This is a genomic window from Hyalangium versicolor, assembly GCF_020103695.1.
Taxonomy (GTDB): domain Bacteria; phylum Myxococcota; class Myxococcia; order Myxococcales; family Myxococcaceae; genus Hyalangium; species Hyalangium versicolor.
The window spans coordinates 57069-113178 of record NZ_JAHXBF010000029.1 but is presented as its reverse complement, the minus strand read 5'-3'; the positions used below and the strand labels follow the sequence as shown (position 1 = coordinate 113178).

The following is a 56110-nucleotide window of genomic DNA, read 5'->3' as shown; positions in this document are numbered from 1 at the left end:
CGCCGGGATGTTCTCCGGCTGGAACGGACCGTGGAAGCCCGTCTCCGAGTCCATGTACCGCAGGATCTGCGCCCCGCCGATGCCCACTCCGTCCACTCCCGCGTGCACCGCCGCCGCGATCTGCGGCAGCCGGAAGCCCGCCGAGAAGTACGTCAGCAACCCTCGCTCGTGCGCGCGGTGCACCAGCTCCACCGCCGTGGCATGCGAGATCTGCTCCACGATCGGCACGCTCGGGTAGGTGTCCGCGGAGCCGTCCCACGTCACCTTGTCGAAGCCGCCTTCCTTCACCAGCTCGATGCCCAGCAGCCCGATCTCGCGCCGGTCCGTCACCCGCCGCTCCTCGCCACCCCGATCATCCACGATGGGCGTGTTCAGGTTGAACGCCGCCGACAGGTACTGGTTGCGCGGGTTGCGCAGCACGTTGCTCCGCAGGCAACGCATGAACTCGATGATCTGCGACGCCGTCATGCGCTCCATGGCGAACTTGCACTCGGCCACCCCCTGCTGGAACATCGCGCTCGCCGCCGCCGCCATCGTGTGCACCACCTTCCACAGATCCAGGTGGAAGCGCCCGCTGTCGAAGAGCGGCCGGCCGATGAAGCTCGTCACCGGCGCTCGCGCCGCCACGTGCAGTCGCACCTTCGCCACGTTCAGCACCGACGGGATCCGGTAGGACTCGATCGCGCTGCGATCCTGGTTCGCGCGCTCCAGGTGCTCCACGTGGACGATCACCCCGCGCATGTAGTCCTCGCGCGTCGTCGTTCCCAGAACGTGGCCCTCGCCCGGATCCGTCACGGACATATGCGTCTGGATCGGGCCCTGTCCCGGCAGCGGCATGGGCTTGTACGGCAGCGCCAGCCGCGCGCCCTGGGTCAGCGCCTCGTAGGCCTGGTGGATGACGCGCCGCTCGTGCGCCGTGGCCTTGCGCCGCTCGCGCCTCAGCGTATCGATGAGCAGGCTCGCCGCCTCCACTCGCACCGCCGGATCCACCTCCAGCTCTCGCGTGTCCCCCGTGTCCTCCGCCACGTCGGCCAACCACTGCTGGCGCAGGTCCTGGAGATCCTCCTCGATCTCGATCACGCTCGAGGACTCGAGTCGCTGCAGTACGTCGCCCATCGCCTCGGCGAAGCCGGCCAGCTCGACGAACTCAGAGGACAGTTTCGCGAGCTCGGCGCGGATGAACGCGGAGCGCTCCGCCACGCTCTGGGGCTTGAAGAGAGGGATCGCCTCCGCCTTGCGGAAGGGCTCGTGGCGGGCCTTGGTGGCGTCCACGCGCACGATCTCGATCATCTCCATCATCTGTGCGAGCAGCAGCCGCTGGGTCTGGGTCCGGCTGTCACGCATCTCGCTCATCACCGTCATTTTCGAAGCTCCATTGCAGGATTTGTTTGGCCTGATGGAGGGGGGTGGTTCGTTTTGTGATCCTCGCCCGATCTCATTCCGATTCCTGGTCACAACGTCGCGATCGCGGCTCGACCCCGGAAAGACAACTTTCAGGGTGACGCGATGCTGCAGACCGCAACCGCAAGATGGGATTGGGAAGAGGGGAGTTCGATCGGAGCCACGGCCGGGGCCATTCCCGAGCCTTGTGTCTTCGTCCTGTTCGGAGCCTCGGGAGACCTGGCGCGGCGCAAGCTCCTGCCTGCGCTCTTCCAGCTCTTCCAGCGGGGTTTGCTGCCCCAGGGGTTCGCCCTGGTCGGCGCCTCGCTCGCGAAGCTGGACCGCGAGGCCTTCCAGGCAAGCGTCCGGGAGAGTCTGGAGCAGTCCATGGGCGAGCTGGATGGCTTGGCTTGGCAGGTGTTCGCTCGGCAGCTTGATCATGTGACGATGGATCTCTCCCGCGCTGATGACTACGTGCGGCTGGGCCAGCGCTTGAGCGAGATCGACCGGGAGCGAGGTACCCGGGGCAACCGCCTCTTCTACCTCTCGGTGGCGCCCAGCCTCTTCGGACCGGTGGTGGACCACCTTGGCGAAGCGGGCCTGGCCCGGGCTGGGCGCGGCAACTGGGTGCGCATCATCGTCGAGAAGCCCTTCGGCACCGATCTCGCCAGCGCGCGGGCGCTCAACGCGCGCCTGCACCGCTTCTTCGATGAGTCGAGCATCTATCGGATGGACCACTACTTGGGGAAGGAGATGGTCCAGAACCTGCTCGTGCTGCGCTTCGGCAACGGGCTCTTCGAGCCGCTGTGGAACCGCCAGCACATCGATCATGTGCAGATCACCAACGCGGAGACGCTGGGTGTGGAGGGCCGCGGCAGTTACTACGAGCAGTCGGGCGTGGTCCGGGACATGATCCAGGGGCACGTCTTCCAGGTACTCTCGCTGCTGGCCATGGAGGCGCCCGAGGATCTGTCCCCCGAGGCCGTGCGCACCTCCAAGGTGGAATTGCTGCAGACGGCGCGTGCCTTCTCGCCCGAGCGCATCCGGACCGAGTGCATCCGAGGCCAATACAGCGCCGGGCAATCGGGCGGCCAGCTCGTGCCCGGTTACCGGCAGGAGCCCGGAGTGGCGGCCGACTCCGGGGTGGAGACCTATGCGTTGCTCACCATGCGCTTTGACAGCATGCGCTGGGCGGGGGTGCCCTTCTACGTGCGCTCCGGAAAGAGGCTGAAGGAGCGGGTGACGGAGGTGGTGGTGCACTTCAAGCCAGGGCCCTTCCGCTTCCCGGGGGTGTCCGGGCCGGAGCAGTCGGCCGGCAATCGGCTGGTGATCCGCATCCAACCCGAGGAGGGGCTGGCGCTGCGCATCAACACCAAGGTGCCCGGGCAAGGACTGCGTGCTCGGGACGTGGACATGAGCTTCCTCTACGCCCAGGGCTTCGGCGAGCGCCTGCCCGAGGCCTACGAGCCGTTGCTGCTCGAAGGCTTGAGGGGGAACTCGACGCTCTACACCCGCCGCGACATGGTGGAGCGCAGCTGGGAGCTGGTCATGCCCGTGCTCGAGGCGTGGGGGGCATCGAAGGCCGAGCCCAACTACGCGGCGGGCTCATGGGGGCCGGCCGCGGCTCGCAGCTTGCTCGAGACCCAGGGGCGGACGTGGAACCGTGAGTGAGCAGGGAGCGCTCGCTCGAGAGAATGCAGAGCGGCCGGGCGGGCGGCGGCACCCGCCTGCCCATCACAAAAAACCATGAGCCCACTCTGCTCCGGCGAAACCGCTGGCCACCTGTGGCCGGCCTTCGCCGAGGAGCAGATCATGGCCTATCAAGCACCGAACGGAGCAGATGTTGCCGAGCCGCATCGCGAGTTCCTGGAGCACGACAAGCCTCACGAAGCTCCCCATGGCGAAGGCCGTGACATCCGCCGTGCCCCGACGGATCTCTCCTTCAAGCTCGAGCTCGCCTATGCCACCCACCGCATCTGCCGCGTCACCGAGGATGGCGTGTGCAAGGCGTGGGACGAGGTCAAGCTGCGCTCCTACAACGGGAAGCTGGGAGGTCCGCTCATCGAGGCCATTCCGGGGGACACCCTCAACATCGCCTTGATGAATCGGCTGCCTCCCGAGCCGGACGAGCACTCGCCGCATGTGATGCACGATCATCCCATGACCGAGCCCCACGGCTTCAACACGAGCAACCTCCACTTCCATGGGCTGCATGTGTCGCCCGCTGGGAACGCCGACAACGTGATGCTCGAGATCTCCCCCGGCCGGCACTTCCACTACGAGGTGAAGATTCCCAAGGATCATCCCGCGGGTACCTACTGGTACCACGCGCACAAGCACGGCTCGGCGGCGCTCCATATCGGGAGCGGCATGGCCGGGCCCCTCATCATCCGAGGAGACATCGATCGGGTGCCAGCCATCCGGGCCGCTCGAGAGCAGATCATCCTCTTCCAGCAGATCCCCTACAAGCTGGTGGACGATCCCACGATGCCGGGCCACCAGGCCAACATGGTGGAGAGCTACGATCTCTTCGGGCCCACCGTGTGGCCGACCCTCGGCCGGCGCTTCACCCTCAATGGAGTGGTCGAGCCTACCTACGAGATGTTCCCTGGCGAGGTGCAGCGCTGGCGCTTCATCCACGCGGGGCTCCGCGAGGGGCTCAAGCTCCGGTGGGTCCGGCGCGTGGGAGATCAGGAGATCGCCTTGCCTCAGTTCCAGATCGCGCACGACGGCATCACCACGGGGCGGATCGACACGGTGACGGAGACGGAGCTGTTCCCGGCGTACCGCGTGGACGTGATGGTGCGTGCCACGGAGCCGGATGGCCGCCCGCTGAAGCCGGGGACGTACTTCCTCGTGGACAACTCGGTCACCGGGCCCGCGCACACCCTGGCTCGGATCGTCGTGAAGGGCCCACCGAGGCGGATGTTCCTGCCGCGGCCTCAAGAGCTGGCGCCGCTGGCTCCGTTCAAGACCATCGAGGACGACGACATCACAGGGCACCAGGAGGCCGTCTTCAGCATCGATACCAGCGTGACACCGCCTCGCTTCCTCATCAACGGCAAGCCCTTCGATCCGCACCACGCACGGATCCTCTCCCTGGGCGCGGTAGAGGAGTGGACCGTGAGCTCCCTGAACTTCAACCACCCATTCCACATCCACGTGAACCCGTTCCAGCTCAAGACCGACGACGGGAAGATCCTCTGGAAGGACACACTCCTGGTGCCCGCGGGGAAGACCTTCAAGCTGCGCACGCGCTACGAGCGGTACATCGGGCAGTTCATGATGCACTGCCACATCGTCGAGCACGGGGATCTGGGCATGGCCGAGCTGATCGAGGTCGTGCCCGATGGGGGAGAGCACGAGCACGGTGGTGCGCACGGGGGCGGCGGTTCAGACCACCCGGAGCCTCATCACTGAGCGGACATGGGGGATATGGCAGGTGGCGCTGGAGGCGCCCTAACATCCGACACCACACCGGTCATCCTGGGGCCTGCCATGAGCGAAGCGAAGATCCCTGTCTCCGAGAAGCTCTCTCGCTACCTGGATACCGAGGGCCGGCTGAAGAACTGGCCCTCCCGGCGGTCGGACCAGCTTGACGCGCTGAGCTACCTGGCCGCTCGGCTCCCCTCGGACGTGGAGTGGAGCGAGCGGGAGCTCAACGATCTGCTGAAGTCCCTTCACACCTTCGGGGACTGGGCGCTGCTGCGACGCGACCTCTATGACGCGAGGCTCCTCGATCGATCGCCTGATGGCCGGCGGTACTGGAAGGTCCGTCCGCCGGCCTGACGGAGCGCTACGGGCAGTCCGCGCTGCAGGAGGCGTGTGTCTCCCAGACGTTGCATGTGGCGTCGCCGCACGAGGAGTTGAGGAACGTCTCCAGCACGGCCTTGCGGTGCGGGATGAACGTTCCCGTGAGTGCCGGAGAGATCTGGTGGCGCGGGCCGTCCGGGCCCGTCTCCGTCTGCTCGGAGATGTGGACGAAGCGCAGCGAGAAGGGCCAGATGAGGCCACCGCCCAGGTTGTGCCCCACGCTGAGCTGGTGGCAGCCCGCGCACGACAGCGCCATGGCCCGCTCCACCACCTGGTCCGGCGTCAACGTGCTGGGGATGGACGTGAGCGCCGTCTGGATGTTCGTCCGGAAGGGGCTCGCCCCCGAGCCGAACTGATTCACGTACTGGTTCTCCGTGGCGCTCTGCGCGTCGCTCTGACCGCTGTTCGTGCTGTCTGGGAACGCCATGTTGAAGAGGTTGATGTCATTGACGGCCAGGGCGGGCACCTGGGCGGGGAAGAGCGAGCTCTGGAACGTCGGAGCCAGTGCGTGCCCCGAGCCCGGATTGAACAGCGTGCCTCCCGGATTGGTCTTCACTGTCACGGGGATGAACCGCGTCACACAGGGAGCCACGCTGCAGTCCTTGCGGATCTTGAACTCGCGCAGCATCCAGTTGGGCTGCATGAACTGGTTGGTGCGCACCTGTCCCGTCTCGGTGGGGCGATTGCCCAGGTTGTCGACGTGGAGCACCGGCATGAAGCCCGGCAGGCCCGCGAAGTAGAAGCTGCGCAGTGCGTCCGCGCGCGCGCTGGCGCTGGGTTGCAGCGTCAGGTTGGCCCAGAAGTCGGCCACGGGGCGGCACCCTTCGAGCCCCAGGGCTGGCGTGGGGTTGGGCAGCATCGCCTCGAAGATGATGAGGTTGCGGCTGCCCGGGTTCGTGAAGCCCGAGCGCTTCGCGAAGGCGACGCGGTACTCGCCGCAGTTGGAGCCGTTGGCGGGCGCCAGATCGAAGCGGTTGAACAGGCCAATGGGGATGTACGCGTCCGGGTTGGTGGTGGGGCTGGTGTACGGATCCACCGTGGCCTGGTTGCCCTCGGTGCGAGGACACGAGAGGGGGAACCCGTTCATGTTGAGCACGCCCGGGCTGTTACAGTTGGGGCCCAGCCCCAGTCCCGGCGAGAGCCGCTCCGTGTCCCACCACTGCTGGAACACATCCAGCATCGTCGTGGCGGAGCCCGTGCTGGTGCCCAGGAGTTGTTTCATGACGTCCTGGAAGGGAAAGCGCGTGAGGATGACGTCGTCTGTCACCACCAGCGAGCGGCGCGGATCCACGGTGACGAGCAGCGCCGAAGGTCCCGTGCGCTCCGGGAGGGGAAGAGCACCAATGCCGCGGCGCTCCGGGTGCAGGTTCTCGCTCTGAGCCTCCGGCGCGGGGAGCGAGGGGGCGCGCTCCTCGGACTCGGTCGTGCTCGAGCCGCAGCCGCTCGCCAGGCTCAGCATCGTGGCCCCGAGCAGGGCCGCCCACTTCCTCTCAGTGAGACGATTCATCTGTCGCTCCTCCGCGGCCACGCTGGGTGCCCGCGTCATATGATTCTGAGGAAAATACGACAGATATGATAAAACAGTTAATACGGGATTCTACTGTGCTCTCGATGGCGCGCCGCGTCTACCGGCTACCGCTCCGCCATCGGCTGGTGGCTCACGATGCGCTCGGCCTGACGGCCCATCAGCTCCGAGTAGTGATCGTGGTGGGCCACGTATGAGCCGAGGCCCGCTGACACCGAGCGCAACTCCACGATGAAGTCCTTGAGCTCCGCTTGCGGCATATAGGCCGTGAGGATCTCCCAGCCGGGCAGATCCAGATCGGCATCGAAGCCCAGCAATTGTCCCCGGCGGCCCGTGACGAGCCGCTGCGCGCGAGGCATGGCATCGCGGGGCACGTGGATCTCCATCCGGAGGATGGGCTCCAGGAGCACCGGCTCCAGCTTGGGCAGGCTCTCCGCCATGGCCAGCCGTGCGGCGGTACGGAACGCCTGATCCGAGCTGTCCACCGAGTGGTAGGTGCCTCCGGTGAGGGCGACGGCCACGTCCACCACCGGGAACCCCAGTGGCCCTCTGCGCAGTCCGTCCAGGATGCCTTCCTCGACCGCAGGGATGTACTGCCGGGGCACGGCCCCGCCCACCACGGCGGAGGTGAAGGAGAATCCCTGTCCGCGCGGCAGCGGCCGCACGTCCACCACCACGTCACCGAACTGGCCATGTCCGCCGGACTGTCGCTTGTAGCGGGCGTGGTGGGTTCCGTGACGGCGCACGGTCTCCCGATAGGGAATGGGCACGGGATGCACCGCCACCGGGACCCGGAGGCGCGTGCTCAGGCGCTCGATGGCCTCTCGCAGGTGAAGCTCCCCCTGGCCTCCGAGCAGCAGCCGCTGCGTGTCCGGATCCTGATCCACGGACAGGGACGGATCCTCCTCGACCAGTCGAGCCAGCGCGCCGGGCAGCTTCACGTCATCCGTGCGTTTCTCCGCGGTGATGGCGACCTGGTGCACGGGAGGAGGTGCCACGGGCCAGATCTCCGTGCGTCGCGCGCCGTCCACCTCCACGTGATCCCCGGCGTGCGCCGAGTCCAACCGCCCGAGGATAGCCACCTCCCCCTCGTTGGCCGTGCTCACGGGCGTGTGCTTCGTCCCGTGCGGTTGGAACACGCCGGTCACTCGACCTCCACCGAGCGTGCCACCGTCCGCTACGGTGCCTCGCCACACGCGCACCAGCGATTGCTTCCCCACGTGGGGCAGGTGCCAGATCTTGAACGGCTGCACCCGTGAGGTCCCACTGACCGGGATCCCCAGCCGCGTGCGTGTCTCTTCGACCCCTGGCACTTCGTGGCGCAGCCCCTTGAGCAGCCGCAGCAGCCCCAGCCCTCGCTCGGCCGAGCCGATGAAGACAGGCACCAGCCGATCCTCTCGCAGCGCTCGTGCCATCTGCTCGTAGAGGACTCCGGGGGGCGGCACGATGTCCTCGATGAGCTGCTCCAACAACGCGTCATCCTGATCCGCCAGCCGCTCGAGCATCTGCCTTCGGGCTGCCTCCTCCACGGGGCGATCGCTCTCGGGCAGGGGGATGAGCGCGGCCTCCTTTTCCGCCGTCGTGCCCCATGCTCGCTCGCTCACGAGATCCACGATGCCCACCATCCGCTCGCCCTCGCGGATGGGGATCTCACGGAGCACCAGGGGGCGTGCGGAGACGACCTGCAGGGAGTCGAGGAGCGCCCTCAGCGACGCGCCGCTCTCGTCGAGCGCGTTCAGGAAGAGCAGGTGGGGAATCTGTCTCTTGTCGAGGAAGTGGAACAGCGGAGACAGGGCCGCCGCCCGCTCCGGTCCGGTGTCGCAGACCACGAGCGCCGCATCACAGATCATCAGGGCGTGTTTCGCCTCCTGGGCGAACTCGGGAGCGCCTGGACAGTCGATGAACGTCCAGCGCTCGCCCAGGAACTCAGTGGTCACCGCCGCCAATTCCGCCGTCATGGTCCGCCCGTTCGCGGCTCCATCCGCGCCCGGGGGCCTCAGGGCTCCGGCACCCGTGACGCGCAGCAGGGACTCCAACAAGGTCGTCTTTCCCACTCCCTGGGGACCGACGAGGGCGACGACACGCGGCGAGGCAGGATGCTTCATGGCGGACTCCTGCTGGAGGCGGGTATTCCCGCACGGAAGGTGGAGTGCCCCCGCGCGCTTGAGAAGCCGAGAGGGGGCGAATGGACGAGGGCCCTCTCTCATGCCTGCTGGGAGAGGACCCTCGAAGTGCCGCGACGCACCTACTCGGTCACCACATTGCTGCCCTCGTGCTCGGCCATCTTGAGCAGTTCCTGCCGGGACAGCTCGTCCATGGTGCGCTGCATCTCCATGCCCAGGTTCATCAGGTCATCGCGAGATGCCAGGCTCACCACGCGCGGGAAGAGCAGGTCCTCCTCCTCCTTCACGTGCGACTTCACGGACTGCATGAGCTTCATGGCGTCCTGCATCAAGCGCGGATCGTGGCGCTTGAGCTGAAGGATCTCGGCGATGAGCTGCTTGACCTCGGCATGTTCCTGGAGGGAGTGGTCCACCATGTCCTGGATGCCCATGCGCCGGGCGAAAGGATAGAAGTGCCGCTCTTCGATCTCCGCGTGCATCGTCAGCCGCTCCGAGATCTGGCCCAGCAGGGTGATGCGCTCCTCCTCATCGCACCGCTGAATGCGATCGAAGAGTTCGTCCACTTCCTGGTGCTGCTGCTTCAGCATTGCGAGCGCGTCCATGGGCTCGGCTCCTTTCGGATATTCGGGTGTACGCGCCAACGGTCCGCACGCACGCACATCCAGGCAAGGTACCGAGCATCCAAGCAGCGCGTCTCAGCCCTGCGTGCTGTCCTGGTCCCCCTCCGCCGTGTTCATCGGAGCACGTGGGCGGCCGGAATCCGAAGGACGGAGGCGGCGGATCGCTCGGAGCAGGAGCTCCTCATCCAGCGGGTTGACCAGGAAGCCTCGCGCTCCCAGTTGGTGGGCCCGCTCGAAGCCCTCGTCCTCCGAGGCTCCGTGGACTATCAACGCTCCGGCGATCCGCACCTCGCCCATGAGCAGCCCCTCCATGGCCTGCATGGGGGCGAGCACGACATCCGAGGGCGTCGTGTGCAGGACCTCCAGCGGGGTTGCCACCTTCGCGGTGTGGCCATGGCGGCTGAGGATCCGAGAGAGCAGGACGACCGTGACGGGCGGCCAGCCGTAGAGCATCAACGGCGCCTCGTCCGAAGGTTCGGGCGAGTAGGGGGTGGAGAACTTCTCGATGGAGTCGCGGATGCCGTACAGCTCGTTGAGCGCGCGGGATAGCGATGGGTCCGAAGCGAGGTGCGGCTCCACCCGAGGCTTTCCCGAGGCGGCGCGCACCGCGTCCAGCGCCTCGATCGAGGCCGGGGCGGGCAGCGCGACGTGGAGGATCTCCCGATCCTTCTTCTCCAGGCGGAGCGGGACGACATGGTACTGCCGGGCGATCCGCGCGGGGACGAGCCGGGCGAGCTGGCGATCCAGCCGCTCGCGATCCAGATCGATCGAGTCGATACCAAGCTGCTCGGAGAGTGCCTCGAGCAACTCGGACTCCGTGCAGACCTGCTCCCGGATGAGGGCTCGTCCGAGCGGGACTCGCTCCTCGTGGTGGTGCACCAGCCCCAGGCGGAGCTGGGCGCGGTTGAGCACCCCTCGTTCCAGGAGGATCTCCCCCAGCATTCGCTTCTGGCCAATCTCCATGATTGATCGGTAGATGGCACCTGTCGGCGGGTACGACGACGGGCGCACGGCAAGGGCCTCGGTTGGCTGCCCGCCCTGGGGGCGTTCAGCGCGCGGGGCGGTACTCGTGGATCCACACCACCTCGACTCCCCACGTGAAGAGCATCCAGTGCCGGGAGAGGCGGACGAAGTCCTCGGCCTCGATGGGGCGCGTGACGGTGATGATGCGCGTGCCAGGGCGGCAGGTCCGGAATCGCTCGATCAGCCGCGCCTTTGTCTCCGGAGTGAGCGCCAGCCAGTTGGTGAAGAGGTGGGTGGCGTCTCCCAGCTCCTCGCGCGTCATGTCTCCCACGGTGAGGGTGATGCCTGCGGCCTGGAGCCGAGGCGCGACGCGTGTCACGTGGTCCGCGATCAGCTCTACTCCGCGGGCCTCGGCTCCCAGCCAGCGGGCCGCGATCAGCACCCGCCCACGCCCCGCGCCTAGATCGATGAGCCGGCTCGTCCGGCCGACTCCGGCCCGATTGAAGACGTAGAGCGCCGTCATCAGCGGCGTCTCTCCATAGATGAGTTCTCGGAATCGCTGGCCCGTGGCCTTTAGCGCGCGGACCACCTCGAAGGTCCGCCGGGCCCGGTAAGGCGTGTGGATGAGCTCCTGCCACCAGATGGCCAGATATGGCCGAAGTAGCCGAGGCCGCCACAGCAGCAACAGTAGATCCGTGAAGCGGATGATGAGGGCGAAGACCCGGACCTGGAGCTGCAAGGCGAGCCGTTCGAAGAAGGGGAGATCGAACTCCTCCAGATCGTCGTCGCGCTTCGCTCCCGGTGCTGGAGAGGTGGGGTCGGTCATGCGAGGCGGAGGTTCACAGCGGGTGGACCGTACCACGCCATCGGCAAGGGCAGGCGAGCGGGCACTGAGCGGGCTCGAATCGTGTGCAGGTTCCGGCGCCTGCCTGGATGGAGAGTGCTATGGTCCTTGGCCGTGGCGCCGCATGAAGAGGACGAGGACTCGGAGCAGTTCGAGACCGCCAGCATCCCGGTACAACGGAAGGGCCCGGTTCGGGTCAAGCTGGTGTTCCTGACGGGGCCGGACGCCGGACGGAGTCATTCCCTGGAGGCGGGCAAGTTCCTGCTGGGCACCGCTCCTTCGTGCGATCTCGTCGTGAAGGATCGCGCCGTCTCGCGGCAGCACCTGCGGCTCGAGGTTCGCGAGGAGGGAGTGCTGGCGCGGGACATGGGCTCACGCAACGGCTCGTTCTGCGAGGGCATGCGCTTCACCGAGCTGGAGGTTCGTCCGGGCGCGGTGCTCAAGCTGGGCACCACCGAGCTGAAGATCGTCCCCGAGGACTCGCGCGAGCGCGTCATTCCTCCATCCGAGCGCACCAAGTTCGGCGCGCTGGTGGGCGACAGCCGGAAGATGCGCGAGGTCTTCACGGTGCTGGAGCGCCTGGCGGCCGGAGACGCGGATGTGCTGGTGCAGGGCGAGACGGGCACGGGCAAGGAGCTGTGCGCCGAGGGCATCCACCTGGCGAGCAAGCGCAGCAAGGGGCCGTTCGTCATCGTGGATCTGGCGGGCATTGCTCCCTCGTTGATCGAGTCGGAGCTGTTCGGCCACGTGAAGGGCGCTTTCACTGGTGCGCACACGGATCGGGCGGGTGCCTTCGAGCGGGCCAATGGGGGCACTGTCTTCCTGGACGAGGTGGGTGAGCTCCCGTCGGAGATCCAGCCTCGGCTGCTGCGCGTGTTGGAGCGGCGCCAGGTAAAGCGGGTGGGGGCCAACGACTACCGCACGGTGGATGTGCGGGTGGTGGCGGCCACGCACCGGGATCTGGAGGCCTCGGTGCAGGCGGGGAAGTTCCGCGAGGATCTGTTCCACCGGCTGGCGGTGCTGCGCGTGACGCTGCCTGCGTTGCGCGAGCGTCCCGAGGACATTCCCCTGCTGGTGGATACGGTGCTGCAGCGGACGGGCAAGCCGCCGAGCGCGTTGTCGGAACAGACGCGAGCCCTGTTGGCCCAGTATCCGTGGCCCGGCAACGTGCGCGAGCTGCGCAACGTGGTGGAGCGTGTGGTGAGCCTGGGGGAGGAGGCGCTGCCGGTGATCGCGGCTCCAGCCCCTGCTGCCGCTGACAAACCGCGTCCGGCTCAGGCTGCGAGTGCCCCCAGCGCTGCGGCCGAGCTGGAGCTGCCCTTCAAGGAAGCCAAGGAGCGGCTCATCGAGGGCTTCGAGCGCGACTATCTCAAGGGCCTGCTCGAGCGGTGCGAGGGCAATGTCTCACGCGCCTCGCGAGAGGCCGGAATCGATCGCGTCTATCTGCGCAAACTGTTGAAGAAGCACGGGCTCCACGGGCACGATGGTCCCTGAAGCCACTGGATTCAACTGACTTCCTGTAGCACGGCTTCCAGGTTGCGCCTGCTCGCGGAGACCTTCGCGAAGGCAAGCTCGAGCCGGTGGCTGATCATCTTCTTGTCAGCGCGCTCGGAAGACTCGAGCTCGCTGAGCGCTACCTCCAGCTCCTGTTCCGCGACGGTGAGGAGTTCCTTGGCTTCCTTGATGCGCTGCTGAAGCTCTGCGCTGATCTGGGAGGAAATGGGAGCCGTCCTTGGACCTTGGATGGGTCCCCATCGAGAGAGGCTGAGCCTATAGCCCAGCGCACCCATGAAGTCGAATCGGGACGAGCCGCGCCGCGTCAGCGATAGATCAATCCGGACAGTTGCCATGCCAGCCGGCGGCGGAAGGCGGGTACTTGTGACAGCGTGCCAAGCACCAGGTTGCGCACCGGCCGGAGCAGTCCCGGCACTGTCGCCAGCCGCGTCAACAACGAGGCGAATCGGACGACGTCGACGGCCACCGGGCGCCGGGCCGCTGCATACGCGTCGAGGCGTTCCTCTCCAGCTCCGGCCAGCACGGCGGCGAGCGCCTCTCCGAGCGCCGCTGCGTCCTTGAGGCCCAGGTTCATTCCCTGTCCTCCCGCGGGGCTGTGCACGTGCCCTGCGTCTCCGGCGAGCAGCACGGGCCCGGCTCGGAACTGGTCCGCAACCCGATGGTGGATGCGGAACCGCGAGCCCCATGTCACCTCCGTGACGCGTGCCTGTCCACGGCGCGGGCCGCGCGTGTCGAGCAGGGACTGCACGAAGGCCACCGTCGGGTGCTCCGGCGCCTCTTTGACGGCGGCCACGATCCGGACCGTCCCATCTGGCAGCGGAGCCCACACGAGCATGCCCGCATGGGAGAAATAGAGGATCACCTCATCTCGTGGCAGGTCGCCTTCCACGCGGACATCGGCGAGGGTGAAGGACTCTCCGGCATGCTTGTCCCTCCCGAACTCGATCCCGGCGAGGCGACGGATGGTGCTGTGCATGCCGTCGGCGGCCACCACGTACCGCGCATGGATGGACTCGCCGCTGTCGAGCGTGGCGATGGCGCCAGTGCTGTCCGCCTTCAGCCCGATCACGGAGTGAGGGCGCAACACTCGGCCGCCGCGGGCTTCGAGTTGCTGGAGCAGCACAGCCTCGGTGGTCGACTGCGGCACCATCAGTGCGTACGGATACCGGGTCGGAAGATCGTCGAACCGCACGGGGACGAGCGTGTGGTCCCGGTCGCGGATGGTGAACCGTGGCGCATGGATGCCCGCCGCCGCGAGCGGTGCCGCCGCCCCGATCGCCTCCAGGACTTCGAGCGTATGCGCGTGCACCACGGCGGCTCTCGAGGTGTTCGTGGCCTCTGGCTGAGCATCGATGATCGTCACGTCGGCCTTGTGCCCAGCGAGGGTGGCCGCGGTCGCCAGGCCGACAGGTCCTGCGCCGACAACGAGCACGTCGGTACGAGCGGGAATCATGCGGAATCCTCCAGTCAACAACTGTTGGCCAACGCTTGTTGGCATCAAGGTAGAAGCGAGACCGTGGAAAGTCAACGCTTGTTGGCATACGCTTGTTGGCATGGTGGAGGAGACACGGCCGCGCCGCTCGGATGCGACTCGGGCAGCAATCCTGCGGGCAGCGCGCGAACGGTTTGCCGCGGACGGGTACGAGCGGGCGACGATCCGCGCCATCGCCTCGGATGCCGGAATCGATCCCTCGATGGTGATGCGCTACTACGGCAACAAGGAGCGCCTCTTCGCCGCCGCCGCTGAGTTCGATCTGCGACTGCCTGATTTGAAGGGAGTGTCTCCAGAGCGGCTCGGCACGGCGGTCATCGAGCACTTCATCCAGCGATGGGAAGGGGACGAGACGCTGACAGCGCTGCTGCGAGCGGGCGTCACGAATCCGGCCGCCGCCGAGCGGATGCGGCAGATCTTCGCCGAGCAACTCGCCCCCGCTGTCCGGGCGGTGAGCCGGTCAGGCGAGGAAGCTGCCGTACGCGCTGGTCTGGCGGCCACGCAGGTGCTCGGGGTGGCGCTGTGCCGGTACGTGCTGTGCCTACCGCCTGTCGCGGCCATGGAGCGCGCTGCCCTGGTGGCCTGGGTCGGCCCGACGCTCCAGCGCTACCTCGTTGGCTCGATCGACTGACCCTGTCGGGGCCGCCTGGTACGAACCTGTATGCTTGTCGGACAGGTTGGTGACGGGTTCGGCCGACAGGGCTCCTCTGGTATGGATGTGTCCTCATGTGGATCTTCGGATACGGCTCGCTGATCTTCCGCCCCAGCTTCCCGTATGAGGAGCGCCGAGAGGCGTGGCTGCAGGGCTGGGCTCGCCGCTTCTGGCAGGCGTCGACGGACCACCGAGGGGTGCCGGAGGCTCCTGGCCGCGTGGTGACGCTGGTTCAAGAACCGGGTGCGCGATGCTGGGGCATGGCGTACCGGATTGCTCCCGAGCGTGTGGAGGAGGTGCTCGTCCACCTGGATTTCCGCGAGCAGGGCGGCTACGAGCGCCACCGGGTGCAGCTGGAGACGCGCGAACCTCCACCCCTGGATGCCGTCGTGTACCTGGCCGGTCCAGCCAACCCTCACTACGTGGGCCCCACGACGGTGGAGGAGATCGCGGCGGTGGTGCGCTCCGCCCACGGCCCCAGTGGCTCGAATCGGGAATACGTGCAGCGGCTGGCGGAGGCGCTCGCTCTGGCCGGCGAGCAGGACGCGCACGTGACGGAGCTGGTGCGGCTGCTGTAGGGGACAGCTACGCCTGGCTGCGGACAGGACGCTTGCTGCGCGGGATCAGCGCGGGCCTGCCGGTCCACAGCGCCCCGAGGACACCCGCGCCGACCACGGCGTGGAGCGCGCCAATCCACCGGACATCCTCCAGGAAGATCACCGCCACACCAGCCACGGTGATCACCGCGGCGACGACGGCGCACAGGATCCACGCCCAGCGCCTGCGCAGGAGCAGGAAGGAGGAGCCCAGCCCCGCGCCGGCTGCCAGCGTCAGGAAGGCGACCGACATGGCCCCGGACATCTCCGTGGCCACCAGCCCCATGATGGCCAGGTACAGCGTTCCGATGCCGAGCGTCGCCACCGCGAAGTCGAGGAAGGTCGCGCTGCGGCGGATGTGGAGGGGCTCGGACATGGGGCGCACACCCATCATACTGAATCCCGTCACCAGACCACCGGGAGACGTAGGGCGGGGTGCACGAAAAAAGTGAGCCCGACCAGGGTATCCTCCTGGCCGGGCTCGGGGTGCTGCCATTTCGTGAGACCTGCACGTTTAAGTCGGCCGCTCAGTTTGAGGCCTCGCGCTCTGCGATTGAGCTACCGCCTCGGAAGAGGAGAAAGAGGCGGGCTGGAATTGCACCAGCATCTCGAGGTTGGGTGCGAACGACGGTCGATCAGGCCTGCGACAGCGGATACTCAGTCTGGAGTGAGAGTCTGAACGTGGGGTGCCTCACGGGCTTCCACACCTGCCTCTACCGTCGTTGGGCTACCCCGCCGCGAGGATGAGTGGCGGGGGCAGGACTCGAACCTGCACTGTCAGTGGAGAAGGGACCGATCCGCATCAGTCTGAGTTTCAGTTTGAGCTTGCACTCCAAACCCTTCGGTCAGCGCGGGCGCTCACCGAACACGTAGCCGAACACAGCGTCTCCGGCTTTCATTTCTTCGACCTCGGCGTTGTTGGCTTCCTCCCGGGCGAATTTCACGGCCTGTTGAAGCTTCTCGACGCGCTCCAGCATGTCCTGGATGCGGGAGGCGGGCAAGGCACCGGAGTACTTCACGGTCTTCCAGTAGCCCACGACGATGTCCTCGTAATAGACGTCCACCTGGGCGGGGTGCTTGTCCGTGGCCTCGGCCTTGATGTGGTTGCGGGGGACCTTCTTCGTCTTCGCTGTCTGGACCGGCTCGGTGGCCCACAGGTTCTGGGCGTGATCCGGGACCCACGATTCACTGGGGTCCAGCTCGGGCAGCTTCTTCACGAAGGTCTGCATGTCGACGAGCTGCTTCTCGAGGAAGAGGAGGTACGTGGCGGGCACGTTCTTCAGGAGGACCCTGCCATCCACCACGACATCCGCCTTGGCCCGGCAGTTGGTGAGATCCTTGGTGGCGGTGACATCGAAGAGGCGGGAGAGGATCTCCTGCGTCTTCTTGAGCAGCTCCTCCGCGCGCACCTGAACGCGGGTGGACTCGGGCGGGAACTTCTCTCCCTCTTCGTCCTTGGGTTGGTAGGTGCGGGAGATGCCCGCCAGAAGTGCGGGCTTCTGCAGGGCGTGGTGCGCGTCGCTCAGCTCCTGGTGCGAGCGGCTCTTGATGCCCTTTTCGACGGCGATGATCTGGTTCAGCTTGGCCATGACGGTTCTTTCAGTTTTATGAGGTCTGGAAACCGGCGACGCGGAGCGTGCGGTGGACCTGACCGGCGCGGAGCGTACCGCAGCTCAGTGCGGCCCGTCATCGCCGGGCGGCCGGTCGAGCGTGCGCATCACCACGGAGCGGCACGCGCTGCAGATGACGCCCTTTCGTTCCCAGTGGATCTGCTCCTCCCACTCGCGCGGATCCTCTGGGCCCTGCTCGAGCTGTTGCATGAGCGTTGCGAGTTCGTCGCCCGTTCCGCGCCCTCCGCCATCCAGCACGTCCTGTTCACCTTGAAGGACGAGGGTGAAGCGGTAGTACAGCTCGCTCGGAGCGAGGCGCCGCCCACAGGCGGCACACGTCTTGGTTGAAGGTCCGGCCACGAGGCAGACACTAGCAATCTGGCCTGGACATCCGTCATTGCCTTCCGCAGGGCCCCACGCTTGGATGCGGCGCCGTGACGAAACCGCTCTGTCGTGCCTCCCTCTCCTTCGTCCTCTCCAGCCTCCTGCTGGCTTCGACCGTGGCCCGAGCGGAGTCTCCCATCCCGCAGGAGCCGGAGACTCCCGCCACGCAGCCAGCAGCAGAGCCGGTTCCTCCCACGGAGGTTCCGGTTCCGGCAGTGCCTGAGGCACCGGCTGCTCCTGTCGTCCCACCGACGCCGGCCGCTCCCTCCAGCACGCCTGCTGCACCCACCGAGGAGCAGCTCCCGGTACTCACCGCGCTCTACCCTCTCTGGGAGAACACCGCCCGGGTGCTGCAGCACCGGAGCCTGTATCTGGGCACCAGCAACGCGGAGTTCGGCCTCTTCGGCGTGGCCCAGCTCGGAACGCGGCCGCTGTCCTTCATCTTCCGCACACCCAACATCCACGCGAAGCTGCGGCTGCTGTCCCGCGAGCGGCTCGAGGTGGCTGCCCACGCGGAGGTGGTCGTCTTCCTGCCCGGATCCAGCGAAGCCTTCACGTCGAGCAACTACATCTCCCGCTTGGACACCCGGGACATCCTGCTCACGGTGGTGCCCGTGGGGGCCACGGCCTCGTTCCAGATCATGCCCTGGCTCTACCTGCACGGCACCACCACGGTGATGGGGATGTTCGACGACGGGCCCTACCTCAACCGCCTGGTCTTGGGGATCAACCTCGTGGCGGAGTTCCTGGCCCTCCAGCATCACTCGGTCCGCGTGCACGCGAGCGAGGTGGGCTTCTGGGACCATGACTTCAACATGCTCGGCGCGTCCTACTGCTACCGGCGCAGCTGGTTCGAGTTCCAGGTCGGTTACTACTATCGTTTCTTCGGGAACGATGGCCGCCAGACCAGCCCGCTGATCGCCCTGGGGGCGTACCTGTGAGGCGCCTCCTGCTCGCGCTCGCCCTCCTGGGGCTCGCCGCTCCCGCGTGTGACTGGGAGCACTACGCGATGATGAACAGCATCCCCGCGAAGGGGGATCCGTCGCTCAACCCCGTGGTGCGCGTGTACCTGGGGTTGGATGGGCTCTCGTACCCCGCCGTCGTCCGCGCGCGCGAGCGGGGCGCGTTCGCTGGATGGAACCTCTCGCGCTTCGTCTCCATGTTCCCCGCGACCAGTGATGCCAGTTGGTCGCGCATCTTCCACACCGAGCGCTTCGCCGGGTACGAGTTCGGCCACTACGATCCCGTCAAGGACAAGGTCTACAACAAGGCCCTGGGCGGGCTGATGGTGCACCTCGTGCCGCCGCTGGAAGAGCTGCCCTTCACGCTGCCCGCCTATGCCCAGACGCCCGCCTACTACAAGGCGTTCGACTACCACGCGAGCGCCTATCTCGACGCGCTCTGGAGCTATGACCGGCCCGTCTACGGTTACTACAAGGGGCTCGACAACGTCTTCACCGCGCTCGCCGGCCGCAGCCAGGTGCAGGACGCCTTCACCGCCTACATCCTCGAGACAGATGTCGTCGGGCACATCCGCTCCGAGGATGACATGGTGGACGTGCTCGTCTCCCTGAGCGAGCGCATCGAGCGCTTCAAGAAGGACCACCCCGAGCGCACCTTCATCTTCACCATGTTCGGGGATCACGGCATCGACGGCATCGCGAAGCCGGCGGATTCCGTGATCGACTTCCGCGATGAGCTCGAGGAGGCAGGCGTCGCCACGGTGGACTCCTTGAAGGACGCGGACAAGAAGGAGGGGCCTGCGGCGATCGCCATCCTCCACACTCGCGTCACCTACGTGGCGATCCATGCCCGCCCGCGCTGGGTGGAAGAGGTGGCGCGGCGAGCCTCCACGTGCGCGGCGGCGGACCTCGTCTTCGCGCGCAGCGAGTCGCCCGGGCCTGACTTTCCCGAGGGCCTCGAATGGGTGAGCGTCTGGCGCGAGGGCAACCTCATGGCGCGCTTCGGCTATGACATCGCCACGGACTCCTACATCCTGCCGAGCGAGCATGACTGGGCGGCGCTCGATCTGCCCGTTCTCTTCAACCAGGGGGCTCCCTACGCCGTCTTCGGAGATGAGCAGCTCTTCTCCCTGAGTATCGATCGCACCTACCCGGACTTCTTCTTCCGCGCGCGCACCGCGTTCGAACCCGTCAGCGTGGAGTTCCCCTCGGACATCATCGTCTCCTACCGCCACCCGTTCATGTCGGTGGGCTACCAGGCACCCATCAGCAGCCTGAACGGAGTGGGCACCGGCGGCAGCCATGGAGCGATGGATCGGCTGGGAAGCTTTGCCGCCGTGCTCTCGGAGGAACGAGAGCTGCCCTCGACGGTGCGCTCCGACAACCTGCTGGAGTTCTTCCCGGCCCTCGTCGACCACATGCGCGAGCGCGAGGTGGAGACGATCCCCGGCGCTCAGGGGGCCGATCTCGACTACGACGCGTTGCCCTGAATCTGCTCCGCGTCGCTTTGTGGCACCTCTGCCCGGGTTGCGGCCCTGGGGACAGGCGGGTCCGGTCTCTCCTGCAGCTCGGTGCGTGTGGGGCGCGCGTTCGTTGGCAGGAAGACCCGGAAGGTGCTCCCGCGGCCCGGGTGGCTCTCCACGGTGATGTGGCCTCCCAGCTCCGTGACGATGCGGTTGCACGTGGACAGGCCCAGTCCCGTGCCCTGGCGCGGAGGCTTGGTGGTGAAGAACGGATCGAACAGCCGCTCCAGGTCCTCCTCGGGAATCCCCGCCCCGGTGTCGTGGATCGACACCATCAGCAAGCCCTCCTCATGCCGGGTGGAGAGCCGGATCTCGGCCGAATCGCCTCCCTGCGGGGGTAGTGCCTGCACGGCATTGAGGAGCAGGTGGAGGAACACCTGCGCCAGCCGGGACTCGTTTCCATAGAGCGGAGGCACCGGCGCATAGTCCTTCACCACCCGCGCCCGGTGCTTGATATCCCCCCACGCCATGTTCACGCACGAGTCGAGCAGGGCAGGGAGGTTCACCAACCCGTGTTGATCTGGCGCGTTGCGCGCGAACAGCTTCAGATCGCGCACGATGTCCCGCACCCGGCGGCTCCCGGAGAGAGTCTCGCCCAGCGCCTCCAGCAGATCCTTCGCGCGCTCGCCGGAGTGGAACTCGCCCTCCTCGATCAGGGTCTGCAGCTCCTCGTTCACGTAGTTCAGGTTGCTGAGGATGTAGGCCAGCGGGTTGTTGATCTCGTGCGCCATCCCCGCGGTCAGCGTCCCCAATGAGGCCAGCCGCTCCGTGGTCACCAGCCGCTCCTGCACCTGCCGGCGTTCGCTGATGTCCCGCACGATGCATGCGAGCGCTGGCGCGCCCTGGAAGACGAGAGGCACCGTCACCACCTCGCCCACGGCCAGCCGGCCCTGGCGGTGGCGGAGACGGAGTTCTCGTGAGGAGCGGGAAGGGGAGGGCTGGGTGAGCGCCTCCTCGTGCCCGGGCATGGCGCACTCCGCTACCGGTTGGCCCACCAATTCCGCGACACCCGCGAGCCCCAGCAAGGCCGACGCGGACGGATTCGCGAACACCACGAGGCCCTCGCGGTGGATGAGGATGGCATCCGGAGCCTGATCGAGAAAGGTGCGGAAGCCCGCCTCGGAGCGCCGCAATTCCTCCTCGGCCCGGTGCCTCCGGTGCTCGCTGCGCAGCCCGACCAGGAGCGTGCCGCAGGTGGCCAGCACTGGCTGCAGCAGGGGAGCGAAGGTGGTGTCATAGCCGCCAGGGCGATTGGCCAGCCCCACCATGCCCACCAACTCCTCACCAGCGCGGATGGGCAGCCCCAGAAAGGCTCGCAGCGGATGGGGTTCCTTCGGGCCTCCGCTTCTCGGCTCCTCGGCCAGCCGGTGATTGGACACCACGGGCTGGCCCGTCATCAGCACGGCGTCAGAGAGGCTTTGCAGCGCGGTGGACTTCACTCCGTGCGGCGCCTCACCTGGCGAGGGCTCGTGCATTCCCGGAGTCCACGCCAGGTTTGCCAGCGCGAGCGGCTGGAGCACGGGCCTCCCTTCGGGACCGCGCACCACCTCCGCGATGAACCCGAACTCACTGCCCGCCTGCTCCATCATCACCGCCAACAATGGCTCGAAGAGCCGAGGCGGCGGCTGGCCTTGCAGGAACGCTGTCTGTACCTGGCTCAGCGCCTGCAGAAGGGGGTGGATCGCTGGAAACGCCTGATCGGGCGTTGGCGTCATGGCTCCGCTCCCGGGTTGACGGTTCGGTCTTCATCTCCCGGAGGCGGCTGCACACATGGGCGCAACCGTTACGGCCCCCCCTCCGTCTTACGGAGTATAAGGAATTAGAAGATTAACCGGTACCCTGGGCGGAACTTTCTAGCCTGATTGTAGTCTGTCCAACGGACACCTCAGACCTTGGTACGAGACAGGGCGGGGCGTCTCAGAACGGCTCGTAGCAGTCGTAGTTGCGGATGGAGGCGATGCGGCCGTCCCGGAAGGTGAAGAACTGGCCGATCCGGGCGTGCAGCTGGCCACCCACCGGAACGCTCCCCAGCGGAACCGCGAGCGTGCCCGTCCAGTCCATCTCCAGCGCCACGGTGTCTCCCGAGGCCACGGTGGTGCGGACCTCATAATGCTGCGCGGTCAGCACCTGCTTGCCCCGCTTCGAGGACTCTCGGCACGCGTCCGCATCCCGGACCTTTCCCGTGGGGAAGAGCCGGTTCGGGTACTCCTGGTGGGTGAAGTCCGGGTGGCAGAACTGGCTGAACGCCTCATCGCTCGCCCCCTGCTCCACGGCCTTCACGAAGCGCAGCGCCGTCTCGAGGTTCGGTGTCGTCATGGTGCTCTCCCGTATTGATACACAACGATGGTTGCACAACCATGGTTGTGCATGCAAGAGCTTCGGACATGGGACATGAGAAGGAAGGCTCGGCCGTGAGCCTGGAGCAGCTCGATCTGGGCTACCTGGCCCTCTTCGTGGGGATGCGGGTCAACGAGCTGACGCTCGACGAGCTGCATGGCGCTGGCTTCACGGGCCTGCGCCACGCGCACGGCTTCGTCTTCCAGCACCTGCTGGGAGGCCCCCACTCCATCAGCGAGCTGGCGGCGCTGCTGGAGGTGACACAGCAGGCCGCCTCGAAGACAGTGGCGGAGTTGGAGCAGCTCGGCTTCCTCGAACAGACGCCTTCGACGGATGCGCGCGTGAGGCGGGTGGGGCTCTCCGAGCGCGGGCAGGCGGCCGTGGAGAAAGGTCGCTCGGTGCGGGCCGAACTCGAGAAGCGCTTCGCTCGCACCCTCGGCCGACGCGCCATTGACGACGCACGCAAGCTGCTGGCCCAGGTGCTGGACTCCCTGGGCGGGGCTGAGGCCGTGCGCTCCCGCAAGGTGCGCCTGCCTCGCTGAGTCACCTGCTACCCAGCCCCTTTCCCGAGGGCGAGGGGCACGAAGTCACGCCAACGTCGATAACACGCAAATCCAGTATTTACGTGAAGTTCCGGGAAAATCGTGATTTGGCCTTGTGGCGTCTCGCTTTGCTGAATACCATGGGGCCGCTGTGCCAGGGCTGCGTCAGGCATCTTCCTTCTCAAGGGGAACAACGGCCTGAGGTATCGGAGGCACGCGAGCCAGGGTGGCGGACGGCACTCCCCATGGGCCAACCACCCCATCCCCGTCAGGGCTCCCTCCGGAGCCAAAGGAGCGCAGAGTGAAGACAGAGTTCAACACGACGAGAAAATGCTGGCAGGCCATGCTTCTGGGGGCCGCCGTCCTGGGAGCGTGTGGGCCCGTGCAGGAGCACCCGGGCGAGGAGGAGCTGGAGACAGCGGAGCAGGGCGCTCTTTCTGGAGTGGCCCTGGGTATCGACACGGGTACCTCCTATGTGACGGGGGAGCAGCCCCTGAGCAACTTCGCCGAGCAGGCGATGTGCGAGTTCTCCAACCTGGGAGCCAAGTGGGTGCGCATCGAGGCGGACTCGAGCGGCGTGGACGCGACCACCTACCGCCGCATCGTCCAGAAGGCGCACGACAAGAACCTCAAGGTGCTGGTGGTGGTGCCGGCGCGCTACTGCGGCGCGGACAACCAGACGGAGATCGACGCGTTCACCACCAGCTACGTGGCGCACCTGAACGATCTGGCCACCACGGTGTTCACCGGCACGACGGCGGCGGACGGATATGAGATCGGCAACGAGCCGAACGTCACCGAGTCCCTGTGTCCGGACGGCGCGCCGCGCTTCCGCGTGGCGCCCAACGCCTTCGCGTGGCTGCAGCGCCGGGCCTGGCAGTGGAAGACGACCAACAGCCGCACGGAAGTGCTCGTGAGCGGCGGCTTGCTGAACACGTACACCACCGAGCCGTTCTGGAACTCCTTCTTCGGTTCGGCTGCCTTCTCGGGCTTCTCGGGGACGCGGCCCTTCGACTACCTGGGCGTCCACCCGTACAACTCGTCCAAGCTGGACACCAACTGCATCAACGCGGGTCTGACGACGTGCTTCACCTCGTGGAAGAACAACGTGAGGGACGGGCTCATCGCGGCGGCCAATCGCGTGAACACCGCCACGGGCACCACGGGCTCGAAGGTGTTCGCCACCGAGTTCGGCTTCCAGGTGGCTGCCGCGAACAGCGACTGCACGGGCTTGGACAGCTGCACGCTGTTCATGAGCCAGGCGGCCAACAACACGCCGTACCTGCAGTTGGCGGCGGCCATGAACGCAGCGGGCGAGGCGTTCGTGAACAGCGCCGTGACGCCGATCGCCATCTGGTATGACTACCGGGACGAGGCGACCGAGACCTTTGGCCTGCGCTCCGGGTGGGATGTGACGACCGGCAAGTACACGGCGAAGACGGCTGCCTGGAGCAAGTTCCGCACGCTGGCGGGTGGCACGGGCAGCACCCTGGCCGAGGCCTGCTGGGCGAAGGGCGACTACTTCAAGGCGGACTTCGAGAACGGCGACACCCTGCGCTCCACCTCGTCCGGTGATTGGGCCTACGGCTACTACAAGGCCGAGTGCGCGCCGGGTGAGCGCATCATGGGCGTGTCCAAGTCGATCGCCAACGGCTGGTCGCGCGTGGGTCTCTGCTACAAGGATCCGCTCTACGCGGGCCGCTACACGCAGCCCAACCCGCGGTTCCCGGCGTGCTCCGTGCGCATCGTGCTGAATGGCAGCGATCGTGGGCAGGCGCTCTCGCCGCCCAAGTCGCCGACGACGACCGTCGACTGGGATCCGGGCAACTACCTGGCCGAGTGCGCGCCCACCGAGTACGTGGCGGGCGTGGCGCAGAGCACGGACCACAAGTTCAGCCACCTCCTGTGCTGCCCGGCCGCTGTGTCCGCGACGTCCTGCTCCACGGTCGCTTTCGGGAGCGCGGACCACCAGGAGTCGACGGACTCCGGCAACTGGGATGCCGGCGGTTACAAGGGTGAGTGCGGTGTGGGCCGCTACGTGGCCGGCGTGAGCCGCACGCCCAACGGCCAGCCGAACGCGCTGCTCTGCTGCAACCAGTAACGTAGGAACCTACCGGGGAGGCGGCCATCCTGGGCCAGCCTCCCCGGTGGTCTCAGGAGCAGGCGTCGAGAAGACCCTGTCCTCCATCCGTGATGCGGGCGCACACGGCGTAGGAGGTGGAGGGAGGGGTGGAAGGGATCGCGAGGAGGCCTGACGGCTCAGCGCATGCCGTGGAACTCTTCGACGCTCTTGAGGCCCGACTTCGCGCCGTGGCACACGGCGCACGAGGCGCGCCCCGTGGCCGGGACACGGGACACCATCGCGTAGCTCAGCTCGCCTTCGCTCCAGCTGATGACGCTCAGGCCCCGGACGGTACGCGTGGTGAACTTCATGTTCCGGAACAGCTCGGTGCGAGTCGCATCCGCCGGGGTGCCCGCCGCGTACCGGGGGGCGATGCCCAGGCTGACCTGCTCGCCGTTGCGCTGGAAGCTCACGACGGCCGCCGTGGCACCTTCCAACTGAACCAGCCGCCCGCCGTTGAACACGAGCTTCGAGTCCTCCAGCCTCGGCAGCACGACCTGGAAGCCGACACGCTCGGTGAGCCACCGGGACAGCTCGGCCGCGTTGTGGCCCTCCACGTCCAGCGGGAGGACTCCCGCAGCCAACCCCTCATGCGCCCAGGCCGAGGCCTCCTCCAGCGAGGCCGCATGCACCGGCGCGGGACGGAGCAGGGTGAAGACGACGAGCGCCACGGCCGCGGCGGCTCCCATGGCCGCGAGCACCGGGGCCCACCGCCTCACGGTCCCGCGACGCCCGGCCATGCTCCGGATCGACGCCTCCAGCGCGCGTGGAACCGGCGCGGGGACATACGCGGAGGACACCGTGCGCAGAAATCCTCGGAGCGAGCGGGCCGCCTTCGCGCAGTCCGGGCACTCCGAGAAGTGGCGCTCGAAGTCCTGTGACGAGAGGGGTGTGCGCTCGCCATCGGTCCAGGCCGAGAGCCAGCTGCGCACGTTGTCACAGGACGCCGTCATCTCACTTCTCGCTTGTGCGCCGGAGCGTTTCCGCCCTGCATCAGGGGCACCAGGACTGCCTTCAGCGCCTCCCGGCCCCGGTGGAGGCGCGACATCACCGTTCCAACTGGGAGATCGAGCACTTGCGCGATCTCTTTGTACGACAACCCCTGGAGGTCGCGCAGCACCACCACCTCACGGAGTTTTGCCGGCAACAATTCTATCGCCGAATCGAGCTGAGCGCTCGTGACGGCATGCCAGGTCTCTTCCTCGTGGAGTGAAATGGGCACCTCCACCGAGTCATCGTCCAACTCCAGCTCGGCGTGGCGGCCTCGATCCCGAAGCCGCGTCCGGAAGAGGTTGTGGAGGATCGTCAGCAGCCACGCCTTGAGCGAGGTGCCCGGTTCGAAGCGATCGGCGGCATTGAGCGCCCGCACGTACGTGTCGTGCGTGAGATCCTGCGCCTCGGCCGGGTCTCGGCACAGACGCAGGGCGGTGTCGTGAAGCGCGGCCAGGTGGCCAAGCGCTTCACGATCGAACGCGGGATCCCGAGAGGGCTGGGGTCGTCGGCTCCACATGCTGGAACGTCGCGCTGCCTCCTCAGTGCTTGCCGTACTCCATCTTCACGCCCTTGCGCTGAGCCATGATGTAGGCCTCCATGTTCTTCATCCGAGGATCATCCTCGGCCAGAGGCTTGCCGCGCACCGGGTTCTCGATGCACCAGTTGATCATATCCCGGAGCAGGGCGACCTTGCCCAGCTGAACCTGGTACTTCGGGTACGTCTCCGGGTGCGTGTTCGAGGCGTCCGGGTGGCACATGTCACAGGAGATGGCCACCGTGCCGCCCAGGGTCTTCGCGTCGTGGAACACGCGCTTGCCCTCGGCCACGGCCTGCTCGGTGGACTCCTTCCAGATGGCCTCGTCCCGGGCGCTGAAGGCGCCGTAGGTGTGACCGTCCTGGGTGTTCGAGGCGCCCTTGCGAGCAGCCTCCTGAGCGCCGGAGGCTGCCGTCGTGCCTTCCTTCTTCACCGGCGCGGCGGCGGCCGGAGGCGTCGCCGGAGGGGTGGCCTGGGCGACGAGCTGACCGGGCGGATCCCAGTTCGCGTTCGGGTTCTTCTTGAGCCACTGCTCCATGAGCTGGTCGGAGATCTCCTGGCCCTTCTCACGGGTGATGGCGGAGGGATCCTTGACGCCCTTCACCTCCATCGTCGTCTCTCCGTCGCACAGCGCGACGACGACGTCGCCGTCCTTGGAGCGGGGGACGCGATGCTGAGGGGTGGGGCTCTCCGCGAAGGCCGTCTGCCAGGTGGCGAGGCCGCCGAGTCCGAGCCCGAGTCCGAGCGCTGCGAGGCTGAATGTCTTTCGCATGTGCATGGTGGCCAGGTCCTAGTAGGGGGGAAGCCGGGAGGCGGGGGGACGATCCTGCTTGCCGTTGCTGGTCAGGTAGCTGGCCTTCACGGTGACCGGATCGCGGTCCCACAGGTTGTAGAGCTTGTCGGCCAGCCCGGCCTCGAGCACGTCGATGCGCCCGTCGCCGCAGCCGTCGAAGGCGCTGAAGGGATCCGGCCGGTTCATCGGGACGGTCAGCGAGGGCAGGCCCTCGGGCGCGTACGGCCACGGCCACGCCGTGGACAGCAAGCCGTGGAACGAGATGTTCGCGATCTGGTTCGAGAGCATCTGGTGCGTGTGGCCGTGGATCACCGTCACGTTCTTGAACGGCTTGAGGATCGCCTGGACTTCGTCCGCGTCATCCGTCCAGAAGTTCCACTGCTTGTAGTACTTGTAGAGCGGCGAGTGGCTGAACACGACCAGCGGCGTGTTCTTGTCCACCTTGGCCAGGTCCGCCTTGAGCCACTCGCGGCCGGCGGTGCCCACCTCGAAGCGCGACTGCAGGCCGTTGTCCAGGCCGGCCACCGTCTGCATGCGCTCCATGGGCGTCATCCCACGGGCGGTCCAGAAGTCCTTCTCGTTCACGCTCATCAGCGTGACGAAGTGCACGCCCTTGTGATCGAACGAGTACTGCGGCTCGCCGAACAGCGTGCGCCAGTGCTCGCCCATGTCCAGGAACCAGTCGTGCTCGCCGACCATCATCTTCACCGGCGCCTTCAGGCTCTTGAGGATCTGCCGGCCCAGGTCGAGCTCCTCCTTCTGCCCGAGCTGCGCCAGATCTCCGCCGTAGAGGACGAAGTCCGGTTGGGGATCCAGGCGGTTCACGTCGTCCACCGCGCGGGTGAGTGAGCGCACGAACCGGTCGTTGAGATCCTCGCGGTACAGGTGCGAGTCCGAGATGTACGCGAAGGAGAACTTGGGCTTCGCGCTCGGGGTGGCCGCCTCCGCCACGCTGATGAGCTGGAAGCTCTGCGGCGTCAACAGCCCCTTCCCGGCGGCGATGCCGGCCGACAGCCCCGCCAGCCGCATGAAGCCGCGGCGGTCCATCTTCCGCAGTCCGTCGAAGAAGGAGTCGCGCTCTTCGTAATGCTTCGTCTCGATGCTCTTCACGCCTTTGCGCATGTCACTTCTCCGCGGTCTTGACCGACCCGTACAGCCCCAGCTCGGCCGGATTCTTGATGTCGGGGTTGGGGGCGAGGTCGCCCAGGTGACCCTTCTTGCCCGTGGCCGCGGCCGTGTCCCGCTCCGGTCGCTTGGTCTTCTTCGCTTTCTGGCTGGCCAGCTCCTTCTTCTCCAGCGCCTGGAAGTCGTCCGAAGTGAGGGCGAACATGAACGCCACCAGATCGTCGATCTCCGGCTCGGTGAGGCCCAGACGCTGGATGCCGCCGTCCAGGTACGGGTTGGCGATGCCGCCCTTGTTGTAGTGGTCCATCACGTCCCACAGGGTGGCGAACGAGCCGTCATGCATGTACGGCCCCGTCACGCCGATGTTGCGCAGCGTGGGCGTCTTGAACGAGCCGATGTCGTTCTCCTTCCGCGTCACCAGGAAGCGGCCCAGCTCGGAGAACTTGGACTGCAGCGCCAGCTCGTCGATCTGCTTCTCGTCACCGGCCCGGACGACGCGCAGCGCCTCGGTGGCCAGCTGCACGAAGTCCTGCTTGTGCGCCGCCACGCCGATGTTGTGGAACTTCTGGTCCGAGAAGAGCGGGGAGACCGCGTTGCCCGCGTGGCAGGAGTTGCAGCGCCCCTTGCCGTTGAAGAGCGCCCAGCCGTTCTTCTCCGAAGCGGTCAGCGCCTTCGAGTCCCCCGCGAGATACCGATCGAAGCGGGAGTTGCCCGACAGCTTCGTCCGCTCGAAGGCGGCGATGGCGCTGGCGATGTCCTCATAGGTGGCGTCGCGGCCATTGAGCTGCTTGAAAGCGCTGGCGTACTCGGGGATGCCGCGCACCTTGGTGACGACGGCGTCCGGCGAGGCCATGCCCATCTCGATGGGATTCAGGATGGGCAGCTGCGCCTGATCCTCGAGCGTCCCGGCCCGGCCATCCCAGAACTGGGTCGCCAGGAAGAGGGCGTTGAGGACGGTGGGGCTGTTGCGCTGGCCCACCTGGTTCTTGATGCCCACCGCCTGAGCCTTGCCGTCCGTGAAGGCCTTGGCTGGATCGTGGCAGGTGGCACAGCTCGTCGAGTCATCCGCCGAGAGCCGTTTGTCGTTGAACAGCTTCTCGCCCAGTGTCACCTGGGCAGGGGTAGGGGGCTTGGGAACCGTCAGCCGGTAGAGTTGGGGGGAAAGTCCAAGGGGGAGTGGGGGAGCGGTGTTGTCGCCCGCGAACGCCACGGTCGCCAACGTGAGTGCGCCTGCGAAGGAGATCGCTTTCATGGTCACCTCGTTCTGCTGAACTCCCTCGGGACCATTTATTCCGTGGATTTAACAGAAGGCGTGGACCGCCCCTCGGACGACGCCTGCCTGCCCTGGAGACTCCTCTCGGTCGACACATTTCTCGTGCTACAGTTTTGCGATAAGGGTGAACGAGTCGTTCATCGCGAGCGCCATGTCCGTCAGCACCAAGATCCTGTTGTTCGCAGCTGTAGGCATCGGCGTGACGTGCTTGCTGGGCAGCCTGCACCTCTATGGGGTGAGGACGGGACGCAGCGTCCGCGAGCGGGTGATCTCCTCCTATGATCAGTTCGAGAGCCTCGACCGGTGGGAGGACAGCGTCTGGCCCTACCTGAACGCCGTGAACCGGGCGCAGCAGGCCGGGCAGGACACCGAGCCCTTGCGGCACGCGCAGGAGGCGCTGGTGAACGCGGCGTGGGCGGAGATCCTCGGCCACATGGAGAACCGGGAAGAGGCCAATCTCCTGGACGACAGGCGTGAGGAACTCACGAGACTTCATGACGCAATGCTTCAATGGGGCGACCGCGTGGCGGCCCGGGTCCGCGCGGAGCCGGAGGGCTCGGCGCTGTCGTCCGCGCTGGAGTGGGAGCTCTTCCAGGACTACGCGCAGCACGTGGGCGTGCCCCTGTCTTCCATTCGGAAGGCCGAGCGCGAGGAGCTGGACGGGCTGCGGCTGTACTGGAACGGGTCCTTCAAGCGCGCCCTGCGCGTCGCGGGCCTGATGACGCTGGGCTGCGTCATCCTCATGGGCGCCTTTGCCTTGGGGATCCTCCTGCCCCTGAGACGCTCGCTGCGCACGCTGCAGGCCACCGCCGAGCGCATCGGGCACGGAGACTTCGACGTCTCGCTGCCTTTCATGGGCGGCGACGAGTTGGGGCTGTTGGCGCGGACGCTGGAGCGCATGGCCGGCGAACTGCGAGAGACCTTTCAGGAGAAGCAGCGGTTGATGAAGGCCGAGGCGGCCGAGCTGGAAGCGCGCTGGTACAGCGCCATGCTCGAGGACACGGTGCGCGCGCGCACCCGTGAACTCGAAGAGAGCATGAAGAAGCTCGAGGCCACCCAGGATCAGCTGCTCTTCTCGGAGCGGCTCGCGGCCGTGGGCCGGCTCGCGGCGGGAATTGGCCATGAGATCAACAATCCGCTCTCCTACATCCTCAGCAACCTCCGCTTCATCCGGAAGGCCGTCGAGGAGCCAGGGACTCCCTCTCCGGAGGATCGCCAGGATCTGGTGGACGCAGTCACCGAGGCGAACGAGGGCGCCGAGCGGGTCCGGCTCATCGTTCAGGATCTGAAGATGCTGTCCCGGCCGGACGATCTGGCGCTGGGGCCGGTGGATCTGGGCTCGGTGGTTCGCGGCACGGCGAAGATCGCCGCGCAGGAGCTGCGGGAGCGGGCGCGCCTGGTGGAGGAGTGTGAGGGCGCTCCGCTCGCATGGGGCAACGCGCCACGGTTGGGGCAGGTGCTGCTCAACCTGCTCATCAACGCCGCGCACGCCATCGAGAAGGGCAAGGTCGATCAGAACCAGGTACGCGTGGCGGCCAGGGAAGGGGAGCCCGGCTACGTCCTCGTCGAGGTGAGCGACACGGGGTGCGGCATTCCTCCCGAGAACCTGGGTCGCATCTTCGAGCCCTTCTTCACCACCAAGCCCGTGGGGGAGGGCACCGGGCTGGGGCTCCCGGTGTGCCAGAGCATCATCACCTCCCTCGGCGGCTCCCTCGAGGTGAAGAGCGAGGTGGGGCGTGGAACGACCTTCGTCATCCGCCTGCGCAGGGCTCCGGAGCCCGACCAGTCCGTGATCACCCCCGGACAGGCCTGAGCGGAGCCCCTCTCACGTGTCGTTTCAGGCCGCGTGTCCATCGGACCGTGGGGCGAGCTCCTGTCGTGTCTTGAACAGTGTGTGTAGAGTGTCAAGCGACGCTTGACGCTCCGGGATTGCGGCTTGTACCGTCCGCGCCCGTTTTCCCTCATCCCCCACACTTGCCGGAGGAGTTCATGTCCTGGCTGCGTGCAGTCGCTGTCTCCGCCACGGTCGTGTCGTTGAGCCTCGGAGCGGGTCCTGCTTCCGCCTCTCCGTCCTTCCGTACCTTGGATATCCCCACACGGGATGGCGTGGTCCTGACGGGCAACGTCTTCACACCCGATACGCCGGGGACGCACCCGGTGATCATCTTCATCACCAGCTGGTCGCTGCCCAGCATCGAGTACCTGGTCCAGGCTCAGCAGTTCGCCGAGGCCGGGTACGTCGCGCTCTCGTACACGCCTCGCGGTTTCTACACGTCCGGGGGTTCCATCGACACGGCCGGTCCCAAGGACATCACTGACGTGACGGATGTGATCACCTGGACGCTTGCTCACACGCCGTCGGATCCGGCACGCATCGGTCTTGCGGGCGTCTCTTACGGAGCGGGGATCAGCCTGCTGGGCTCGGCCTTCGACTCACGCGTCCGCGTGGTGGCCGCCGTGAGCGCCTGGACTGATCTCCAATACTCGCTGCTGGCGAACGAGACCCGTCACCAACAGGCGGCGGGGTTGCTGGCCCTCTCGGGCGAGCTGACGGGCAACCCGTCGGCCGAGCTGGAGCAGACGCTCGCGGACTACTTCGCCAACCGGAACCTGGACGGTATCAAGGCCTTTGCCAAGGTCCGCAGCGCGGCGACGTACGTGGATCGCATCAACGCGAGCCGCCCCGCAATCCTCATCGCCAACGCCTATGGTGACAGCCTGTTCGCGCCGAACCAGTTGGCCGATTTCTTCGGCAAGCTGACGGGGCCCAAGCGGCTCGAGCTGCGCCCCGGCGATCACGCCATCCCGGAGCTGACCGGCATCCTCGGGCTGCCCAATGACGCGTGGACCAGCGTGCACCGGTGGTTCGATCAGTACCTGCGCGGCGTGAACACCGGCATCAGCTCGGAGAATCCGGTGCAGCTGCAGATCCGGGGGCAGAGCACCTACGAGTCCTTCCCGTCCTGGAGCGCGCTCTCGACGAGCACCGCGCGCTACAACCTGGGCGAGGTGCACTGGTGGAGCAGTGAGGGAGATCTCGTGACGGGTTCGCAGGCCGGGTGGACCTCGACGATCGCGGCGGGCACGGACACGGTGGCCAACGGCGGCATCGTGCTGCTGTCGAACGGCGCCGAGGCGCTCACGGGGGAGCCGCCCTCGGCGTTCATCCCCTGGGTGGATCGTGGGAACGCGGGCGTGTGGCAGTCGGACTGGCTGACGAGCGATCGCCGCGTTCGAGGGGCCGCGCACCTGCACCTGACGGTGACTCCGGGCAGCTCCGGGCAGACCACGATCGTCGCCTATGTCTACGACACGGACTGGACGGGGATCGGGAGCCTGGTGACGCACGTGGCGTATACGATCCGCAATGCGGTGGCGGGCCAGGCCTATACGGTGGACACGGATTTCACGGCGACGGCCTACGACGTGCCGAGCGGTCACCGGCTCTCGCTCGTCATCGACACCGTGGACCCGCTCTATGGCGACAAGGCGCCGTTGTTCTCTTCGGTGAAGTTCTCCTCGCCGACGAACAACCCGTCCTACGTGTCGCTGCCGCTGAAGTGACCTGAAGCGTGCCGCGCCGAGCCTGTTCTCGGCGCGGTGGGGGGCTGATAGGGGCCCGCTATCAGTGACATCGAAACGATGTCTTGGGCAAATCAGCGCGAGCTCTCTACTTTTCCTGGCGTCAACCACTCGCCAGGAGAAGACGCTTGCCGACGCGTTCGCAGCTGACCACCGAAGCCGGAGCCCCCGTCGCCGACAACCAACACTCGCAGACGGCAGGCCCCTCGGGCCCCGTGCTGCTGCAGGATCACCACCTGCTGGAGAAGCTGGCCCGCTTCAACCGCGAGCGCATCCCCGAGCGCGTGGTGCACGCGGTGGGCTCGGGCGCCTACGGCTATTTCGAGGTAACGAACCCGGACGTGTCGCGCTGGACGCGGATGAAGGTGTTCAGCCAGAAGGACAAGCGCACCGAGGTCTTCCTGCGCTTCTCCACCGTGGCTGGCTCCAAGGGCGCGCCGGACACCGCGAGGGATCCGCGCGGCTTCGCGGTCCGCTTCTACACCGAGGATGGCAACTGGGACGTGGTGGGCAACAACACGCCGGTCTTCTTCCTGCGTGACGGCATCAAGTTCCCGGACTTCATCCACTCTCAGAAGTACGACCCGTATACCAACTGCCAGGAGCCCAACAACGCCTGGGACTTCTTCTCGTACTCGCCCGAGGCCACGCACCAGTTCACCTGGCTCTACGGCGACCGGGGGATTCCCTCCACGCTGCGGCACATGGATGGGTTCGGCTCGCACACCTTCCAGTGGGTGAACGCGGTGGGCGAGCGCTTCTGGGTGAAGTTCCACTTCAAGACCGACCAGGGCATCCGCACCCTCACCTCCGAGGAGGCGGCCGCCATCGGCGGGCGTGATCCGCAGTACCACCAGCGCGATCTGTACGCGGCGATCGAGCGGGGCGAGTTCCCCTCGTGGACGCTCAAGGTGCAGGTGATGCCCGAGGCGGATGCGCCCACCTACCGCTTCAACCCGTTCGATCTCACCAAGGTGTGGCCGTACAAGGACTACCCCCTCATCGAGGTGGGCCGGCTGGTGCTGAACCGGGCTCCGGACAACTACTTCGCCGACGTGGAGCAGGCAGCGCTGGATCCCTCCAACTTCGTGCCGGGGATCGGGCCCTCGCCGGATCGCATGCTGCAGGCGCGCCTCTTCGCGTACGGGGATGCGCAGCGGTACCGGCTCGGCATCAACGGGACGCGGTTGCCGGTGAACTCGCCCAAGGGCGTTCCGGGAGGTGCTCGCAACTACGGCCGTGATGGCGCCATGGCCTTCGATGGCAACGGAGGGCGGAGCCGGAACTACGAGCCGAACAGCTACGACGGGCCCGTGCAGTCGAACGAGGGCCCGGGCGTGGGGGTCCCCGTCTCGGGCGTCACGGGCACCTATGTGCCGGTGCGGCACGCCGAGGACAATGACTTCGTGCAGGCCGGGATGCTGTACCGGGTGATGAGTGAGGAGGCTCGCGAGCGGCTGGTGACGAACATCGCGGGCAGTCTGGCGCAGGTGACGCGTGACGACATCATCGCGCGGTGCATCTCCCACTTCCGCAACGCCGACGAGGAGTACGGCGCTCGGGTGGCGACGGCCGTCCACAGGCTGCGGAACTCCCGCTGAGCCTGTCTCCCCGCTGGCAACTTCCCATTCTCGAACCGAGGACTTCTCATGAAGACGACACGTACCCAGGATTCGCAGGAGATGGAGCTGGACCCCCAAGTGACGGCGCTGGCCCAGGCGGCGTTCAATTGCGCGAGGGTAGGGGAGACGGACCGGCTGGCCTGGCTGCTGGAGGCCGGCGTCCCCGTCAATCTCTGCAACGAGCGGGGAGACACGCTGCTGATGCTGACGAGCTACCTGGGCCGTGTCGAGGCCACGCGGCTCCTGCTCGAGAAGAAGGCCGATCCGGAGCGCCCCAATGATCGCGGGCAGATGCCGCTGGCGGGCGCGGCCTTCAAGGGAGATGTCGCGATTGCGCGCCTCCTGCTGGACCACGGCGCCCAGGTCGACAACGCGGGGCCGGATGGCAAGACGGCGCTCATGTTCGCGGCCATGTTCGACAGGTTGGAGGTGCTCGAGTTGCTGCTCTCGCGCGGCGCGGTGGCGGAGCGCCAGGATGAAGGGGGACGCACGGCGATCGACTACGCGCGGGCCATGGGAGCCCAGCGCACGCTGGAGCGGCTCACCGCCCAATAGGGGGGACTGCCTGTTGTGGCACCCATCCGCGTGGATCAATTCACGGAATAATTTGTTTTATGGCAATTCGGTGAAACCCGGCGCGGCGGAGGTGAATGTACTATTGGTCGCTTGTCGACACTCCGCTGTGAGTGCAACGCTCATGACCCTTTTTTGCTCTGGGAGTCGTGAATGGCGTTGAGGCCTGCAGGGTCTTTCCGGTTCGTCGTGGCGTTGCTCTTCGTGCAGGTGTTCAGCGCGTGTGGAGGTGATCCGAAACCTCCTCCTCCCGAAGGCGATACCACGGCACCAACGACCCAGGCGCAGCCGGCCGGAGGCTCATTTACCTCCGCGATCTCCGTGGCGCTGACGTGTACGGATCAGGGAGGGAGCGGGTGCTCGGCGACGCACTACACCACCGATGGCTCGGCTCCCACGCAGAGTTCCCCGCGATACAGCGCCCCGATTGCCATCGCGGCCACCACCACACTCAAGTTCTTCTCGGTGGATGGGGCTGGGAACACGGAGTCGGTGAAGACGGAGGTCTATACCTTCACCACCACTCCCACCGATACGACGGCTCCGGTCGTGAGCGCCTCGCCGGTGGGGGGGACCTACACCTCGTCTCAGATGGTCACGCTCACGTGTGATGACGGAGCGGGCAGCGGGTGCGCCTCGGTTCGCTACACCACGGACGGCAGTGCGCCGACGGCGGCTTCCGCTGCTTACTCGTCCCCGATCGCGATCACGGCGAACACGACGCTGAAGTTCATCGGCATCGACAACGCCGGCAACACCAGTGCGGTCAGCACCGAGACGTACGTCATCAACGTCGATAACGTCGATACGGCGGCACCGACGGTGGTGGCCAGTCCCGTGGGAGGGACTTACACGAGCGTGCAGAGCGTCACGCTCACCTGTGACGACGGGTCGGGCAGTGGGTGCGCGTCCATCCGCTACACCACGGATGGCAGCACCCCGACGGCTTCCTCCGCGGCCTATGCTGCGCCGATCTCGATCTCAGCGAACACGACGCTGAAGTTCATCGGTATCGACAACGCGGGTAACACCAGCGCGGTGCGCACCGAGACGTACGTCATCAACATCAACGTTGATACAGCGGCACCGACGGTGGCGGCCAATCCCGTGGGAGGGACTTACACGAGCGTGCAGAGCGTCACGCTCACCTGTGACGACGGGTCGGGCAGTGGGTGCGCCTCGATTCGATACACCACGGATGGCAGCACCCCGACAGCTTCTTCCGCGGCCTATGCTGCGCCGATCTCGATCACGGCGAACACGACGCTGAAGTTCATTGGTATCGACAACGCAGGCAACACCAGCGCGGTGCGCACCGAGACGTACGTCATCAACGTCGATACAGCGGCACCGATGGTGGCGGCCAGTCCCACGGGAGGGACCTACACGAGCACGCTGAACGTCATTCTCACGTGCGACGATGGGTCGGGCAGTGGGTGCGCGTCCATCCGCTACACCACGGATGGCAGCACCCCGACGGCTTCCTCAGCGGCTTATGCAGCGCCGATCGCGATCACGGCGAACACGACGCTGAAGTTCATCGGCATCGACAACGCGGGCAACACCAGTGCGGTGCGCACCGAGACGTACGTGATCAATCTCGACACGGCGGCTCCCTCGGTTGCGGCGAGCCCCGTGGGTGGCACGTATAACAGCGTGCAGACTGTCGACCTGTCGTGTGATGACGGCTCGGGGAGCGGGTGCGCCTCGATTCGCTACACCACGGATGGCAGCACCCCGACGGCTTCCTCGTTGGTCTACTCGGGGCCGATCTTCATCACGGTGAACACGACACTGAAGTTCATCGGTATCGACAACGCGGGCAACATCAGCGCCGTCAGCACGGAGACGTACGTCATCACCATCGACGCGACGCCCCCCACTGTGGTGGCCAGTCCCGCCGGTGGGACTTACAACAGCGCGCAGAGCGTGACGCTCACGTGCGATGACGGGTCGGGCAGCGGGTGCTTCTCGATTCGATACACCACGGATGGCAGCACTCCGACGGCGTCTTCCTTGACGTACTCCTCACCGATCGCGATCACGGCGAACACGACGCTGAAGTTCATCGCCAACGACAACGCGAACAATACCAGCGCGGTGAGCACCGAGACGTACGTGATCGACATGGCGGCTCCGAGCGTGACGGCCAGCCCTTCGGGTGGGACGTACAACAGCGCGCAGAGCGTGACCCTGACCTGCGCCGATGGGTCCGGCAGTGGGTGCTCCTCGATTCACTACACCACGGACGGTAGCTCCCCGACGGCGTCCTCTCCGACGTACTCGGCGCCGATCGCGATCACGGCGAACACGACGCTGAAATTCGTCGCCAGCGACAACGCGGGCAACACCAGCGCGGTGGGGACGGAGACATACGTGATCGACACGGCGGCGCCCACTGTGACGGCCAGCCCGGCGGGTGGGACGTACACCAGTGCGCAGAGCGTCACGCTGACGTGCAACGACGGTTCCGGCAGTGGCTGCGCCTCGATTTACTACACCACGGACGGCAGCACCCCGACGGTGTCTTCGGCTGTGTACTCCGCGCCTATTTCGATCACGGCGAACACGACGCTGAAGTTCATCGGCATCGATAACGCGGGCAACACCAGCGCCGTGCGTACCGAGACGTACGTGGTTGATACGGTGGCTCCGACCGTGACGGCCAGCCCGGCGGGTGGGGCCTACCCCAGCTCTCGAAGCGTCACGCTGACCTGCGATGACGGTTCAGGCACCGGGTGCCTCTGGATCCGCTACACCACGGATGGCAGTACGCCGACAGCGTCCTCGACTCTGTACTCCACGCCGATCACGATCGCGACGAGCAGGTCATTGAAGTTCATCGGCAGGGACAATGCGGGCAACACCAGCGCGGTGCGCACCGAGACGTACGTCATCGACTCCGGTGCGCCGACGACCTCGGCCAGCCCTGTGGGCGGTCTCTATTCGACGGCCCAGACGGTCACGCTGTCCTGCTCCGATGGTTCGGGCTCCGGCTGCGCGGCCACGTACTACACGGTGGATGGCAGCACCCCGAGCACAGGCTCCTCGGTGTACACGGCGCCGCTGACCATCTCCGCCAACACCCTGCTGAAGTTCTTCTCCGTGGACCTGGTCGGCAATGCCGAGGCCGTGAAGAGCCAGCAGTACTTCATCGGAACCACTCCCGCGAGCACCTCCGTCCAGATCGGTGCGGTGCGCTCGGCGACCAATGGCACGGTGAACCTGCCCATCGCGGCGGCGCTCGTCACCTACGTCAAGCCGGCGGTCGGCTCGGACGCGGCCGGCTTCTTCCTCCAGGCCGAGCAGCCCGGACCTGCCGTTTTCATCGCGGTGGATCCCTCCACGCTCACTCCTGTTCCCACTGCGGGTGATCGCGTGTCGCTGACGGCGACCCAGAAGACCACGGTGTCCAGCATGGTCCACGTGACGGCGATCTCCGGTTACTCTCGCTCGGGCAGTGGCGAGTCGGTCTCTCCCCTCAGCGCGGATGTGAGCACGGTGGATGTGCCAGCCTCCTTGGCCAACTACGAGAGCGAGCTCATCTCCATCAGCGGCACCCTGAGCACCGCCTTCTCCTCTCCCTCGGCCGGCTATGTCGCCTCCAGCCTCACCACGGTCGGCACGCCCTCGGGCACCAACCTCCAGTTGCGTCTGCCCACGCTGCTGCAGGATCAGCTCGATGTGGCCAAGGACTGCAGCGTCACGGCCAATGCTCCGCTCTGGCGCACCAGCGCGGTCGCCCAGGCCTCCGGGTGGAAGCTCGAGGACATCACCGTCCTGGCCTGCCCGGCGCCCAAGGTGGTGTCGGCGGTCGCTCGAAGCGCCACGAGCGTCGCGGTCCAGTTCGACCGGCGCATTGCTCCGGCCAGCGTGCAGGCCAACGGCAGCCAGTTCACCTTCTCGGGAGGGCTGAGTGCCTCGGCGGCCTCGGTTCAGGATCGCGAGGTGGTGGTGACCACGGGCACCCAGACCAGCAGCCAGTCCTACACTGTCACGGTGAACACGAGCGTCACGGATACCCTGGGGACCGCCGTGAGCTCAACGGCGAACACCGCCACCTTCACCGGTTATGTGTCTCCCGCGACGCTGCGCATCTCCGAGGTGGCTCCCAACATCTCCAGCAGCCGGGACCTGGTCGAGCTGTTCGTGGTGCAGGGCGGCACCGTCGCCAACTTCACCATCCTGCAGGATCAGACCGTGTTCGCCACGCTCCCCTCCGTGGTGGTGGCTACCGGTGACGTCATCGTCGTGCACTTCACCCCCGACACCGGCGTCACGGACGCACCTGGCTCGGAGACGACCAGCAAGAACCAGTACCCTGCGGGGACCTACGCCAACAATTACGACAACGCGTGGGACTTCCACGGCACTGCGAACAACATCACCTACTCGGCGCGCATCCTCCGGGTGAAGAACGCTCAGGGTGTCACCCAGGACGGTGTCTCGTTCTCCCGCACGAGTGGTTCGCTGCCGGCGACCTTCTTCACGGAGCTTCAGTCTCTGCAGGCCGAGGGTCAGTGGCTGCCCGCCGACTGCAACGGTTCGCCTTGCTCGACCAACGCCGCGGCGACGGCAATCTCCGCCGTCTGGGAGGGCGTTGGCAACTCTCGTACGACCCCCACCGTGCGCCGGGTGTCCGCGACCGACACCAACATGGCGGCGGACTGGGCAGTGGGCGCCAGCTCTCTGGGCGTTGCCAACCCGTAGTCTCGTTCCTGGGAGGGACATCGTGCGGTGTCCCTCTCAGGTTCTGCCCTTCGGCATCTTAAGGAACTGGTACAGAGGCTCGTAGCCGTCTCCTTGCCCCCTGTCGGCCGAACTTGGTCCGAACTGGTACGACAGCCACACCACCTGGTGCCGGCTCCAGTCGGCAGGAGGTGCCTGTCGGCCGGACCTGTTCCGAACCGGTATGCCTGTCATACCAGTCGGTACTGGTCTCGCCCGGAAGGGGGCTCCTCCTCGGACTACCCCTGTCGGCCGAAGCTGTTCCGAACTGGTACGACAGCCAGACCGGAGGGGGCCGGTCTCGCCCGGAAGGGGGGCCTTTTCGGTGGGAGACGTGGCTCAGGAGGTGCGACCGCGCTTCCGAGGCGTCAGCACCACACGGGAGGTGGGGGTGATCAGCAGATCATCCTCCGTTGACGAGCCTTCCAGGCTCATCAGGGGGAGGACTTCCGCGCTCCAGCGGTCCGGCACCAGCCCACAGAGTTCCTCGAGCTGCCCTACGTGAGTCGGGCTGGACGACGTGACTGCGAAGGTCTCTGAGTCCCCACTGGGATCCCGGACGTTGACCCGGATCTTCATCACCTTGGACGAGAGGATCTCCATCACGGGGACCTTGCCCGCCACGATGGCCAGCCACACCGATGGGGCGAAGACGTGGAGGTCGATGAGCTGGATACCCGGATCCTCATCCTCGTCGAAGAACCTGCGGATGCCCGCCAGCGTCTGGACGAACGGGTGGATGGGATCCCACAGCCGGAACTTGCCCGAGGCCACCGGGCCGATGCACACGTGACGGAACCCCGCTCGGTCCGCCGCGCGCAGGGCCGTGGCCACGGCGGACTCGATGACGTCGAGCCTCCGCTCATCTTCCGGCTCGTTGCGCCGGCGGCGAAGCGTCTTGCTCTTGCTGGGGATACGTGCGGCCACGGCGAAAATGGGGGCCTTGGCGAAACGGAAGGCGTACGAATGCTCCTCTTTGCCGAACGCCTTCCACCGGTGTGCCCCGGTGTCCCTGATGAGCCTCTGGCGGTGTGCCGAATCCAGGAAGTCCCGTGCCTGGCTGCCATGGATGGGGACGTTGTCAGGCCTCCGGCCAACGCTGAGGATGACGCACTCGCCGTTGCCCGCAGTGGGAGGCTTCAGCGGCGCGTACCGGAGCCGCAGTCTCCGAGAGGATCCCTCCGGTTGCTGCAGGCCATCTGAGAGGCTGAAACCCAGCTCATCCGGCATCCATGCCACGGGCCTGGAGGCTTTGGGAGGGGCAGGGCTCCTGGGATGCCAGACCGCGTCGGTCAGTCGGCCAAGCATCTGCGGCAAATCCCCGTGGTCCTCGTAGAAGATGGGGACGATGCCCAACCGCTTCTGGAGGAACTGGATATCGAGCGTCTGCTCCTTCGACCGGATGAACAGCGCGAAGTGAGGATGGGGGCCGGGCCCGTAGTGGTGGGAGATCTCTCCGAACAGGTTGACCAGGTAGTCCTCGAGGATCCCCGAGCCCAGAAAGAGCAACGAGCGCCGAGAGAGGACCTCGGCAAAGGCGCGCCGGAAGTGGGCGTGGGCGTTGATGGCATGCTGGTACTGCTGGTGGCCCACCACCATCTGGCTGGCGAGTGCGAGCCGCCGGGGTTTGTCGAGGACGCCATGCTCCTCCAACTGGGAGAGTGGTGCCGCCTGTCCTCCCACGAAGCCCTGCAGCGCCCAGAGGATGGGCCGCGTCGGCGAGTCCAGCGAGCGGACGACCTGATGGCAATCCTCGACACTGCGCCCAAGCACCTCGGGGATATCCGTCTCGTCGAGCTGCTCTTCCTGGAGTCTGGCGGCCGAGCCCGTCCGGCTCTTGCCCGCCATCTCGCCAGGGCTGGACTGCTTCATGCGGCTGGCGATGAAGAGATCGTCGTAGTTCGTGGTCAGCACGAGCGGCCAGGAGCACCGCGCTAGCGCCTCCGTCTGATGCGGGATGATCCAGTGCCCCTCGTGCTTGCCCTCGTTGTTCAGCGCCTTGCGGTACGCCCGGATGCGCTTCTCCGTACCGTATGACGACAGGCCGACCACCGCCTTGTCCGCCAGCCGGTAGTAGTCCGCGGACTCCAGCGGAGGGTTCGGTTTTTCGTCCTTCGCCCGTTGGGGAACCTTCACTCCCGCTTCCTTGGAGAGGTTCAAGAGGAAGCGCAGCCACCCCGTGCACGTGGGCACGCTCATTCCCGAGCCGATGAATGGCACCAGGATCCCCCGCCGGTACGCGCTGGCGAGGTGCGGCAGGATGTCGTCGAACCCCAGCTCCTTCATGAGGCCCTCTCCTGACTGCTTGTTGCGAGCTCGCTCCTACACGGAGATGAGGCCCTTGCGGATGCCCTCGGTGACGGCCTCCACGCGGTTGGTCACCTCGAGCTTGCGGTAGATGTGCTCCAGGTGCGTGCGGATGGTCGCCTTGCTCAGGTTCAGCAGCTTCGCCGCCTCGCTGTTCGACACGCCCTTCGCGATGAGCTGAAGGATCTCCTTCTCTCGATCCGACAGCGGCTTGACCAGTGCCTCCTCCGCGGAGGCGGGCACTTCAGCGGTGGCCTCCGGTGCGGGCTCGGGCGCCGCCACAACCTCGGGAGCTGGCGCGGCCTCGGGTGAGGGCGGAGGAGGCTGCGTCGGCACTGGCGTGCTGTCCGGATCCACCCGGAAGTGCCGCAGCAGCCGCCGCGCCAGGTTCGGCTGGATCACCGTGCCTCCCGCGCGGACCTCCTTGATGGCCTCGATGATCTTGTCCACCGGCGCGCCCTTGAGCAGGTAGCCCGATGCTCCCGCCTTCACCGCCTCGAGGACTTTGTCCTCCTCGTCGAAGATGGTGAAGATGAGGATCTCCACCTTCGGGTAGCTGGCCTTCACCGCTCGCGTCACGTCGATGCCGCTCATGCGCGGCAGCCCCAAGTCCAGCAGGAGCACGTCCGGCATCGTCTTGGGCACCTCCTCGAGCGCGGCCTCGCCCGACAGCGCGGTGCCGATGATCTCGATGTCCTGGTGACCCTCCAGCAGGCGCAGCTGGTTCTTCAGGATCTTGGTCTGGTCCTCGACCACGAAGACGCGAATGGGGGCGCTGGGCGTCGTCGGCTGGGCTTCCACGGGGGCTCCGGTCATCACGAGGGGTTGCAGGGAAGGGAGAAGGACACCAGCGCTCCCGCGCCAGGCGTCGAGTCGACAATGATCTCGCCGCCCAGCTTCAAGGCTCGCTCGCGCATGTTCAACAGTCCGTAGTGGCCGCGCGGCGTCTTCCTGGGATCGAAGCCCTTGCCGTCGTCGCGCACGATCAGGTGCACCCGGCTGTCGCTGAAGTCCAGCTTCACGGTCACCACCCGGGCCTGTGCGTGCTTCGCCGCGTTGGACAGGCCCTCCTGGAGGATCCGGAAGAGGGCCAGCTGCGCGTCCGGAGACAGCTTGCGCGGCATCCCGGAGCGCTCGAAGCGGATGTCCAGCTGCGTCCGGTCCCGGAACGTCTTCACGTAGTCCTCCAGGCCCTGCGTCAGCTCGAAGTCCTCGCGCATCATCCGCAGGTTGCGCCGCAGCTCGTCGATCGATTCTTCCGCCGTCGCCTTCAGCTCGCCGATCTCGTCCCGCAGCGCCCCGTCCTTCGCCAGCCCGAGGATGTACTCCGCCTGGATGATCATCGACGAGAGCGACGCGCCCAGGCCGTCGTGGATCTCCCGGGCCATCCGGTTGCGCTCCTCCACGATGGCCAGCTCCTTCAGATCGCCCTGCAGCTCCACCACCTCGCGGTGCGCGGCGGCCTCCCGCTCGTTCAGGTACACCAGCACGTAGACGATGATGAAGTTGAGCGCCGAGTACCACAGCAGCGTCAGCAGCTCGATCGCCGTCACCGATCGGTTGAGCAACAGATCCAACCGCGTCGTCACCGGCAGCGCCAGCAGCGGAGGCAGGATCGCCAACGGCTTGGGGTAGAGGATGGCGAACAGCGTGGTGAACAGCAGCTGCGTGGCCAGCAGCGGGCTCTGGAGGCCTCCGCCCACCTGCGGCTTGACGATCAGCACCACCGCCGTGACCAGGTCCAGGCACAGCGTCAGGTACGTCACCCAGCGCCCCGCCTTCGGGTGATCGATGACCAGGAAGTTCGCGACGCTGTAGAGCAGCATCGTGAAGTACCCGGCGAAGGCCACCGGCCCGTTGACCCCGAAGTACCCCGACCAGGTCGGCACCGCGAGGATGAGCAGGCCCAGCGTCAGGAACATCATGCGCGCGTAGAACAGCGCACGCGCTCGGGCGACGAAGCGATCCTGTTCCCAGGACGCTGCCGCCTGCTCCGCGGAGACAGTGTCCGTGAGCTTGCGCCGTTGAAGCACCGCACGCACCTTGGCGCGCAGGTCGTTGGCCGGTTTCTCCCCGTCTCGGGCGAGGTCGGTTTCGGTCACGGTCGGCAGCTTAAGGGAGCAGCCGGGTTTCCGTGAATCCTGAGTCGTCGTATGCCCCCTCGTAGACCGAGGGAGCACTCCGAAGACCCGTTACTTCTTCTTCTTGGGAGCCGGGGTGGTGTCCGGCCCCGGAGCCGTCCCAGGCGTCTTGCCCCCGGTGGCGCAGGCCTTCTTGGCCTCGGGCTGGCGCTCGTAGACGAAGTCCAGGCGGTCGCGGGACTCGCCGGTGCGCTCGTCGAAGAGGGGAGTGCCGCCTGCGTACATCGTGCCCTCGGGGCTGCCGTAGCGGTCGAGCTTCTGGCTCTTCAGCCACTTGTCCAGGCAGGTCTCCTGGGCTTGCCGCTCTGCGTCGGAAAGGGGTGCGGTGGTGGCGCCCGCCGAGGTCTTCCCCGCGCCGGTGCCGGAATTCGTGCCTCCGCTCGTGCCGGCTGCCAGCCCGGCTCCGGTTCCCGTGCCGGAGTCCGGCTTCATTCCGCTGAGATCCACTCCCGCGGGAGGCTGCCCGGCGCTGGGGGAGGGCCCGGCGTCCTCGAGCTTCCTCCGGGCGTCGTCGGTGGCTCCCGTTGCGGGAGCGTGACCCTCCGCGTTGGAGGGGGTAGAGGCATCCTCCGCGTCCCGCATCTCGCCCGCGCTGCGGCAGCCCGAGAGGAGGAGGAGGGACAGCGAAAGGACGAGCGCGCCGGTCAGCTTTTTCATATGTCCTGGCAGGTCAGCCCCAAGGGCTGCACGGGATGGCGGTGAAGTGTGTTACCGAGTGTGGGACGTCGCGTCGCCGGAGGATATTCGTTCGGCCCTCCCGGGGAAGATTTGATGATGAGGAGTGTCACGTGAGCCGCCTTTCCGAGGCGCGAGTGCTGGTGGTAGGGGCAGGAGGGCTCGGCTGTCCGGCTTCTCTCGCCCTGGCTCATGCGGGGGTCGGTCACCTCACCGTGGCGGACCCGGATCGGGTGGACGTGACGAACCTCCACCGGCAGTTGTGGCACCGCACCTCGGACGTGGGCCGGCTCAAGGCCGAGTCCGCCGCCGCGGGCCTGTCGCGCGCCTTCCCGGAGTTGAACGCCGAGGCCCTCGCCGAGCGCGTGGACGCGGACAACGCCGAGGCCTTGTTCCGCGCGCACGATGTCGTCATCGACGCCACGGATGGCACGGCCACCAAGTTCTTCCTGTCCGATGTGGCGGTGGTGACCGGCGTGCCCCTCATCTACGGCGGCGTGCTGCGCATGCAGGGGCAGGCCCTGCGGATCGATCCCGGGGGCCCGTGCCTGCGCTGTCTCTACGAGGCGCCGCCACCGCCGGATGCCGTGCCCACTTGCGCGCAGGCCGGAGTGCTCGGCTCCATGGCGGGGCTCGTGGGTGCACTCCAGGCCATGCTCGCACTGGAGCGGCTGTCGGGGTTGCTCGGGCCGCCTCGCGGCGAAGCCGTGCTGCACGTCATTGATGGCGCGACGCTCTCGAGCCGGACGGTGCGTGTGGAGCGGGCGCCCGACTGTCCCAGCTGCGCTCCGGGACGGGTGCCGTCCCTGGTGGCTCCCGAGGAGGCCGCGCGATGCACGACGTGACCGCGACCCTCGACATCACCCGCGAGGTCTGCCCGATGACCTATGTGCGCACCAAGCTCAAGCTGGAGTCCCTGGGCGCGGGTGCGGTGCTGGAGGTGTTCCTCAAGGGCGACGAGCCGCTCAAGAACGTGCCTCGCAGCGCTCGCGAGGAGGGGCACGAGGTGTTGACCCTGGAGGCCCGGTCGGATGGTTCCCACCGGTTGCTGCTCCGCAAGTGTGGAAGGTGATCATGGCCAAGGTGCGTATCCCGACGATCCTGCGGAGCTTCACCCGCAATCAGGACCAGGTGACCGCTGGCGGCGCCACCGTGGGCGAAGTGCTCCGCGAACTGGAGCGGCTCTGCCCGGGCATCGGCCCGCGGCTCCTCGATGACAAGGGCGCCGTGCGCCGCTACGTGAACGTGTTCCTCAACGACGAGGACATCCGCTTCCTCCAGGAGCTGGACACTCCGGTGAAGGAGTCGGATCGCGTCACCCTCATCCCCGCGATGGCGGGCGGCTAGCCACATGGCCCTGAGTGAAGCGCAGATCCAGCGCTACTCCCGGCAGATCCTGCTGAAGGACGTCGGAGGGCGAGGGCAGGAGGCGTTGCTGAAGGGTGGGGCGAAGCTCGAAGGCGATGGTCCTGCCGTGCTCACCGCCGCGGCCTACCTCGCCGGGGGCGGCACCTCCGTGATGGGTTCGGAGGAACCGCTGTGTCCCGCCTCCGCGGGCTTCCTGATCGCCTCCGAGGACGTGGGCCGACCTGTCGCCGAGGTCCTGGCTCGCGTGCTCCCGGACGTGAATCCGGACGCCGCAATCTCCCGAGAGGGAGGCCGGATCGCGGAGCTGCCTGCCGCCTGGAACGGCGCGGCTCCGTGGGTCGCGCTCGGGGGCGATGGGACGCGAGGCGCGGTGGTGTTCCGTGGCCCCCAGGGCTGCGTGTGGTGCTTCGGGGAGACCGTTCGGAATCTGGGCACGCCTCCCATGGGAGTGCTCGGCGTGGCGCTGGGCGCTCTGGGCGCACTCGTGTTCCAGCGGCTTCAGCTCGGCATGGGGCCGGAGCTCGGAGGCCGATGGCTGGCCGGGCCCGGACGGGTGCTCGAGATGGAGCTCCACCGGTGCGCGAAGTGCCGTGAGGCGAAGTAGGGAAATGCACGCCCCCCTGGCCCGGCCGCTTCCTGAAGCAGCCTGGGAGCTCCCCTCCGACTTGTCGGAGATCATCCGACACCTGGAGGCAACCTACCCCCAGGAAGGCTGCGGCGTGATCCTCCGGGAGGGCCCCCAAGGTGCCTGGCGCGTGCGGTTTCTGCTCAACGCCTATGATCGATACCACGCGGCCGATCCGGTGCGTTTTCCTCGCACCTCACGCACTGCCTACCTCTTCGAGCCTCGCGAATGGCTGGCCCTCTCGATGGAGGCGGATGCGCGGGGGGAGCACATCGCGTGTGTGTTCCACTCTCACGTGAATGGAATCGCGGACTTCTCGGCCGAGGACCGGGCTCAGGCCGCGCCGGACGGTCAGCTTGTCCTCCCGGGCATATCCTACCTTGTGGTTGCTGTAGTCGCTGGTCGAGCCACCGAGGCGAGGCTTTTCCGATGGGAGCAGAGAGAATTTCTCGACCGTCTGGTTCCACTCCAGACGTAACCCGGGGAAAAACCCAGTCAGAGCAGGCACTTGGCTGGTTGGCTCCCCTACCTGCGGAAAGGTGTGTGTCAATTGTCAAGCGCGTGCGTTTTCGTCTATAACGCGCGCGTCTTCTGAACTGCCGCGCACACACGGAGCGTCTACAACCGCTTCGAGCGCAGGGAGCTAGCATCCTTATGCCCAGCACGACTGGATTCACGCTCTGGCTGACCGGCATGCACGGTACCGGTAAGAGCACGTATGCCGCCTACATCGCCGCACGGCTCCGCCAGGTGGGGCGCAATGTGGAGATCCTCGACGAAGGTGAGATTGCCGAGGACCTCTGGCAGGGGGTGGGTGACACCAAGGAGGAGCGGTCCACCACCATCCGGCGCATCGGCTACGTGGCCCAACTGCTGACGCGCAACAACGTGGCGGTGATCGTCGCCAGCGTGAGCCCGTACAAGACGGTGCGCGAGGAGAACCGGCGGGTGATCGGCAAGTACGTGGAGGTGTATGTCGACTGCCCCACCGAGAAGCTGATCGAGCGGGACTCCACGGGCAAGTACAAGAAGGCGCTGAGCGGAGAGATCCCCAACTTCATCGGCATCACCGAGCCGTATGAGCCGCCGACCTCGCCCGAGGTGACGATCCACTCGGACACCGAGAGCGTGGAGGACGGCGCGATGAAGATCTTCCAGTCGCTGCTGGACCTGAGCCTGGTGACGCCGGAGGACCTGAAGGTCATCACCGGCAAGAAGATGAAGGCCAACCCGCTGCCGAAGAAGGCGCGGGCGCCCGAGCCCAAGGCGGAGAAGCCGGGCAAGGGCGCCAAGGCCCGTCCCGCCACCCGCGCGGCCCGCGTGGCCAAGCCGGCGCCGGCTCCGAAGAAGGGCGCCAAGCGCAGCAAGTAGAGCTGGCGTCCAACAGGATTCAGGGCCCCTGGGTTGCGCGTGCAATCGGGGGCCCTTTCTTTTAGGAGAGGGCCATGTTGAGCCCCGAGCAGATCCAGGCCCTGTGTGAGGCCTCTCGCCCCAAGCTGGAGGCGATGCGCGCCGCCCTCCGTACTCATGGCACCGCCCTGGTGGCGTTCTCCGGTGGGGTGGACTCCACCTTCGTGTTGAAGATCGCCGTCGAGGAGCTGGGCGAGCGAGCGTTGGCCATCACGGCCCTGTCGGCCTCGGTGGCGCCCGAGGAAGAGCAGGAGGCGCGCGAGCTGGCCGCCCGCCTGGGGGCTCGGCACGAGGTGGTGTCGAGCAACGAGCTGGCCAACCCCCAGTACGCCGCCAACCCCACCAACCGGTGCTACTTCTGCAAGACGGAGCTGTACGACTTGTGCGAGGTCCGCCGCCGGGAGCTGGGCTACGCGGTGGTGCTGGACGGCTTCAACGCGGATGACTTCAAGGATCATCGCCCGGGGCACAAGGCGGCCAAGGAGCATCAGGTGCAGTCCCCGCTGGCGCAGGTGGGGCTGACCAAGGACGAGATCCGCGCCTGGAGCCACCATCTGGGCCTGCCCACGTGGGACAAGCCGCAGATGGCGTGCCTGGCCTCGCGGATTCCGTATGGGACGTCGGTGACGCGGGAGCGCCTGTTCCAGATCGCCAGCGCGGAGTCGGAATTGCGGCGGCTGGGCTTCCGGCAGTTCCGGGTGCGCTACCACCAGGAGGTGGCACGAATCGAGCTGGCGGCGGAGGAGTACGAGCGCTTCTTCGCCCCGGGCGTGCGCGAGCGCATCAACACCGCGCTCAAGGCGCTGGGCTTCAAGTTCGTGGCGCTGGATCTCGAGCCGTTCCGCTCGGGCCGGATGAACGAGGCCGCGGGAGTGAAGCCGCAGGCGCAGGGCCAGGGCTTCGCGCTGCCCGTGGTGAGCTGAGGATCGCGCTCACTGTGCGGACGTTGCTGCTGATCGTGCTGCTCACCGTGCCCACGCTCGCGCGGGCCCAGTATTACGAGCAGCACCGTGCACTGAGCCTGCTGGCCGGCCCCGGAGCCGGCTACACCAACGCCATCCAGGGCGACCGGGCGAAGACGGGGCCGGGCGTGTTCCTCGATCTCGGCGGCAGCCTCACGGTGGGCGATGATCGGGACGAACTCTTCCTCCTGATCCGCGGCGGACTTGGCGAGGCGGGGAGGGGAGCGGTGCTGATCAGCGGCTTCCGCAGCTTCTTCGGCCACGACGAGTGGCAGTCCTTCTTTGATCTCAGCGCCGCCGTCCGGCTGTTTTCTGGGACGTGGGTAGGGCCTCGCATAGGGTTCGGCCTGCGCCGCACGCTCTCGGATCGCCTCTCCTTATATGGAGGGCTCGGACTGTCGCTCGGGTTCGGATCAGGAATGCGCGTGGACACCGAGGCATCCTTCGGCCTGCAGTGGAGCTTCCCGATCGGATCACGGTGACTTTTCTTGCGATCACGAGGCGCTGTGAGATTTTGTGCGCAACTGTAGGAGGTTTCGCACTTGGACACTCATCCCCGCCTCACCTCAGTGGTCTTCCGTCTCTCCCGCGAGAAGCTGGACGCGCTCAAGGAGCTGTCGCGCAGCACGCGCATCCGCCAGAGCGAGTACCTCCGTGAGGCGATCTCGGATCTGCTGGTGAAGTACGAGGATCGGCTCGTCGATTGATCGACGCGCTTCACCCCTCCGGCGCGCCGAGGAAGGGTGGCCCCTCCGGGAGACCGGGGGGAGCGGCCCGCTCGGCGGGGGTGAACGGATCCAGCTCCGCCGGGTAACGCACCTCCCAAAGCACCAATCCCTGCGCCGCGGCCTTGAGCCCGACGATCCGCTCGCCGGTCTCCAGCGCCGCACGCCACTGCTCCTCGGGAAGTCCTCCCGCGGCGGTGAGCAGCGCGGAGCCCACGAGGTAGCGCACCTGGTAGCGCGCGAAGGCGTCTCCTCGGAGGATGACCTCGAACAGGCCGCCTCCCTGATCCTTTAGAGCAACGGACTCCAGCGTGCGCTCCTTGCGCGGGCTGGAGTTCTCGTGGAACGCCACGAAGTCCCGTCGGCCCACGGCCATGCGCAACAGCTCCTCGAGCCGCCCGGGGGAGATGTCATGCGGCGCGAGCCGGGGCTCCTCACGCACATCCATCACATAGGGGCGCCACTCCGGCGCCACCGACCCGCCCAACTGCACCCGGTACCGGTACGTCTTCCCCACGGCGCTCCACTGCGCATGGAAGGAAGGGTGAGGTCTGCGCGCCACACACATGCCGAGGCTCGGGGGGAGCAGGACAGGCAAGCGCTGGGCGAGCGCCTGGGGGGAATCCTCAGGATCGATCCGCAGGCTCACCACCTGCATCCGAGCATGGACGCCCCGGTCCGTGCGCCCGGCGGGCATCACCCCCGTCGAGGGCACGCCTGCCTCGCGAAGCGCCTGCTCCAGGGTCTCCTGAACGGTGGGGCCTTGGGCCTGGCGCTGGAACCCTCGGAAGGTTCCACCGTGGTACCAGACCCACAGGGCGACGGGAATTCGCATCAAGGAGGGGGCTCGGGTGAGGGAGGGCGTTGCGGCGGGGAATGGGGACAAGGATACTTCGCCCTGCATGGTGGCCGGACAAGAGCTCGATTCGGAGCAGGGCGCGCAGCAGTGGTTGTTCCGTCAGGGCGATCTCGTCCTCGGACCTTTGAGCGGTCATGAACTCGTGGAGAAGCTCTACACGGGCGAGATGACCGCGGACACCCTCATTGCTCCTCCCGGAGAGAGGGACTTCGTACGCATTGGCGACGTGAGGGCCTTCAAGGTCCATGTGGCCCGCGCGCAGACGAAGGCCCGCGTGGACGCGGAGGTTCGCGCCGAGCGCCAACGCACCCAGCGCAAGCGGATGATCTTCGCGGGCATCGGCGTGACGGTGACGGTGGTCCTGGGGATCGCCGCGTGGCAGGTGGCGCGCTGGGCGGCGGTGCACGGCCCCGGCGGCGAGGAGGATGAGTACGCCGGCATCTCCGTGGAGCTGCCCACCATCACCCTGGCCCAGGCTCGCAAGGACGATGAGGATCTCATCGCCTACCCGACCAGCACGTCGCGGCCCACGCCGGACAAGGGCACGGAGCCGGTGAAGCCGAAGCCCCCGAGCACGACGACGCCCACCACGCCGGCCTCGGCGGTGGCTTCGGCGAAGAAGCCCGCGGGCAGCGTCTCCACGGATCCGGACGGCCTGCAGATGGCCACCGAGTTCGATCAGGGCGCCATCAACAAGGTGGTGAAGAACAACCAGAAGACGCTCTTCCGCTGCCTCAAGGAGGAGGCGGAGCGCCAGCCGGGCCTGTTCGCCAAGGTCCCCATCGAGTTCGTCATCGGCAACGATGGGAAGGTGGCCAAGCTCTACGTGGACAACCCGCAGTTCAAGAAGGGCCCGCTCTACGAATGCCTGCTGACGGAGCTGCAGAAGTGGCCCTTCAGGCCCTACAACGGCGAGCGGGCGTCGGTGGGCCTGGCCTTCACTGTGGGTAAGAAGAGTTAGGTTGTTGCCCAGGCCGGGCGGCTGAGCGATACACCGCCGCCATGGCCACCGCAGTCGAAGCCGACCTCCAGAACAAGGTCAAATCCGTCCCCGCAGGTACCTTCCGCCACACCATCCTCGTGGCGGCCAAGCGCTTCAAGTCCACCTGGGCCGAGCTGGGCAAGTTGCTCGTCCAGGTCCGAGACGAAGCCAAGTACGAGGAGTGGGGGTACGAGTCCTTCGAGGCCTACTGCCTGAAGGAGCTCCACATCCGCAAGCAGACGGCCCTCAAGCTGACGCGCTCGTTCAGCTTCCTGGCCAAGCACGAGGAGCCCGAGGTCCTCAAGGACGAGGAGTTTCCCCAGCGGGCCCCCGCCTTCGAGGTGGTGGAAGTCCTGGCGGACGCGGCCGATCGTGGACAACTCTCCCCGTCCGAGTACCGTTCACTGCGAGACAGCATCTGGAACCCGGAGAAGCCGACCACCGAACTGAAGAAGGAGTTCGCCGAGCGCTTCCCCAAACCAGCCCCGGAGGCGCCCCCGGAGAACCTACAGGTGCGGAGGCTGGCTCAGGCCGCTCGGAAGCTCGCCAGCGAGCTCTCGGGCTGCCGGAAGGTGCCTTCCGCCATCGCCGAGCGGGCCTCGGCCCTGGCCGAGGACATGGAGGAGCTCGCTGCGAGCGTGACGAACGCCTGAGCGACTGTTATCGAACGCTGACCGACCCCAGGGATGTGGGTCCGACACCAGGATGTCGTTGTTGGGCTTCCTGTAGGTCGGGCGGGGGCCTATATTTTGTTGGGACGGCTGTTCGAGACGTGGGCAGCCTGTCGAGCGGGTGTGTGGCGGTGATGTAGGCTCCGGGTGACCGGGGTCCGGCGAACTCGGAGGCTAGCAGTGAAGAAGGAGCACCACGTCAACCTGTCCTGTTCGTTCTGCGGCAAGTCGCAGCGCGAGGTCCGCAAGCTCATCGCGGGCCCCACGGTCTACATTTGCGACGAATGCATCAAGCTGTGTAACGACATCATCGCGGACGAGAACGAGCGCGAGGAGGGCAAGCCGCAGGTCAGCTTGCCGACGCCGACGGAGATCAAGGCGTTCCTCGACGACTACGTGATCGGCCAGGACCTGGCGAAGAAGGTCCTCGCGGTGGCGGTGTACAACCACTACAAGCGCATCTACCAGAAGAAGTCGGCGGCGCGGCCTCGTCCCGGGGTGAAGGCCCAGGGCAACGAGGATGTGGAGCTGAGCAAGAGCAACATCCTGCTCATTGGCCCCACGGGCAGCGGCAAGACGCTGCTGGCGCAGTCCCTGGCGCGCTTCCTCAACGTCCCGTTCACCATCGCGGATGCCACCAGCCTCACCGAGGCCGGCTACGTGGGTGAGGACGTGGAGAACATCATCCAGAACCTGCTCCACAACGCCGACTACGACGTGGAGAAGGCCTCGCGCGGCATCGTCTATATCGACGAGATCGACAAGATCGCGCGCAAGGGCGACACGCCGAGCGCCACCCGCGACGTGGGCGGCGAGGGCGTTCAACAGGCGCTCCTCAAGATCATCGAGGGCACCCGGGCCAACGTCACTCCGCGCGGTGGGAAGAAGTACAACCAGCAGGAGTACGTCCAGGTCGACACGACGAACATCCTGTTCATCTGCGGCGGGGCGTTCCACGGCATCGACGGCATCATCAAGCGCCGCGTGGGCGAGAAGGGCCTGGGCTTCGGCGCGCGGATCACCCACCGCGAGGAGCGCAGCGTGGGTGAGCTGCTGGCCATGGTGGAGCCCGAGGATCTGATGAAGTTCGGGATGATCCCCGAGTTCATCGGCCGTCTGCCCATGGTGGCCACGCTCAACGATCTGAAGGAGGACGATCTCGTCACGATCCTCACGCAGCCGAAGAACGCGCTGGTGAAGCAGTACCAGAAGCTCTTCGAGATCGAGAAGGTGAAGCTGACCTTCACGAAGGAGTCGCTGCGGGCGATCGCGCGCGAGGCCATGCGCCGCAACTCGGGGGCTCGCGGTCTGCGGGCCATCATCGAGGACGCGATGCTGGACATCATGTACGACGTCCCGTTCCGCGAGGGTGTGAAGGAGTGCAAGATCACCGAGCAGGTGATCACCAAGCACGAGCCTCCGCAGATCACGCTGGAGAAGATGGAGAAGAAGACGGCGTAGCTCGCTGTCCTTCTCTTGCGACATCAAGCGCCGCTCGGTCCTCTGGGATCGGGCGGCGTTTCGCGTTGAGGGGGCTGGCTCAGCGCTGGACTTTGACGCGGAACAGCTTGCCGCTCTCGGTCACTTCGACTCCCTCCGCACGAAGGCGGCGGGCCTGCTCATGGGCGACGAACGGAGCCAGGGTCTTGTCCGAACGGATGACGCGCCACCACGGCACCGGGCGAGTCTGAGGCAGATCCCTCAACTCGTGGCCCACTCCGCGCGCCGCGCCCGGGCGCCCCGCGTACATCGCGACCTGGGCGTACGAGCGCACCTCTCCCCGGGGGATGGCGCGCACGGCCTGCATCACCGCCTCGCGGAAGGAGGGAGCGGCAGCTTTCGCGGGAGCAGCGGCTTTCGAGGCGAGACGGGGGCTCGGCTTCTTCTTTCGGAGGGCCACGGGGCGGGCACTCTAGACCACTGTCGGGCGCGGTCCGAGCCAACTGGTATGGCCAGCATGCCAGTTGGCTCCTGGTCCGGCCGGAGGGGACCTCTCGGCTACGCGCGCGAGGTGGCGCTGTAGGTCTTGATGACGTTGTTCCAGTGGCTGTCCAGCCAGGCCGAGCCTTCCTTCTTGTAGGCGCTGTCCACGGTGCCTCGGGGTCCGTAGATGGTGAGGCCGGTGGCGGCGGAGAACTTCGCGTCGCCCTTGGCGCCCTTCTCGACGGTCGTCTTGGCGAGCTCGGTCAGGAGCGCTTCCGCCGCCTGTTTCAGGCTGTCGTTGGTGGTGGCCTGGGAGATGCGCTTGGCGAAGTCGCCGAGGTCCATCTGGTCCGCGTCATCGAAGCGCAGCGTCTTGTCGTACGCGCTGCGGAGCGCCTTGTCCTGGAGGCCGCCCGCCTTCACGAGCGCGTCGCTGAAGTCGTTGAGCTTGCTGTTGAGGCCGTCCAGCTTGGACAGGTCCGTCACGGACATGGTGACGTTGTCGCGGGGGCCAGCGGCGTAGGACTCCTGGATGGCCTTGGCCATCTGCTCGGGGCTGACGCTCTCGTTGCTGGAGAACAGCTTGCCCATGCGGCCGAGCAGATCCTTGTAGTCCCAGCCGGTGCCGGGCTCGACTTCCTCGCTGCCCACCAGGTAGTCCGCGCCCATGGCCTTGGCGGTGTCGGCGACCTCGACGGTGGCCATCAGGCACGCGTCCGCGGAGAGGATGTCCACCTTCTTGGGCAGGTCGGAGAGCGCCTTCTGCAGTTCGACCATGTTCATGTCGCTGGCCGGGTGGTCGTCATAGGAGACGCCGCGCCAGCCGTTGCCGTGATCCCACAGGTCCACCATGAAGTGGTTGGACTCGACATTGCGCTGCACGTAGTCGACGGCGGCGCGGAGCACCTCGGGGCTGCCCGTGTCGAGCTCGCCCTTGCCGGCGGCCAGCAGCTTGCCGAGGTCCGAGCTCGGATCCACGTCGATCTCGCGCGAGACGACCTTCTTGGAGTTGCTGGGATCCTGGGTCAGGTACATCAGCCGGGCGCCGGTGCTCCAGTTGTTGGCGGAGTCCTTGCTGGTGCCGCCATCCACGAGGGCGATCAGGTTCAGCTTGCCGGGGATGGAGCCGCCACCGGCCTCCATCTCGTTCATGTCGTCCTTGCCGTAGCTCTCGAGGTTGTTGTCCGCGTTGAGGTGGACGAACATCGTCCAGTCCGCCGCCGGGATGTCCTTGG

52 protein-coding genes (2 of these 52 only partly in view) are annotated in these 56110 nt (G+C 66.8%); 27 read left to right on the top strand and 25 right to left on the bottom strand.

The genetic code is table 11. The features are described from left to right. Positions 1–1362 carry the 5' portion of a hypothetical protein gene (locus KY501_RS43095; RefSeq protein WP_224370099.1) on the bottom strand. Its footprint begins 198 nt before the window's first position, so 1362 of the gene's 1560 nt are visible here — the first part of the coding sequence; the start codon lies at positions 1360–1362; its stop codon lies off the left edge, out of view. 144 nt (positions 1363–1506) lie between these two features. Here KY501_RS43095 and zwf point away from each other — a divergent pair, with 144 nt between their 5' ends. The 3 genes from zwf (at position 1507) to KY501_RS43080 (ending at position 5169) form a co-directional block, all read left to right on the top strand. Continuing rightward, the gene (gene zwf / locus KY501_RS43090) at positions 1507–3051 is read left to right on the top strand and encodes a glucose-6-phosphate dehydrogenase (RefSeq protein WP_224370097.1); all 1545 of its coding nucleotides are present in this window, start codon (positions 1507–1509) and stop codon (positions 3049–3051) included. Positions 3052–3126: 75 nt separating this feature from the next. Continuing rightward, a complete protein-coding gene (locus KY501_RS43085; RefSeq protein WP_224370095.1) occupies positions 3127–4800 on the top strand; it encodes a multicopper oxidase family protein in 1674 nt (557 codons plus the stop codon). Between the two features lie 78 nt (positions 4801–4878). Further along, complete coding sequence (locus KY501_RS43080) at positions 4879–5169, top strand: DUF2087 domain-containing protein (RefSeq protein ID WP_224370093.1); 291 nt, start codon at positions 4879–4881, stop codon at positions 5167–5169. A gap of 7 nt (positions 5170–5176) precedes the next feature. On the opposite strand, the gene KY501_RS43075 is transcribed toward KY501_RS43080, so the two are convergent. The 5 genes from KY501_RS43075 to KY501_RS43055 form a co-directional block, all read right to left on the bottom strand. After that, positions 5177–6700, bottom strand: coding sequence for a hypothetical protein (locus KY501_RS43075; protein WP_224370092.1), 1524 nt, complete (start codon positions 6698–6700; stop codon positions 5177–5179). Between the two features lie 125 nt (positions 6701–6825). After that, a complete protein-coding gene (locus KY501_RS43070; protein WP_224370090.1) occupies positions 6826–8823 on the bottom strand; it encodes an elongation factor G in 1998 nt (665 codons plus the stop codon). 140 nt (positions 8824–8963) lie between these two features. After that, on the bottom strand, positions 8964–9443 hold the full coding sequence (locus KY501_RS43065) for a hemerythrin domain-containing protein (protein ID WP_224370088.1): 480 nt from the start codon (positions 9441–9443) through the stop codon (positions 8964–8966). A gap of 93 nt (positions 9444–9536) precedes the next feature. Continuing rightward, positions 9537–10472 (bottom strand): GspE/PulE/PilB domain-containing protein, encoded by a 936-nt coding sequence (locus KY501_RS43060; protein ID WP_444881617.1) that lies wholly within the window; start codon positions 10470–10472, stop codon positions 9537–9539. Between the two features lie 37 nt (positions 10473–10509). Continuing rightward, on the bottom strand, positions 10510–11250 hold the full coding sequence (locus KY501_RS43055) for a class I SAM-dependent methyltransferase (RefSeq protein ID WP_224370086.1): 741 nt from the start codon (positions 11248–11250) through the stop codon (positions 10510–10512). A 114-nt stretch (positions 11251–11364) separates the two neighbouring features. Between KY501_RS43055 and KY501_RS43050 the strand changes: the two genes are divergently transcribed. Continuing rightward, on the top strand, positions 11365–12762 hold the full coding sequence (locus KY501_RS43050; RefSeq protein WP_373691712.1) for a sigma 54-interacting transcriptional regulator: 1398 nt from the start codon (positions 11365–11367) through the stop codon (positions 12760–12762). Positions 12763–12773: 11 nt separating this feature from the next. Here KY501_RS43050 and KY501_RS43045 read toward each other — a convergent pair whose 3' ends face one another. Together KY501_RS43045 and KY501_RS43040 are read right to left on the bottom strand one after the other, a co-directional pair. Next, positions 12774–13118 carry a hypothetical protein gene (locus KY501_RS43045; RefSeq protein ID WP_224370084.1) on the bottom strand — a complete coding sequence of 115 codons (345 nt, stop codon included), beginning with the start codon at positions 13116–13118 and terminating at the stop codon, positions 12774–12776. Further along, positions 13088–14281, bottom strand: coding sequence for an FAD-dependent oxidoreductase (locus KY501_RS43040; RefSeq protein ID WP_224370082.1), 1194 nt, complete (start codon positions 14279–14281; stop codon positions 13088–13090). Before KY501_RS43040 ends, KY501_RS43045 begins: the two co-directional genes overlap by 31 nt. A gap of 55 nt (positions 14282–14336) precedes the next feature. Between KY501_RS43040 and KY501_RS43035 the strand changes: the two genes are divergently transcribed. Together KY501_RS43035 and KY501_RS43030 are read left to right on the top strand one after the other, a co-directional pair. Continuing rightward, the gene (locus KY501_RS43035) at positions 14337–14906 is read left to right on the top strand and encodes a TetR/AcrR family transcriptional regulator (protein ID WP_224370080.1); all 570 of its coding nucleotides are present in this window, start codon (positions 14337–14339) and stop codon (positions 14904–14906) included. 95 nt (positions 14907–15001) lie between these two features. Continuing rightward, the gene (locus KY501_RS43030; RefSeq protein ID WP_224370078.1) at positions 15002–15505 is read left to right on the top strand and encodes a gamma-glutamylcyclotransferase; all 504 of its coding nucleotides are present in this window, start codon (positions 15002–15004) and stop codon (positions 15503–15505) included. 7 nt (positions 15506–15512) lie between these two features. On the opposite strand, the gene KY501_RS43025 is transcribed toward KY501_RS43030, so the two are convergent. The 3 genes from KY501_RS43025 to KY501_RS43015 form a co-directional block, all read right to left on the bottom strand. Then, positions 15513–15899, bottom strand: a complete 387-nt coding sequence (locus tag KY501_RS43025; RefSeq protein WP_224370076.1) for a hypothetical protein — start codon at positions 15897–15899, stop codon at positions 15513–15515. 469 nt (positions 15900–16368) lie between these two features. Beyond that, a complete protein-coding gene (locus tag KY501_RS43020) occupies positions 16369–17112 on the bottom strand; it encodes a DUF7873 family protein (protein WP_224370074.1) in 744 nt (247 codons plus the stop codon). Positions 17113–17196: 84 nt separating this feature from the next. Then, positions 17197–17493 (bottom strand): hypothetical protein, encoded by a 297-nt coding sequence (locus KY501_RS43015; protein ID WP_224370072.1) that lies wholly within the window; start codon positions 17491–17493, stop codon positions 17197–17199. 74 nt (positions 17494–17567) lie between these two features. Between KY501_RS43015 and KY501_RS43010 the strand changes: the two genes are divergently transcribed. Then, the gene (locus KY501_RS43010; protein WP_224370070.1) at positions 17568–18458 is read left to right on the top strand and encodes a hypothetical protein; all 891 of its coding nucleotides are present in this window, start codon (positions 17568–17570) and stop codon (positions 18456–18458) included. Continuing rightward, positions 18455–19969 (top strand): hypothetical protein, encoded by a 1515-nt coding sequence (locus KY501_RS43005; protein ID WP_224370068.1) that lies wholly within the window; start codon positions 18455–18457, stop codon positions 19967–19969. The genes KY501_RS43010 and KY501_RS43005 overlap by 4 nt, the downstream gene beginning before the upstream one ends. Here KY501_RS43005 and KY501_RS43000 read toward each other — a convergent pair. Together KY501_RS43000 and KY501_RS42995 are read right to left on the bottom strand one after the other, a co-directional pair. Then, a complete protein-coding gene (locus KY501_RS43000) occupies positions 19951–21717 on the bottom strand; it encodes an ATP-binding protein (protein ID WP_224370066.1) in 1767 nt (588 codons plus the stop codon). The two genes, KY501_RS43005 and KY501_RS43000, sit on opposite strands and share 19 nt — an antisense overlap. Positions 21718–21919: 202 nt before the next feature. After that, positions 21920–22318, bottom strand: a complete 399-nt coding sequence (locus KY501_RS42995) for a nuclear transport factor 2 family protein (protein ID WP_224370064.1) — start codon at positions 22316–22318, stop codon at positions 21920–21922. Positions 22319–22386: 68 nt separating this feature from the next. Here KY501_RS42995 and KY501_RS42990 point away from each other — a divergent pair, with 68 nt between their 5' ends. After that, positions 22387–22881, top strand: coding sequence for a MarR family winged helix-turn-helix transcriptional regulator (locus tag KY501_RS42990; RefSeq protein ID WP_224370062.1), 495 nt, complete (start codon positions 22387–22389; stop codon positions 22879–22881). Between the two features lie 301 nt (positions 22882–23182). Next, the gene (locus tag KY501_RS42985) at positions 23183–24982 is read left to right on the top strand and encodes a hypothetical protein (RefSeq protein WP_224370060.1); all 1800 of its coding nucleotides are present in this window, start codon (positions 23183–23185) and stop codon (positions 24980–24982) included. A 158-nt stretch (positions 24983–25140) separates the two neighbouring features. On the opposite strand, the gene KY501_RS42980 is transcribed toward KY501_RS42985, so the two are convergent. From KY501_RS42980 to KY501_RS42960, 5 genes are read right to left on the bottom strand one after another with little or no spacing between them, the layout of a single operon-like run. Then, positions 25141–25956: an anti-sigma factor family protein gene (locus KY501_RS42980; RefSeq protein ID WP_224370058.1), complete on the bottom strand. Its 816-nt coding sequence runs from the start codon at positions 25954–25956 to the stop codon at positions 25141–25143. After that, the gene (locus KY501_RS42975) at positions 25953–26513 is read right to left on the bottom strand and encodes a sigma-70 family RNA polymerase sigma factor (RefSeq protein WP_224370056.1); all 561 of its coding nucleotides are present in this window, start codon (positions 26511–26513) and stop codon (positions 25953–25955) included. Before KY501_RS42975 ends, KY501_RS42980 begins: the two co-directional genes overlap by 4 nt. Before the next feature lie 22 nt (positions 26514–26535). Continuing rightward, positions 26536–27303: a c-type cytochrome gene (locus tag KY501_RS42970; protein ID WP_309243041.1), complete on the bottom strand. Its 768-nt coding sequence runs from the start codon at positions 27301–27303 to the stop codon at positions 26536–26538. A gap of 18 nt (positions 27304–27321) precedes the next feature. Then, positions 27322–28446 (bottom strand): metallophosphoesterase family protein, encoded by a 1125-nt coding sequence (locus KY501_RS42965; protein WP_224370052.1) that lies wholly within the window; start codon positions 28444–28446, stop codon positions 27322–27324. Position 28447: 1 nt separating this feature from the next. After that, positions 28448–29701 carry a cytochrome-c peroxidase gene (locus KY501_RS42960; protein WP_224370050.1) on the bottom strand — a complete coding sequence of 418 codons (1254 nt, stop codon included), beginning with the start codon at positions 29699–29701 and terminating at the stop codon, positions 28448–28450. Between the two features lie 145 nt (positions 29702–29846). Between KY501_RS42960 and KY501_RS54090 the strand changes: the two genes are divergently transcribed. From KY501_RS54090 to KY501_RS42935, 5 genes are all read left to right on the top strand, one after another. Continuing rightward, positions 29847–31535: a sensor histidine kinase gene (locus tag KY501_RS54090; RefSeq protein ID WP_224370048.1), complete on the top strand. Its 1689-nt coding sequence runs from the start codon at positions 29847–29849 to the stop codon at positions 31533–31535. A 176-nt stretch (positions 31536–31711) separates the two neighbouring features. Next, a complete protein-coding gene (locus KY501_RS42950) occupies positions 31712–33286 on the top strand; it encodes a CocE/NonD family hydrolase (RefSeq protein ID WP_224370046.1) in 1575 nt (524 codons plus the stop codon). A gap of 146 nt (positions 33287–33432) precedes the next feature. Next, positions 33433–34905, top strand: coding sequence for a catalase (locus KY501_RS42945; RefSeq protein WP_224370044.1), 1473 nt, complete (start codon positions 33433–33435; stop codon positions 34903–34905). 48 nt (positions 34906–34953) lie between these two features. After that, entirely contained in the window at positions 34954–35481 is a 528-nt protein-coding gene (locus KY501_RS42940; protein ID WP_224370042.1) for an ankyrin repeat domain-containing protein, read from the top strand. A 171-nt stretch (positions 35482–35652) separates the two neighbouring features. Further along, complete coding sequence (locus KY501_RS42935) at positions 35653–40209, top strand: beta strand repeat-containing protein (protein ID WP_224370040.1); 4557 nt, start codon at positions 35653–35655, stop codon at positions 40207–40209. Between the two features lie 357 nt (positions 40210–40566). Here KY501_RS42935 and KY501_RS42930 read toward each other — a convergent pair whose 3' ends face one another. From KY501_RS42930 to KY501_RS42915, 4 genes are all read right to left on the bottom strand, one after another. Beyond that, entirely contained in the window at positions 40567–42513 is a 1947-nt protein-coding gene (locus tag KY501_RS42930; RefSeq protein ID WP_224370038.1) for an SIR2 family protein, read from the bottom strand. A gap of 36 nt (positions 42514–42549) precedes the next feature. Next, entirely contained in the window at positions 42550–43350 is an 801-nt protein-coding gene (locus KY501_RS42925; RefSeq protein ID WP_224370130.1) for a response regulator transcription factor, read from the bottom strand. Beyond that, positions 43350–44636, bottom strand: a complete 1287-nt coding sequence (locus tag KY501_RS42920) for a sensor histidine kinase (protein ID WP_224370036.1) — start codon at positions 44634–44636, stop codon at positions 43350–43352. Before KY501_RS42920 ends, KY501_RS42925 begins: the two co-directional genes overlap by 1 nt. A gap of 90 nt (positions 44637–44726) precedes the next feature. Next, positions 44727–45332: a hypothetical protein gene (locus tag KY501_RS42915; RefSeq protein ID WP_224370034.1), complete on the bottom strand. Its 606-nt coding sequence runs from the start codon at positions 45330–45332 to the stop codon at positions 44727–44729. Positions 45333–45463: 131 nt separating this feature from the next. Between KY501_RS42915 and KY501_RS42910 the strand changes: the two genes are divergently transcribed. The 9 genes from KY501_RS42910 to KY501_RS42870 all read left to right on the top strand — a co-directional run bounded on the left by KY501_RS42910 (position 45464) and on the right by KY501_RS42870 (position 50422). Further along, positions 45464–46195 (top strand): HesA/MoeB/ThiF family protein, encoded by a 732-nt coding sequence (locus KY501_RS42910; protein ID WP_224370032.1) that lies wholly within the window; start codon positions 45464–45466, stop codon positions 46193–46195. Continuing rightward, complete coding sequence (locus KY501_RS42905) at positions 46183–46422, top strand: sulfurtransferase TusA family protein (protein WP_224370030.1); 240 nt, start codon at positions 46183–46185, stop codon at positions 46420–46422. Before KY501_RS42910 ends, KY501_RS42905 begins: the two co-directional genes overlap by 13 nt. 2 nt (positions 46423–46424) lie before the next feature. Continuing rightward, complete coding sequence (locus tag KY501_RS42900) at positions 46425–46697, top strand: MoaD/ThiS family protein (protein WP_224370029.1); 273 nt, start codon at positions 46425–46427, stop codon at positions 46695–46697. Positions 46698–46701: 4 nt separating this feature from the next. Then, positions 46702–47322: a HesA/MoeB/ThiF family protein gene (locus KY501_RS42895; RefSeq protein WP_224370027.1), complete on the top strand. Its 621-nt coding sequence runs from the start codon at positions 46702–46704 to the stop codon at positions 47320–47322. Positions 47323–47383: 61 nt separating this feature from the next. Then, the gene (locus KY501_RS42890) at positions 47384–47821 is read left to right on the top strand and encodes a M67 family metallopeptidase (protein WP_224370025.1); all 438 of its coding nucleotides are present in this window, start codon (positions 47384–47386) and stop codon (positions 47819–47821) included. 176 nt (positions 47822–47997) lie between these two features. Then, the gene (gene cysC, locus KY501_RS42885; protein WP_224370024.1) at positions 47998–48714 is read left to right on the top strand and encodes an adenylyl-sulfate kinase; all 717 of its coding nucleotides are present in this window, start codon (positions 47998–48000) and stop codon (positions 48712–48714) included. Positions 48715–48788: 74 nt separating this feature from the next. Continuing rightward, complete coding sequence (larE, locus tag KY501_RS42880) at positions 48789–49676, top strand: ATP-dependent sacrificial sulfur transferase LarE (protein WP_224370021.1); 888 nt, start codon at positions 48789–48791, stop codon at positions 49674–49676. 14 nt (positions 49677–49690) lie between these two features. Further along, positions 49691–50197, top strand: a complete 507-nt coding sequence (locus KY501_RS42875) for a hypothetical protein (RefSeq protein WP_224370019.1) — start codon at positions 49691–49693, stop codon at positions 50195–50197. Positions 50198–50257: 60 nt separating this feature from the next. After that, positions 50258–50422, top strand: a complete 165-nt coding sequence (locus KY501_RS42870) for a ribbon-helix-helix domain-containing protein (RefSeq protein WP_224370017.1) — start codon at positions 50258–50260, stop codon at positions 50420–50422. Between the two features lie 10 nt (positions 50423–50432). On the opposite strand, the gene KY501_RS42865 is transcribed toward KY501_RS42870, so the two are convergent. Then, positions 50433–51275 carry a tRNA pseudouridine synthase A gene (locus KY501_RS42865; protein WP_224370015.1) on the bottom strand — a complete coding sequence of 281 codons (843 nt, stop codon included), beginning with the start codon at positions 51273–51275 and terminating at the stop codon, positions 50433–50435. Positions 51276–51342: 67 nt separating this feature from the next. Here KY501_RS42865 and KY501_RS42860 point away from each other — a divergent pair, with 67 nt between their 5' ends. The 3 genes from KY501_RS42860 (at position 51343) to clpX (ending at position 54413) form a co-directional block, all read left to right on the top strand. Next, positions 51343–52260 carry an AgmX/PglI C-terminal domain-containing protein gene (locus KY501_RS42860; protein ID WP_224370013.1) on the top strand — a complete coding sequence of 306 codons (918 nt, stop codon included), beginning with the start codon at positions 51343–51345 and terminating at the stop codon, positions 52258–52260. 41 nt (positions 52261–52301) lie between these two features. Then, positions 52302–52934: a hypothetical protein gene (locus tag KY501_RS42855; protein WP_224370012.1), complete on the top strand. Its 633-nt coding sequence runs from the start codon at positions 52302–52304 to the stop codon at positions 52932–52934. A gap of 198 nt (positions 52935–53132) precedes the next feature. Beyond that, positions 53133–54413 (top strand): ATP-dependent Clp protease ATP-binding subunit ClpX, encoded by a 1281-nt coding sequence (gene clpX, locus KY501_RS42850; protein ID WP_224370010.1) that lies wholly within the window; start codon positions 53133–53135, stop codon positions 54411–54413. Between the two features lie 79 nt (positions 54414–54492). Here clpX and KY501_RS42845 read toward each other — a convergent pair whose 3' ends face one another. Then, entirely contained in the window at positions 54493–54852 is a 360-nt protein-coding gene (locus KY501_RS42845; protein WP_224370008.1) for an MGMT family protein, read from the bottom strand. Between the two features lie 98 nt (positions 54853–54950). Continuing rightward, positions 54951–56110: the 3' portion of a clostripain-related cysteine peptidase gene (locus KY501_RS42840; protein WP_224370006.1), read on the bottom strand. Its footprint extends 241 nt past the window's final position; 1160 of the gene's 1401 nt are visible here — the last part of the coding sequence; its start codon lies beyond the right edge, outside the window; the stop codon is at positions 54951–54953.

What these genes read in the sequence shown, in the direction of transcription:
- larE (WP_224370021.1), top strand. Translation starts at nt 48,789, where the DNA reads ATGTTGAGCCCCGAGCAGATCCAGGCCCTGTGTGAGGCCTCTCGCCCC.
- KY501_RS42925 (WP_224370130.1), bottom strand. Translation starts at nt 43,350, where the DNA reads ATGACCGGAGCCCCCGTGGAAGCCCAGCCGACGACGCCCAGCGCCCCC.
- KY501_RS42935 (WP_224370040.1), top strand. Translation starts at nt 35,653, where the DNA reads ATGGCGTTGAGGCCTGCAGGGTCTTTCCGGTTCGTCGTGGCGTTGCTC.
- KY501_RS42930 (WP_224370038.1), bottom strand. Translation starts at nt 42,513, where the DNA reads ATGAAGGAGCTGGGGTTCGACGACATCCTGCCGCACCTCGCCAGCGCG.
- KY501_RS43070 (WP_224370090.1), bottom strand. Translation starts at nt 8,823, where the DNA reads ATGAAGCATCCTGCCTCGCCGCGTGTCGTCGCCCTCGTCGGTCCCCAG.
- KY501_RS43080 (WP_224370093.1), top strand. Translation starts at nt 4,879, where the DNA reads ATGAGCGAAGCGAAGATCCCTGTCTCCGAGAAGCTCTCTCGCTACCTG.
- KY501_RS43035 (WP_224370080.1), top strand. Translation starts at nt 14,337, where the DNA reads ATGGTGGAGGAGACACGGCCGCGCCGCTCGGATGCGACTCGGGCAGCA.
- KY501_RS43000 (WP_224370066.1), bottom strand. Translation starts at nt 21,717, where the DNA reads ATGACGCCAACGCCCGATCAGGCGTTTCCAGCGATCCACCCCCTTCTG.
- KY501_RS42995 (WP_224370064.1), bottom strand. Translation starts at nt 22,318, where the DNA reads ATGACGACACCGAACCTCGAGACGGCGCTGCGCTTCGTGAAGGCCGTG.
- KY501_RS43020 (WP_224370074.1), bottom strand. Translation starts at nt 17,112, where the DNA reads ATGGCCAAGCTGAACCAGATCATCGCCGTCGAAAAGGGCATCAAGAGC.
- KY501_RS42990 (WP_224370062.1), top strand. Translation starts at nt 22,387, where the DNA reads ATGGGACATGAGAAGGAAGGCTCGGCCGTGAGCCTGGAGCAGCTCGAT.
- KY501_RS42860 (WP_224370013.1), top strand. Translation starts at nt 51,343, where the DNA reads ATGGTGGCCGGACAAGAGCTCGATTCGGAGCAGGGCGCGCAGCAGTGG.
- KY501_RS42975 (WP_224370056.1), bottom strand. Translation starts at nt 26,513, where the DNA reads ATGTGGAGCCGACGACCCCAGCCCTCTCGGGATCCCGCGTTCGATCGT.
- KY501_RS43040 (WP_224370082.1), bottom strand. Translation starts at nt 14,281, where the DNA reads ATGCCAACAAGCGTTGGCCAACAGTTGTTGACTGGAGGATTCCGCATG.
- KY501_RS43085 (WP_224370095.1), top strand. Translation starts at nt 3,127, where the DNA reads ATGAGCCCACTCTGCTCCGGCGAAACCGCTGGCCACCTGTGGCCGGCC.
- KY501_RS43045 (WP_224370084.1), bottom strand. Translation starts at nt 13,118, where the DNA reads ATGGCAACTGTCCGGATTGATCTATCGCTGACGCGGCGCGGCTCGTCC.
- KY501_RS42970 (WP_309243041.1), bottom strand. Translation starts at nt 27,303, where the DNA reads ATGCGAAAGACATTCAGCCTCGCAGCGCTCGGACTCGGGCTCGGACTC.
- KY501_RS42980 (WP_224370058.1), bottom strand. Translation starts at nt 25,956, where the DNA reads ATGACGGCGTCCTGTGACAACGTGCGCAGCTGGCTCTCGGCCTGGACC.
- KY501_RS42905 (WP_224370030.1), top strand. Translation starts at nt 46,183, where the DNA reads ATGCACGACGTGACCGCGACCCTCGACATCACCCGCGAGGTCTGCCCG.
- KY501_RS42900 (WP_224370029.1), top strand. Translation starts at nt 46,425, where the DNA reads ATGGCCAAGGTGCGTATCCCGACGATCCTGCGGAGCTTCACCCGCAAT.
- cysC (WP_224370024.1), top strand. Translation starts at nt 47,998, where the DNA reads ATGCCCAGCACGACTGGATTCACGCTCTGGCTGACCGGCATGCACGGT.
- KY501_RS42965 (WP_224370052.1), bottom strand. Translation starts at nt 28,446, where the DNA reads ATGCGCAAAGGCGTGAAGAGCATCGAGACGAAGCATTACGAAGAGCGC.
- KY501_RS42960 (WP_224370050.1), bottom strand. Translation starts at nt 29,701, where the DNA reads ATGAAAGCGATCTCCTTCGCAGGCGCACTCACGTTGGCGACCGTGGCG.
- KY501_RS43075 (WP_224370092.1), bottom strand. Translation starts at nt 6,700, where the DNA reads ATGAATCGTCTCACTGAGAGGAAGTGGGCGGCCCTGCTCGGGGCCACG.
- KY501_RS42865 (WP_224370015.1), bottom strand. Translation starts at nt 51,275, where the DNA reads ATGCGAATTCCCGTCGCCCTGTGGGTCTGGTACCACGGTGGAACCTTC.
- KY501_RS42855 (WP_224370012.1), top strand. Translation starts at nt 52,302, where the DNA reads ATGGCCACCGCAGTCGAAGCCGACCTCCAGAACAAGGTCAAATCCGTC.
- KY501_RS43030 (WP_224370078.1), top strand. Translation starts at nt 15,002, where the DNA reads ATGTGGATCTTCGGATACGGCTCGCTGATCTTCCGCCCCAGCTTCCCG.
- KY501_RS43025 (WP_224370076.1), bottom strand. Translation starts at nt 15,899, where the DNA reads ATGTCCGAGCCCCTCCACATCCGCCGCAGCGCGACCTTCCTCGACTTC.
- KY501_RS42940 (WP_224370042.1), top strand. Translation starts at nt 34,954, where the DNA reads ATGAAGACGACACGTACCCAGGATTCGCAGGAGATGGAGCTGGACCCC.
- KY501_RS43055 (WP_224370086.1), bottom strand. Translation starts at nt 11,250, where the DNA reads ATGACCGACCCCACCTCTCCAGCACCGGGAGCGAAGCGCGACGACGAT.
- KY501_RS42950 (WP_224370046.1), top strand. Translation starts at nt 31,712, where the DNA reads ATGTCCTGGCTGCGTGCAGTCGCTGTCTCCGCCACGGTCGTGTCGTTG.
- KY501_RS42915 (WP_224370034.1), bottom strand. Translation starts at nt 45,332, where the DNA reads ATGAAAAAGCTGACCGGCGCGCTCGTCCTTTCGCTGTCCCTCCTCCTC.
- KY501_RS43065 (WP_224370088.1), bottom strand. Translation starts at nt 9,443, where the DNA reads ATGGACGCGCTCGCAATGCTGAAGCAGCAGCACCAGGAAGTGGACGAA.
- zwf (WP_224370097.1), top strand. Translation starts at nt 1,507, where the DNA reads ATGCTGCAGACCGCAACCGCAAGATGGGATTGGGAAGAGGGGAGTTCG.
- KY501_RS42895 (WP_224370027.1), top strand. Translation starts at nt 46,702, where the DNA reads ATGGCCCTGAGTGAAGCGCAGATCCAGCGCTACTCCCGGCAGATCCTG.